The sequence below is a fragment of the Pseudoflavonifractor sp. AF19-9AC genome, from assembly GCF_003478995.1.
Classification (GTDB): Bacteria; Bacillota; Clostridia; order Oscillospirales; family Oscillospiraceae; genus Lawsonibacter.
In genome coordinates, this window is the sequence record NZ_QUGI01000002.1 from 484177 (window position 1) to 540539 (window position 56363).

At 61.6% G+C, this 56363-nt stretch carries 52 protein-coding genes; 12 read left to right on the top strand and 40 right to left on the bottom strand.

Translation table 11 applies throughout. The features are described from left to right. Positions 1 to 17: 17 nt before the first annotated feature. From DWX58_RS05235 to DWX58_RS05305, 15 genes are all read right to left on the bottom strand, one after another. The gene (locus tag DWX58_RS05235) at positions 18 to 1466 is read right to left on the bottom strand and encodes a nicotinate phosphoribosyltransferase (RefSeq protein ID WP_118641903.1); all 1449 of its coding nucleotides are present in this window, start codon (positions 1464 to 1466) and stop codon (positions 18 to 20) included. 259 nt (positions 1467 to 1725) lie between these two features. Continuing rightward, positions 1726 to 2274, bottom strand: a complete 549-nt coding sequence (locus DWX58_RS05240) for a GNAT family N-acetyltransferase (RefSeq protein WP_118641904.1) — start codon at positions 2272 to 2274, stop codon at positions 1726 to 1728. A 141-nt stretch (positions 2275 to 2415) separates the two neighbouring features. Then, a complete protein-coding gene (locus DWX58_RS05245) occupies positions 2416 to 3162 on the bottom strand; it encodes a DivIVA domain-containing protein (RefSeq protein ID WP_118641905.1) in 747 nt (248 codons plus the stop codon). 164 nt (positions 3163 to 3326) lie between these two features. Then, a complete protein-coding gene (locus DWX58_RS05250) occupies positions 3327 to 3803 on the bottom strand; it encodes a cell division protein SepF (RefSeq protein WP_118641906.1) in 477 nt (158 codons plus the stop codon). Positions 3804 to 3847: 44 nt separating this feature from the next. Further along, positions 3848 to 4558, bottom strand: coding sequence for a YggS family pyridoxal phosphate-dependent enzyme (locus DWX58_RS05255; RefSeq protein ID WP_118641995.1), 711 nt, complete (start codon positions 4556 to 4558; stop codon positions 3848 to 3850). Positions 4559 to 4914: 356 nt separating this feature from the next. Next, complete coding sequence (locus DWX58_RS05260; protein ID WP_118641907.1) at positions 4915 to 6183, bottom strand: HlyD family efflux transporter periplasmic adaptor subunit; 1269 nt, start codon at positions 6181 to 6183, stop codon at positions 4915 to 4917. 345 nt (positions 6184 to 6528) lie between these two features. Then, complete coding sequence (gene hfq, locus DWX58_RS05265; RefSeq protein WP_118641908.1) at positions 6529 to 6765, bottom strand: RNA chaperone Hfq; 237 nt, start codon at positions 6763 to 6765, stop codon at positions 6529 to 6531. Between the two features lie 59 nt (positions 6766 to 6824). After that, a complete protein-coding gene (gene miaA / locus DWX58_RS05270) occupies positions 6825 to 7769 on the bottom strand; it encodes a tRNA (adenosine(37)-N6)-dimethylallyltransferase MiaA (protein WP_118641909.1) in 945 nt (314 codons plus the stop codon). A gap of 452 nt (positions 7770 to 8221) precedes the next feature. Further along, on the bottom strand, positions 8222 to 8890 hold the full coding sequence (locus DWX58_RS05275) for a hypothetical protein (RefSeq protein ID WP_118641910.1): 669 nt from the start codon (positions 8888 to 8890) through the stop codon (positions 8222 to 8224). 13 nt (positions 8891 to 8903) lie between these two features. Next, positions 8904 to 9566 (bottom strand): hypothetical protein, encoded by a 663-nt coding sequence (locus DWX58_RS05280; protein ID WP_118641911.1) that lies wholly within the window; start codon positions 9564 to 9566, stop codon positions 8904 to 8906. Positions 9567 to 9842: 276 nt separating this feature from the next. Then, complete coding sequence (mutL, locus tag DWX58_RS05285) at positions 9843 to 11942, bottom strand: DNA mismatch repair endonuclease MutL (protein WP_118641912.1); 2100 nt, start codon at positions 11940 to 11942, stop codon at positions 9843 to 9845. Positions 11943 to 12084: 142 nt separating this feature from the next. Then, positions 12085 to 12549, bottom strand: coding sequence for a hypothetical protein (locus DWX58_RS05290; protein ID WP_118641913.1), 465 nt, complete (start codon positions 12547 to 12549; stop codon positions 12085 to 12087). Positions 12550 to 12571: 22 nt separating this feature from the next. Beyond that, on the bottom strand, positions 12572 to 13072 hold the full coding sequence (locus tag DWX58_RS05295; RefSeq protein ID WP_118641914.1) for a DUF3592 domain-containing protein: 501 nt from the start codon (positions 13070 to 13072) through the stop codon (positions 12572 to 12574). A 30-nt stretch (positions 13073 to 13102) separates the two neighbouring features. Beyond that, the gene (gene mutS, locus DWX58_RS05300; RefSeq protein ID WP_118641915.1) at positions 13103 to 15706 is read right to left on the bottom strand and encodes a DNA mismatch repair protein MutS; all 2604 of its coding nucleotides are present in this window, start codon (positions 15704 to 15706) and stop codon (positions 13103 to 13105) included. An 879-nt stretch (positions 15707 to 16585) separates the two neighbouring features. Then, positions 16586 to 16822 (bottom strand): helix-turn-helix transcriptional regulator, encoded by a 237-nt coding sequence (locus DWX58_RS05305; RefSeq protein WP_158579219.1) that lies wholly within the window; start codon positions 16820 to 16822, stop codon positions 16586 to 16588. 89 nt (positions 16823 to 16911) lie between these two features. On the opposite strand from DWX58_RS05305, the gene DWX58_RS05310 reads away from it, so the two are divergent. Continuing rightward, entirely contained in the window at positions 16912 to 17172 is a 261-nt protein-coding gene (locus DWX58_RS05310; protein ID WP_118641917.1) for a hypothetical protein, read from the top strand. A gap of 1 nt (position 17173) precedes the next feature. Here DWX58_RS05310 and miaB read toward each other — a convergent pair whose 3' ends face one another. Then, entirely contained in the window at positions 17174 to 18586 is a 1413-nt protein-coding gene (gene miaB / locus DWX58_RS05315; RefSeq protein ID WP_118641918.1) for a tRNA (N6-isopentenyl adenosine(37)-C2)-methylthiotransferase MiaB, read from the bottom strand. Positions 18587 to 18832: 246 nt separating this feature from the next. On the opposite strand from miaB, the gene DWX58_RS05320 reads away from it, so the two are divergent. The 4 genes from DWX58_RS05320 to argB all read left to right on the top strand — a co-directional run bounded on the left by DWX58_RS05320 (position 18833) and on the right by argB (position 25300). Further along, the gene (locus DWX58_RS05320; RefSeq protein WP_118641919.1) at positions 18833 to 19900 is read left to right on the top strand and encodes an alanine racemase; all 1068 of its coding nucleotides are present in this window, start codon (positions 18833 to 18835) and stop codon (positions 19898 to 19900) included. Between the two features lie 29 nt (positions 19901 to 19929). After that, a complete protein-coding gene (locus DWX58_RS05325) occupies positions 19930 to 21150 on the top strand; it encodes an ATP-grasp domain-containing protein (protein ID WP_118641920.1) in 1221 nt (406 codons plus the stop codon). 1043 nt (positions 21151 to 22193) lie between these two features. Continuing rightward, positions 22194 to 22910 carry an amino acid racemase gene (locus tag DWX58_RS05330; protein ID WP_243093265.1) on the top strand — a complete coding sequence of 239 codons (717 nt, stop codon included), beginning with the start codon at positions 22194 to 22196 and terminating at the stop codon, positions 22908 to 22910. 17 nt (positions 22911 to 22927) lie between these two features. Then, positions 22928 to 25300, top strand: a complete 2373-nt coding sequence (gene argB / locus DWX58_RS05335; RefSeq protein WP_118641922.1) for an acetylglutamate kinase — start codon at positions 22928 to 22930, stop codon at positions 25298 to 25300. Between the two features lie 17 nt (positions 25301 to 25317). On the opposite strand, the gene DWX58_RS05340 is transcribed toward argB, so the two are convergent. Continuing rightward, entirely contained in the window at positions 25318 to 25488 is a 171-nt protein-coding gene (locus tag DWX58_RS05340; protein WP_118641923.1) for a ribbon-helix-helix domain-containing protein, read from the bottom strand. 134 nt (positions 25489 to 25622) lie between these two features. On the opposite strand from DWX58_RS05340, the gene DWX58_RS15200 reads away from it, so the two are divergent. Further along, on the top strand, positions 25623 to 25796 hold the full coding sequence (locus DWX58_RS15200) for a hypothetical protein (protein ID WP_158579220.1): 174 nt from the start codon (positions 25623 to 25625) through the stop codon (positions 25794 to 25796). A gap of 678 nt (positions 25797 to 26474) precedes the next feature. Here the strand turns inward: DWX58_RS15200 and DWX58_RS05345 are convergent. Next, positions 26475 to 26708 carry a helix-turn-helix transcriptional regulator gene (locus DWX58_RS05345; protein ID WP_118641924.1) on the bottom strand — a complete coding sequence of 78 codons (234 nt, stop codon included), beginning with the start codon at positions 26706 to 26708 and terminating at the stop codon, positions 26475 to 26477. A 113-nt stretch (positions 26709 to 26821) separates the two neighbouring features. On the opposite strand from DWX58_RS05345, the gene DWX58_RS05350 reads away from it, so the two are divergent. Next, positions 26822 to 27007, top strand: a complete 186-nt coding sequence (locus DWX58_RS05350) for a hypothetical protein (RefSeq protein ID WP_118641925.1) — start codon at positions 26822 to 26824, stop codon at positions 27005 to 27007. Between the two features lie 77 nt (positions 27008 to 27084). On the opposite strand, the gene typA is transcribed toward DWX58_RS05350, so the two are convergent. The 7 genes from typA to DWX58_RS05385 form a co-directional block, all read right to left on the bottom strand. Then, entirely contained in the window at positions 27085 to 28914 is a 1830-nt protein-coding gene (gene typA / locus DWX58_RS05355; protein ID WP_118641926.1) for a translational GTPase TypA, read from the bottom strand. A 1358-nt stretch (positions 28915 to 30272) separates the two neighbouring features. Continuing rightward, positions 30273 to 30983, bottom strand: coding sequence for a YjjG family noncanonical pyrimidine nucleotidase (locus tag DWX58_RS05360; protein ID WP_118641927.1), 711 nt, complete (start codon positions 30981 to 30983; stop codon positions 30273 to 30275). Beyond that, a complete protein-coding gene (locus DWX58_RS05365; RefSeq protein ID WP_118641928.1) occupies positions 30976 to 31167 on the bottom strand; it encodes a hypothetical protein in 192 nt (63 codons plus the stop codon). Before DWX58_RS05365 ends, DWX58_RS05360 begins: the two co-directional genes overlap by 8 nt. Before the next feature lie 20 nt (positions 31168 to 31187). After that, positions 31188 to 33062 (bottom strand): LTA synthase family protein, encoded by a 1875-nt coding sequence (locus DWX58_RS05370; protein WP_158579221.1) that lies wholly within the window; start codon positions 33060 to 33062, stop codon positions 31188 to 31190. A gap of 195 nt (positions 33063 to 33257) precedes the next feature. Further along, positions 33258 to 34151 (bottom strand): aminoglycoside 6-adenylyltransferase, encoded by an 894-nt coding sequence (locus tag DWX58_RS05375; RefSeq protein WP_147382240.1) that lies wholly within the window; start codon positions 34149 to 34151, stop codon positions 33258 to 33260. 16 nt (positions 34152 to 34167) lie between these two features. After that, positions 34168 to 35367, bottom strand: coding sequence for a VWA domain-containing protein (locus tag DWX58_RS05380; RefSeq protein ID WP_118641931.1), 1200 nt, complete (start codon positions 35365 to 35367; stop codon positions 34168 to 34170). A gap of 295 nt (positions 35368 to 35662) precedes the next feature. Then, complete coding sequence (locus DWX58_RS05385) at positions 35663 to 36472, bottom strand: MoxR family ATPase (RefSeq protein WP_118641932.1); 810 nt, start codon at positions 36470 to 36472, stop codon at positions 35663 to 35665. A gap of 218 nt (positions 36473 to 36690) precedes the next feature. On the opposite strand from DWX58_RS05385, the gene rnhA reads away from it, so the two are divergent. Beyond that, positions 36691 to 37128: a ribonuclease HI gene (gene rnhA / locus DWX58_RS05390; RefSeq protein ID WP_118641933.1), complete on the top strand. Its 438-nt coding sequence runs from the start codon at positions 36691 to 36693 to the stop codon at positions 37126 to 37128. Between the two features lie 61 nt (positions 37129 to 37189). On the opposite strand, the gene DWX58_RS15205 is transcribed toward rnhA, so the two are convergent. Further along, a complete protein-coding gene (locus tag DWX58_RS15205) occupies positions 37190 to 37366 on the bottom strand; it encodes a hypothetical protein (protein WP_158579222.1) in 177 nt (58 codons plus the stop codon). Between the two features lie 110 nt (positions 37367 to 37476). Here DWX58_RS15205 and DWX58_RS05395 point away from each other — a divergent pair, with 110 nt between their 5' ends. Further along, on the top strand, positions 37477 to 37713 hold the full coding sequence (locus DWX58_RS05395; protein WP_118641934.1) for a helix-turn-helix transcriptional regulator: 237 nt from the start codon (positions 37477 to 37479) through the stop codon (positions 37711 to 37713). Between the two features lie 1103 nt (positions 37714 to 38816). Here DWX58_RS05395 and DWX58_RS05400 read toward each other — a convergent pair. Then, positions 38817 to 40238 (bottom strand): glycine--tRNA ligase, encoded by a 1422-nt coding sequence (locus tag DWX58_RS05400; RefSeq protein ID WP_118641935.1) that lies wholly within the window; start codon positions 40236 to 40238, stop codon positions 38817 to 38819. Positions 40239 to 40962: 724 nt separating this feature from the next. On the opposite strand from DWX58_RS05400, the gene DWX58_RS05405 reads away from it, so the two are divergent. Beyond that, entirely contained in the window at positions 40963 to 41274 is a 312-nt protein-coding gene (locus DWX58_RS05405; RefSeq protein WP_118641936.1) for a DUF6442 family protein, read from the top strand. Positions 41275 to 41278: 4 nt separating this feature from the next. Further along, the gene (locus tag DWX58_RS05410; protein WP_118641937.1) at positions 41279 to 41485 is read left to right on the top strand and encodes a helix-turn-helix transcriptional regulator; all 207 of its coding nucleotides are present in this window, start codon (positions 41279 to 41281) and stop codon (positions 41483 to 41485) included. A gap of 52 nt (positions 41486 to 41537) precedes the next feature. Here the strand turns inward: DWX58_RS05410 and DWX58_RS05415 are convergent, their stop codons facing one another. The 10 genes from DWX58_RS05415 to DWX58_RS05460 form a co-directional block, all read right to left on the bottom strand. Beyond that, positions 41538 to 43061, bottom strand: a complete 1524-nt coding sequence (locus tag DWX58_RS05415; RefSeq protein ID WP_118641938.1) for a M23 family metallopeptidase — start codon at positions 43059 to 43061, stop codon at positions 41538 to 41540. Positions 43062 to 43339: 278 nt separating this feature from the next. Next, positions 43340 to 43669, bottom strand: a complete 330-nt coding sequence (locus tag DWX58_RS05420; protein WP_118641939.1) for a hypothetical protein — start codon at positions 43667 to 43669, stop codon at positions 43340 to 43342. A 1079-nt stretch (positions 43670 to 44748) separates the two neighbouring features. Next, positions 44749 to 45168, bottom strand: coding sequence for an SHOCT domain-containing protein (locus DWX58_RS05425; protein ID WP_147382241.1), 420 nt, complete (start codon positions 45166 to 45168; stop codon positions 44749 to 44751). 54 nt (positions 45169 to 45222) lie between these two features. Further along, on the bottom strand, positions 45223 to 45801 hold the full coding sequence (locus DWX58_RS05430) for an SHOCT domain-containing protein (RefSeq protein ID WP_118641941.1): 579 nt from the start codon (positions 45799 to 45801) through the stop codon (positions 45223 to 45225). Positions 45802 to 45810: 9 nt separating this feature from the next. Next, positions 45811 to 48345, bottom strand: coding sequence for a DNA gyrase subunit A (gene gyrA, locus DWX58_RS05435; protein WP_118641942.1), 2535 nt, complete (start codon positions 48343 to 48345; stop codon positions 45811 to 45813). Between the two features lie 106 nt (positions 48346 to 48451). Further along, entirely contained in the window at positions 48452 to 50404 is a 1953-nt protein-coding gene (gene gyrB, locus DWX58_RS05440) for a DNA topoisomerase (ATP-hydrolyzing) subunit B (RefSeq protein ID WP_279229850.1), read from the bottom strand. A gap of 139 nt (positions 50405 to 50543) precedes the next feature. Continuing rightward, positions 50544 to 50948 (bottom strand): PH domain-containing protein, encoded by a 405-nt coding sequence (locus DWX58_RS05445; protein ID WP_118641943.1) that lies wholly within the window; start codon positions 50946 to 50948, stop codon positions 50544 to 50546. 34 nt (positions 50949 to 50982) lie between these two features. Further along, positions 50983 to 51246, bottom strand: a complete 264-nt coding sequence (locus tag DWX58_RS05450; RefSeq protein ID WP_118641944.1) for a DUF370 domain-containing protein — start codon at positions 51244 to 51246, stop codon at positions 50983 to 50985. Positions 51247 to 51264: 18 nt separating this feature from the next. Continuing rightward, entirely contained in the window at positions 51265 to 51567 is a 303-nt protein-coding gene (locus DWX58_RS05455; protein WP_118641945.1) for a Tat pathway signal protein, read from the bottom strand. 1078 nt (positions 51568 to 52645) lie between these two features. Beyond that, a complete protein-coding gene (locus DWX58_RS05460; RefSeq protein ID WP_118641946.1) occupies positions 52646 to 52882 on the bottom strand; it encodes a helix-turn-helix transcriptional regulator in 237 nt (78 codons plus the stop codon). Positions 52883 to 52968: 86 nt separating this feature from the next. Between DWX58_RS05460 and DWX58_RS05465 the strand changes: the two genes are divergently transcribed. Beyond that, positions 52969 to 53226, top strand: a complete 258-nt coding sequence (locus DWX58_RS05465) for a hypothetical protein (protein WP_118641947.1) — start codon at positions 52969 to 52971, stop codon at positions 53224 to 53226. A gap of 1 nt (position 53227) precedes the next feature. Here DWX58_RS05465 and recF read toward each other — a convergent pair whose 3' ends face one another. The 3 genes from recF to dnaN form a co-directional block, all read right to left on the bottom strand. Further along, positions 53228 to 54331 carry a DNA replication/repair protein RecF gene (gene recF / locus DWX58_RS05470; RefSeq protein WP_118641948.1) on the bottom strand — a complete coding sequence of 368 codons (1104 nt, stop codon included), beginning with the start codon at positions 54329 to 54331 and terminating at the stop codon, positions 53228 to 53230. After that, positions 54328 to 54543, bottom strand: a complete 216-nt coding sequence (locus tag DWX58_RS05475) for an RNA-binding S4 domain-containing protein (protein ID WP_118641949.1) — start codon at positions 54541 to 54543, stop codon at positions 54328 to 54330. The genes recF and DWX58_RS05475 overlap by 4 nt, the downstream gene beginning before the upstream one ends. A gap of 80 nt (positions 54544 to 54623) precedes the next feature. Next, positions 54624 to 55730 (bottom strand): DNA polymerase III subunit beta, encoded by a 1107-nt coding sequence (gene dnaN, locus DWX58_RS05480; protein WP_118641950.1) that lies wholly within the window; start codon positions 55728 to 55730, stop codon positions 54624 to 54626. Positions 55731 to 56363: the final 633 nt, after the last annotated feature.

Below are 56363 nucleotides of genomic sequence, written 5' to 3' on the forward strand. Positions count from 1 at the left end.
CCGCTTTTTGATTCTGTTTACTTAACTTCGTGTGAGTTCAGCAGCTGGTGCTTGATGTCCCACAGCTTCTGGCTGAGGTCCACATAGTAATTATGGGGGTTCTCGAACCGCTTCACCTCATCCCACAGGGCGTCCACCTGCCGCTGGCAGTAGGCCCGGCTGGTCTGGAGGTCAGGCACCTCGTACACCAGCTGGCCCCCCTGGAAGATGGGCACCATCAGCTCCCGGGCCTCCACATCGGTGAAGACCTTCCGCTTCCAGGTGGCATCCGGGTCAAAGAGCTCCAGGGGCTGGGAGAAATCAATCTGCTCGTCGTGGACGCAGATAAGGTCGGCCTCCGCCTTACCGGTGTCCTTGGAGAAGATGCGGTACACCTTCTTGAAGTGGGGGGTGGTAATTTTGGCCGGGTTTTCGCTGACCTTGATCTTGGGGATGATATTGCCCTGGTCGTCCTCGATGGCGGCCAGTTTATAGACGCCGCCGAAGACAGGCTCGGACCGGGAGGTGATAAGCCGCTCGCCCACGCCGAAGGAGTCAATGCGGGCGCCCTGGCGCACCAGGTCCCGGATGATGTACTCGTCCAGGGCGTTGGAGGCCACGATCTTGCACTCGGTGAGGCCGGCGTCGTCCAGCATCTTCCGAGCCTTCTGGGACAGGTAGGTGAGGTCGCCGGAGTCCAGGCGGATGCCGCACCGGGTGATGCCCCGGGGGAGGAGGACCTCCTTAAAGGCCCGGATGGCGTTGGGCACGCCGGACTTCAGGACGTTGTAGGTGTCCACCAGCAGGGTGGCGTTCTCCGGGTAGAGCTCGCAGTAGGTCTTGAAGGCGGTATATTCGTCGGGGAACATCTGCACCCAGGAGTGGGCCATGGTGCCGGTGGCGGGGGAGCCGTAGCGCTGGTCGGCCATGGTGCAGGCGGTGGCGGAGCAGCCGGCGATGTAGCTGGCCCGGGCGCCCAGCAGGGCGCCGTCGGAGCCCTGGGCCCGGCGGGAACCGAACTCAGCCACGGGCCGGCCCTCGGCGGCCCGGACGATGCGGTTGGACTTGGTGGCGATGAGGGACTGGTGGTTCAGGGTGAGGAGGATGAAGGTCTCCACAAACTGGGCCTGGATGGCGGGGGCCCGGACGGTGAGGATGGGCTCGCCGGGGAAGATGGGGGTGCCCTCGGGCACGGCCCAGATGTCGCCGGTGAAGCGGAACTCCTTCAGGAAGTTCAGGAAGTCCTCGCAGAAGCAGCCCTTGGAGCGCAGGTAGTCCAGGTCCTCCTGGTCAAAGCGCAGTTCCTGGATGTACTCCACCACCTGGGCGAGGCCGGCGGCCAGAGAGAAGCCCCCGTTGTCGGGGACGGAGCGGTAAAACACGTCAAAGTAGCAGATCCGGTCCTTCAGTCCGGTCTGGAAGTATCCATTGGCCATGGTGAGCTCGTAAAAGTCACAGAGCATGGTCATGTTGGTCTTCGCTTTCATCGCAGAGGAGACCTCCTTCAAAAAAAGGGGGGTGACAAGACACCCCCGGTATTGTTGCCATTATACCCTTCTCCGCCGGAAAACGCAAGCAAAACCGCCCCCGCTTTCTTGAAAGAAAGCGGGGCAAAGAACTTTGTGCGAAGCTGCGCTTCGCCTCTGCGCCCGCCTGGGAAGGGGGTGTAAACATAGTCTGAGTGCGCCCGCCGGATGACCGGGTTGTTTTTCAAGCGGCGGAACACCGTAATTTCTGATTTCTGATTTACGGCTCACCGAGGCTGCGAAGCCAGTCTGCCCGGGTGAGGGAGCTGATGTGTTCGGTGCGGGCCTCGTCCAGCATGGAGCAGGGCACGTGCTCCCGGGTATAACAGTAGACAAAGCCACACTTCTCCTGGACCCGGCGGGACTTCTCGTTGCCGTCAAAATAGCCGCACCAGATCTCCTCCAGCCCCAGCTCCTCAAAGCCCCGGCGCAGCAGGACCCGGGAGGCCTCGGGAATGAGGCCCTGGCCCCAGTAGGGGACGCCGATCCAGTAGCCCAGCTCTCCCTGGGTGTCGGGCAGGCTCAGGTTGCTGGCCGCCCCCACCATGAGGCCCACGCTGCCCACGGCGTGTCCCACCGCCTTGGGGACCACGGCATAGGTCTCCGGAGCGGAGAGGACAGAGTGAATAATTTCCAGGCTGTTTTCCACACTGGTATGCACCGGCCAGCCCGCCGCAGGTCCCACCAGGGGGGAGCTGGCGTAGCGGTACAGGTCCTCCGCGTCCCCGTCCTCCCAGGGGCGCAGAATAAGCCGCGGGGTCTCAAGCATGGGCTGTTCCTCCTTTGGTGCCGCCCCGGGGGCGGTGATAAAAAAATGGCCGCTGCCGCGGCCATTTTTCCTTGTAGGGTTGGTTTTTGCCGGAGGGAAGAAATCCCTCGGCGGGGTAGGGGAGGGCTCAGAGGGCCTCCCTTACTTGATTTCGTAGTCCCGGCCAAACTGCAGCGACCCGAAGTCGATGCGGCTGCCCCGGACCGGGGGCTCCTCGTCCTCCTCGGGCTCCTCATCCGGGTCCACGGGGGTAAATTCAGCGGTGTCGCTGAAGTCGTCGTGCTCCTCCTCGCCTTCGTCCTCGGGCTCCTCCTCACGGGCCTTGCGGTTCTCCTCGGCGGCCTCCCGCATGGCCTGCTGGAGCAGGCGCTGCACGCTGTCGTCAATTTCCTCCACAGCCTCTTCCACGGGGTCCTCGTGGACCTCCTGCTGGGGCGGGCACAGCTGGTCCAGCTGGTCCAGGAAGCTCTCCTGCTGCTGGGTGAGGGCGCGGATTTTGGCCACCATGGCGGCGGTGGCCTTCTGGGCCTCCTGAAGGCGGTACTCCTCCGCCTGCAGCTCCCGGCTGATCTCCTCCTTGCGGCGGATGGCCTCGCCCTCCGCCTCCTTGAGGATGGCCTCCTTCTTCTGCTCGGCCTCCTTCACCAGGTCCTCCGCCATCCGCTGGGCGGCCATGAGGGCCTTGCGCATGGCCTCCTCGGTGGAGCGGTACTCCTCCACCTTGTCCACCAGCACCTTCATTTTGCTCTTCAGCACAGCGTTCTCGCTGTACAGAGCGGAGTAGTCCCCGGTGAGAATGTCCAGGAACTCGTCCACCTGGGACATGTTATAGCCTCCGAAGGACGCCTTTTGGAAGGCGCGCTCGGATACTTCCTGTGGTGTAAGCATACGAAAAACCCCCTTGTTTTGGCAGGGCGCGCGCCGCCGTGGAACCCCCTCCGGGCGGTTCCGCCGCGCCCCTGCACCTTCTCTCTCTGCCGGACCGCCTCACGGGGCAAGGGGCGCACTGATCCCCTCGTCTCCCTCCTCAAGCTCCGGCGCCGCGGCCTTCCTTAGAAATAGAGGCCGTTGTTCTCCAGCTCGTCGATGAGATCGCCCAGAATGTCCACGTTGTAGGGCGTGATGATGTAGGTGGAAATAGCGACCTTCTTGATCTTGCCCTCGTTGGCATAGGCCACGCCGGACAGGAAGTCCAGCAGACGGCGGGCGATCTCCTTGTTGGTGGACTCCAGGTTCAGCACCACGGTGCGCTTCTCCCGCAGGTGATCGGCGATGGCGGAGGCGTCCTCAAACTTCTCCGGCTTCACCAGCACCACCTGCAGCTGGGTGGCGGCGCGGATGTTGACCACCTTGTTGCTGCGGCGCTCGTTCTCCTCCATGGCGGGGCTGCTGTAAGCAGGCTCCGTGCTGCGGCTGCGCTCCCGGCGCTCCACGGGGCGGGGAGAGACGTCAAAATCGTCCTCAAACTCCTCCTCGTCCTCATCCTCGTAGGGGTGGGCAAGACGCTTGAATTCATCCAAAATTCCCATGGTTATGTTCCTCTTTTCTTTTGTGTATCCCCGCTGCCTGTCCCTTATCGGGCGGCGCCCATGGGGGGACGGGGCCCGAACAGGGCGGTTCCCACCCGGACCAGGGTGGCGCCCTCTGCCACGGCGTCCTCGTAGTCGCCGCTCATGCCCATGGACAGGCAGGTCATATCAGTTTGATTATCCGACATTTTTCCCTTTATGTCAACAAAAAGCTCACGCATAGCGGAGAAATAGGGGCGGTTGGCCCCGGGCTTGTGGGAGATGGGGGGAATGGCCATCAATCCCCGCAGACGCACATGGCCCATGGCCTGGGCCGCCTCCACCAGCCGGGGCAGCTCCCCCACCGGGCAGCCCCCCTTGCTCTCTTCCCCGGCAATATTTACCTCCAGCAGGATGTCCTGCACCACACTCAGCTTCTCCGCCTGGGCGTTGACGGCCTGGAGCAGGTGGAGGGAGTCCACCGACTGGATGAGCTCCGCCTTGCCCACCACCTTGTTCACCTTGTTGGTCTGGAGGTGGCCGATGAAGTGGAGCCGCGCCCCCTCATAGGCCCCGGCGGCCAGGTGGGCAGTCATCTCCTGCACCCGGTTCTCGCCGCACACCTTGATGCCCCCGGCAATGGCCGCCCGGATGGTATCGTCCGTCTGCACCTTGGTGGCGGCGCACAGGGTGATCTCACCCGGGTCCCGGCCCGCCGCCCGGGCGGCGGCGGCAATCTTCTCCTGGACGGCCGCAATCCGATGTTTGAGCTCCATGGTGTCCATATAAAAACCTTCTCTCTTTCTCCGGTCTCGCTTTCTTGAACGAAAGCTTGGCAAAGAACGTTCTGCGAAGCTTTGCTTCGCCTCTGCGCCCGCACGCTTTCTTAAAAGAAAGCTTGGCAAAGAACTTTGTGCGAAGCTGCGCTTCGCCTCTGCGCCCGCCTGGCAGGTTTGAACTGGAAAACAGGCTGCAGCCCGCCCGGCAGCGTTCCCTAGGGATGGCCACATGGGGCTGCCGGAAAAGTGCTGCCTCGTTGTCGGGCGGACAGCATGTGCCTGCCGTTCCAGGCTTCTGTCTGGTTTTCGGGTTTAAAGCAATCTTTTCATTCGTGATTCATTCTATTATGTTCTCAGAATTCCAGCAGCTGGCCGTCATAGAGGCCGGTGGCCCGGGTAATGACCTCATCCCCGGCCCGCAGGGCGCCGCTGGTGGTGCTGGTGGCCTCCACCACATAGTAGTCGCTGCCTTCGGTGATCACCTTCACGGTCTTGAACTCGGCCTTGCCGCCCAGCAGCACATAGACGCCCAGGCGGCTGCCCTCTTTCTCCTCGCCGGTCTCCTCATCCTTGTAGGTGTAGGTCTCCATGCGCAGGGCCTCCTTGGGGATACGCAGGCCAGACCAGCTGTCGAAGATGATTTCCACACTCTGGCTGCGCAGCAGGGTGGTGCGGGCCAGGTACTTGTCAGAGGAGAAGACCACCACCTGCTCGCCGTTCTCCTCCTGGCCGATCTGCTCCACAGTCATGTCCACGTCCTGGGTGAAGTCGCCGGAGAAGCGCACCTGGGCGGTGCCCCCCTCCCGCATCCGCTCGGTCACGTCCACGGGCAGGGTGGCGGCAAAGTACCAGCGGTAGCCGCAGATCAGCTTGCCCAGTCCGTTTCCGGAGGTGACGCCGTCCCCGTCCAGCAGGCCCTCCAGGGAGGAGGGGGTGAGCTGGAAGACATTCTGGGGCGTGACCACCGTCTCATAGCCGTCCACCAGGGAGGAGAAAATCCCCGACTGGGAGGCGGTAATCTTGGTGGTGGCGGCGGCAGACTGGCTGGACAGGGCAGAGCGCTGGTTCTTCAGGTCCTGGAGCCGGGCGGAGAGGTCCTCGCTGGTGAGGCCCTCGCCGTAGGTGTAGCCCCGCTTGAGCACCTGGCTCTTTACCTCCAGCACCTGGTCCTCCAGCTGGCTGTAATCGTCCAGAGCCGCCGACGCCCGCAGCTCCACCACCGCCTGGAGAATCTCCTCGTCCAGCTTGGCGGCGGACTCCACGTCACCGCTCTCGGTGGCGGCGTACTGCAGGAGGGCAATTTCCTGGTTCAGGGCCTCCAGGGCGGCCTGGTCGTCCTGGGCCTGGCTGTCCCGGTAGACCATGGCCACGGTCTGGCCCACGCCTACCTTTTCCCCCTCGCTGCGGGTGAGCTCTACGATGCCCTCCTGGGAGGAGATCACCTGCTCCTCCCGCACCAGAAGGCCGTCAGCCTCCGCGCTGTCGTTGACGGTGTAGTTGTACACCAGGGCGGTGGAGAAGGGGTCGTTGAAGGTATCAAAGACGTAAAAGCCGAAGTAGATGGCCAGGGCCACAGCCAGGGCCACCATAACAACGGTGATGACAGGTTTGCCTTGCTTCATAATTGGTTCTCTCTCTTTGTCCGGGCGGGGGACGGCCCCCCGCGGGTTATGACTGGCCCTCTCCCGGCGTGGTCAGGGGAATGGGGCGCTCAGGTACAATCGTAGAAATGGCGTACCTTCGAACAAGCGGCAAGCCGCTTGTTCGAGAAGGGCTGCACCCAATTTGGGCCTCGATTTCATTCGAAAAAGTCGGCCCCAATTGGGTGAGAAGTGTCATTTCCGACGTACACGCCGCCGGAAATGACGGGATTTCACTGTCTTCCGCCGCCTGCGGGCGGCGGAACTCCTTGCAGGAGGGCTTTTATCCGTGAAACGTCCCGTCCCCGCCCGACGGCAAGCAGCCGCTCAGGCGTTCTCCCCCGGCGTGGTCAGGGGAATGGGCCGCTCGGGTACAATGGTAGAAATCGCATGCTTGTAGATGAGCTGCTGCTTGCCGTCGCTGGTGAGCACCACGGTGAAGGCGTCAAATCCGGTGACGTAGCCCCGCATCTGGAAGCCGTTCATGAGGAACATGGTGACACTGCGCCGGTCCCGGCGGGCCTGGGTGAGGAAGATGTCCTGAAGGTTGTTGGTTTTCTGCATATGTAGCACTCCTTTTTCTTTACGCCGCCGGACAGAGCCTGTCCTTTGGCTGAGTGCCTCTATACTAAACCAAATTCTTCCATAGAAACGGTCGAAGCGTGGCACGCCGCCGCAAAATCCGGCTGGCTGTCCCACAAAATTTGCCTGGCCCGGTCATTCCGGCCAAACCAGGTGAGCTGCCGCTTGGCGTACTGCCGGGAGCGGAGCTTGATTTCCTCCGCGGCCCGGGCGGTGTCCCCGTCCCCCCGGAGGGCGGCAGCCATCTCCTTGTAGCCGATGGCCTGCATGGCGGTGCACTTTTCCGGCACGCCGGAGGCCAGCAGGCTCTCCACCTCGGCCACCAGGCCCTGCTCCATCATCACGTCCACCCGCCGGTCGATCCGTGCCCACATATCCGGCCGCTGGCGGAAGGCCAGGGTGATGGTGAGGGCGTCGTACCGGGGAGGGATGGCCTTGGTCTCCTCGTTGTGCTCTGTGATGGTCTTGCCCGTGGTGTGGTAGACCTCCAGGGCCCGGACGATGCGCTTTTTGTCGTTGGGGTGGAGGCGCTGGGCGCTGGCCGGGTCCACCTTGGAGAGTTCCTCCAGCATGGCCTCGCCCCCCACCCGGTCAAAGCGCTCCTCCAGCTCGCCCCGCAGGGAGCTGTCCGGCTCAAAGGCGGCGAAGGTGCGCCCGGAGAGGAGGGAGTCAATGTACAGCCCCGTGCCTCCCGCCACAATGGGCAGCCTGCCCCGGGCGAGGATGTCGTCCACACAGGCGGCGGCCATGTCCACATACCGGGCCACGGAGAAGTCCTCCGCCGGGTCGGCCACGTCCAGCATGTGGTGGGGCACCCCCCGCATCTCCTCACGGGTGGGCTTGGCGGTGCCGATGTCCATGCGGCGGTAGATCTGCATGGAGTCGGCGGACACCACCTCGCCGTTGTGCCGCAGGGCCAGCTCCACCGCCAGGGCGGTCTTGCCGGAGGCCGTGGGGCCGCTGATGACTAGAATTTTCGGGGGCATGTGTACTCACCTCTATTCTCCCGCTTTCTTGAAAGAAAGCGGGGCAAAGAACTTTCTGCGAAGCTGCGCTTCGCCCTTGGACCCGTGAGAATCGGTAGGGATTTCGTCTGCGGGCAGAACGGGGGATGGGGATAATTTCGCCCTGCGGGGCGACCTACTTTGCCCGCGTCGGCAAAGTAGGCAAAACGCCGCCGGGGGCGGCTCACGGGCATTTTCAATGCCCTATCCCGCCGCCACCCGGACCCCCGTTTATTTACGGGGGAGCCATCAAGAAAGTGGACAATACCCTACCGGCGCGGAAAAGCCCAGAATGGGTGTCTAAGCGCCGACCACTGTCGTTAAGAAGCGGTTGAATGACCACCTGCTCCTATAAGCGGCGTCGCGCCTGGCGTTCCGCCCTCGCGGGGCGGTTCTTTATGGGGGAACGGCACCTGCCGCGTTGTTTTCGGAACTTACCTGGTTGCCACCGGCATGGGCCACTGGGTCAGTGCCCGGGCAGCCTCCTGGGCCAGGGCCACCAGGACGTCCAGCTGGTCAAAGAGCCCCGCCTCCTGGCAGCTCTCCATCTGCCGGGCAGGGGCAGGCACCTCCCCGTTCCACTGGGGCTCATTCAGCCACTCCATGCGAAGCCGGGCGGCCACCACGTGCTCCCGGCTGTCCGGGCCCAGGGGGCAGACCTGGATACTCATATCGGGCTGGTTCTCCAGCAGCTGCCGCAGCCCCTCGCTCTGAAAGACCCACTTGGCAAAGGCGGGCTCGCTGGCCTTGATGGGGCGCTTGCGGAGCTCCGGGTAGCCATAGTCCATGGACAGCTGAGTGTCCAGTTCCATCAGCTCCGCCCCCGCGTCCAGGGCCTTGAGAAGAGGGCGCATCCCCGGCCGCAGGTCGTTTTCCGGCTTCACCCGCAGGGCGAAGGGCCGCTCCAGGGTGACGGACGTCCGGGCCGCCGCGTCCCAGTTGGTGTTATAGCGGGTGAAGCTCCGGAGAACGGGGCACAGCTCCACCGCCCCCTTCTCTCCGGGGAGGAACAGGGTGGCGTTGGGCTCGTCCTCCTCGTGGAGCCCCAGAAAGGTGCCTCCTCGGAGCCGATAGTAATAATAAAGTCCAGTGTTCCAAATCATGGACGCGCTCCTTTCAGTCCGGCGGCATGGGCCACCGGGTCAAAGCGTCGGCGGCGGAGCGGAGCAGGGCCAGAAATCCGTCCATCTGCTCCTCAAAGTGGGGGTAGGCCGCCCGGCGCACCTCCTCCGTGTCGAGGCCGGAGCCGCTCTGCTGCATGGCCTCGCTCACCCAGGGGCTGCCTCCCTTCACGGTGCCCTCCAGATTGGCTGGTCCCGCCTCCACGGTGTGCCAGCCCTCTCCAACGGGGGAGGGGTAGACCCGCAGATACTCCTTTTTCCGCCCGGCCAGACAATTTCTCAGCTCCAGACTGCCCAGCACCAGCTTGGTAAAGGCCCGGTCGCTGGTGGTGACCATCCTTCCTCCCAGGGCCTCCGGGTAACCGAAATCCATGTCCCGGCCCAGCAGCCCGGCCACACCGCTGACCCCTCCGCCCACCAGGCCCTTGGCCCGGATGTGCAGAGTATAGTCCCGCGCCAGCTTCACCATGGTGCGTCCCCGCAGGGCGGGTACCTCGCCCCGGCCCAGGTTGGCGTCGTACACATTCACCAGCAGGGGATGCTTTCCCTCCTGGGGAAGCACCAGCTGTGCGTCACAGCTCCAGTCCTCGCCCCCGAAGAACCATCCGCCCCGAGCCTGCTGATACCAGGCCAGATATTCATTCCAGTTCACCAGCATGGACGTCTCCTCCCCATAAAAAGAAATTCGGACGCTTGGCCCCATGGGACCTCCACAGCGGCAAATGACGGGTCAATATAGATCTGGCGGGCCGATGAGACATCGGCCCCTACGAAAAGTTCATCCCACCCCAGGGGGCGGATGCTCATCCGCCCCCACAAAAAACATTCAGGCGGGCGGACCGTTTTCTTCCTCCCACCCCCTTTGCAGGCGGGCGCAGAGGCGAAACGAAGTTTCGCAGGAAGTTCTTTGCTAAGCTTTCTTTCAAGAAAGCGTTTAGGCGCGCTTGAACTGCTTCTCCAGCTCCTTTTTGGTCAGCTCGATGGCCACCGGCCGGCCGTGGGGGCAGTACTTCACGGTACCGTCCATGACTGCTTTGGCCACCCGCTCCAGCTCCGGTCCGCTGGTCTTCCAGCCCCCCTTGATGGCCGCCTTGCAGGCCATGGTGTGCAGCAGCTCGTCCCGGGCGGCGGCGGGGTCGGCGGACCCGGTGGTGATGAGCTTCCGGGCCAGCTCCTCCAGGGTGGCCTCAATGTCTCCCACCTCCACATCGAAGGGAGCCTGACGCACCGCCAGATCCCGGCCCAGCTCATCCACGTCGAAGCCGAACTCCTCCAGCAGCTCCTGGTGGGCCAGCAGAGCCTCCCGCTCCTCCGCCCCCAGGCGGCACACCACCGGGGTCAGCAGGGTCTGGGCCATGGGGTCGTAGCCCTGGGCCTTCATGCGGTCAAAATTCATCCGCTCGTGGGCGGCGTGCTTGTCAATGAAGAAGACCCGCTCCCCCTGCTCCACAATAATGTAGGTGTTCAGCACCTCACCGGCCACCCGCCAGGGCTCCTGGGCGGCCTCCGCCTCCGTGGCAATGGCCTGCTGCTCCGGCTCGGCGGGGCTCACTTCCTCCGCCGGGACAGAAGCGGGCTGGGCCACCGGCTTTTCCACCGGAATGGGCACCTGCTCCGCCTTCGCGGTCTCCACCACCGGAATGTTTTCCACAGGGGCGGGCTCCACCGGGACCTTATGCTCCACAGGGGCCACCTCCGCCACTGGGACAACCGTCCGGCTCACCGGGGCCACGGGCTCCGGGGTTACCGCCGCGGGGGCGAGCTTCTTCTCCGGCTCCATTTGCTTCACCGGGGCAGGGGAGGGGATCGTCTCCACCGTCCGGGGCCGGGCGGGGGAGACCACCCCCCAGCTGCCCGGGGGGTTCGCCTTCTTCGGCTCCCCGCCCCTGCTCCAGGCGGGGGCGGCGGGCATCCGCACCGCGGCCCCCCCGTCGGCCACCCGGGGCTTGGGGGAGAGCACCGTCTGGCTGGGGGTGACGGCGTCCTTCCCCTCAAAGCCGGGCAGGGCGGTGTTCCTGCCCTCCAGGGTGAGGGCGGGGCGGGAGCGGTCGGCCTCCAGGGCGGAGAGAACGGCGTGGTAGATGGCGGAAAACACCTGCCGCTCGTTGCCGAACTTCACTTCCGTCTTGGCCGGATGGACGTTCACATCCACCGCCGACAGCTTGGTTTCCAGATGGAGAACACAGCCGGGGAACCGGCCCACCATCTTCTGATTCTTATAGGCCTCCTCCAGGGCGGCAGCCATCATGGGGCTTTTCACCTGGCGGCCATTGACGAAGAAGAACTGCCAGCTGCGGCTGGCCCGGCAGCAGGCGGGCATGGACACAAAGCCGGTGACGGTCATGTCCTCGCCCCCGGCTTTCACCTCCCGGAAGCCCAAGGCCAGCTCCCGGCCCAGCACGGCGTAGACGGCGCTCTTGAGCTGGCCGTCCCCGGGGGTGAGCAGCTCCTGCTTGCCGTCCCGGATGAACTTCACGCTCACCTCCGGGTGGGACAGGGCCACCCGCTGGACCACGGAGAAGACAGCCGCCCCCTCGGCGGTGTCCTTCTTCACAAACTTCAGCCGGGCGGGGGTGTTGAAAAAGAGGTCCCGCACCACCATGGTGGTGCCCAGGGGACAGCCGGCCTCCTCCACCTCACCGGGCACGCCCCCCTCCAGAGCCAGAGATGCCCCCAGGGGGCTGTCCGCCGTGCGGGACATGACTTCCACCCGGCTCACCGCGGAGATGGCCGCCAGAGCCTCGCCCCGGAAGCCCAGGGTGCCGATGGCCTCCAGGTCATATTCCGTGCGCAGCTTGCTGGTGGCGTGGCGGAGAAAGGCGGTCTTCAGCTCCCCGGCGGGGATGCCCCGGCCGTCGTCGGTCACCCGCAGGAAGGTCATTCCGCCCCGGGCAATCTCCACCGTCACCTTGGAGGCTCCGGCGTCAATGGCGTTCTCCATGAGCTCCTTGGCCACCGAGGCGGGGCGCTCCACCACCTCGCCGGCGGCGATGAGGTCGGCCACATGGGAGTCCAATACTTGAATCTTAGGCATGGTTTTCCTCTACATTTCGTAATTTTCGTTCGTCGCTCTACTATTTGGATCTATTTTGTTCCATCTGCTCCACCGAATTGGGGATCAGGACCAGCTTCCCCCGTCCAGGGGTGTAGCGCGCGGGCGTTCCCTGTTTCGCTGCTTAGCCCTCCGCGTCCTCTGTCCCGTCCAGACGCTCAATGGTCTGCTTCAGCGCCCAGCCCATCTCCCGGATGCTGCGGATGGAGGCATCCCGTTCCTTGCCCCGGACCAGAGCGGCCAGGCGCATGGTCTGCCGCCCCTTGATGATGAGATAGAGGCTGCCCTTGGTAAAGGTGCCGTTCTTCAGCCCCACCGAGTCAATGTCTTCCAGGGGCACCACCCGCGTCCCCACCGTCAGCTTCTCATCGTCCAGGGTCCAGTCCGCCGTATAAATATGCCAGCGGCGCAGCAGCGTCAGGCGCAGAATAATTGCCGCTGCAATCAGCAGACAGGTGGCTCCGGCCAGGGCGTCCTCGGTGGTGCTCTTCTCCAGGATGGACCACACCACGGCCGTGGCCAGGAGCACCCCCACCCAGTAGCCTTCATCCCGGGCGGCGTTGCGTAAAATCAGGTTTCCTTGCTGCATCTTGTTCTTCCTTTCTCAATCGCTAAGGGTTCCACCGGTACCGCAGGGTATCCGGGTCCACCCAGGCCCGGCGGGGTCGGGCGGGGTCGGCGTAGACGGTGAGCCCGGGGCTGTCCGCCAGGGGCTCCTGCCACAACAATTCACTGCTTACGGTGTACTCCCTGCCGTCCAGGGTGTATGCACACCGGAGGGTCCAGGGGGAGTGCTGTCCCGGAAGGGTGACAACGTTATCCACATTCCAGGTGATAAAGGGGTGGCGCTGTACCTCCAGCACCCGCCCGGGCAGAGGCACGCCCTCCGTCCGCAGACGCTTTTGTTCCCTCCGCTGCCGGGATTGGACCAGGGCACACACCCCGCCCGCTCCCAGAAGCACAAGTCCCAGCGTCACGAAGAACCAGGGGCTTCCCCCCTTTACGGACACGCCCAGTCCCACAAAGGCCGCCCCAATCAGGGCAAAGACGGCCCCCATGCCGGTCAGCAGCACGGTGAGCAGTCCGGCCATGGACCTGGGTGCCCGCTTCATGTTCGGTCCCTCCCGTTCCTTCCGCAGCTCTTATCCGTTCAAATCTTGCTTCAGCTCCGCCAGCAGGTTCAGTGCCTCGATGGGGGAGAGGATGTTCACATCGGTCATGCGGAGCTTCTTGAGCACCGTCTGGCCCCCCAGATCCATGAGGGATACCTGCTCGCTCTCCCCCACAGCCGGGGCGGCGGGCTGCACGCCCTGCCCCTGCTCCAGTTCGGTGAGGATCTCCCGGGCCCGCTTCACCACCCGGTCGGGCACGCCCGCCAGCTTGGCCACCTCCACGCCGTAGCTCTGGTCGGCGCCGCCCCGCACGATTTTCCGCAGGAAGATGACGTCACCGCCCCGCTTCTTGGCGGCGATGTTGTAGTTCTTCACCCCGGCAATCTGCCCCTCCAGAGCGGTGAGCTCGTGGTAGTGGGTGGCAAATAGGGTCTTGCAGCCCAGCCGCCTGGGGTCGGCGCAGTACTCCAGCACCGCCCGGGCGATGGCCATGCCGTCGTAGGTGCTGGTGCCCCGGCCAATCTCGTCCAGAATGAGGAGGGACTTCCGGGTGGCGTTTTTCAGCAGGGCGGCCACCTCGGTCATCTCCACCATGAAGGTGGACTGGCCGGAGGACAGGTCGTCGCTGGCTCCGATGCGGGTAAACACCCGGTCCACCACGCCCACGTGGGCGGACTTGGCGGGGACGAAGGAGCCCATCTGGGCCATGAGGACGATGAGGGCGGTCTGGCGCATGTAGGTGGACTTACCGGCCATGTTGGGGCCGGTGATGATGGCGCACTTGTCGTCGCCGCAGTCCATGTGGGTGTCGTTGGGGACGAAGGGGGCGCCCTTGAGCACCTTTTCCACCACCGGATGGCGGCCCTCCACAATGGTGAGGGTGTCCGAGGCGTCCACCAGGGGCATGCAGTAGTTGTTGGCGGCGGCCACGGTGGCAAAGGAGTTCAAAACGTCCACCTGAGCCACGGCGGCGGCCGACTTTTGAATGTTGTGCACCTGGGCGCACACCTGGTCCTTGAGGGAGCAGAAAATCTGGTACTCCAGGGCGGTGACGGTGTCCTGGGCGGAGAGGATGGCGTGCTCCAGCTCCTTCAATTCCTGGGAAATATACCGCTCGGCGTTGACGGTGGTCTGCTTCCGCGTCCAGTCGGCGGGCACCAGGTCAATCTGGGACTTGGCCACCTCGATGTAGTAGCCAAAGACCTTGTTGGACTTGACCTTCATGTTCTTGATACCGGTCTGCTCCTTGGTGCGCACCTCCAGCTGAGCCAGCAGCTCGGCGGAGTGGTTCAAAATGTTGCGCTGGTAGTCCACCTGCTCATCGTAGCCGTCCCGGATGAAGCCGCCCTCCCTCACGGAGAAGGGGGGCTCGTCCACCAGGGCGGCGCGGAGAAGCTGGCAGAGCTGGGGCAGGTCGTCAAGCTCCTCCCGCAGGGACTGGAGGAGGGCGGAGGAGCAGCCCTCCAGCAGGGATCGGATACGGGGCAGCTTCTCCAGACCGGTACACAGGGACACCAGGTCCCGGCCTCCGGCGGAGCCATACACCACCCGGCCCATGAGGCGCTCCAGGTCGGTGACCTCCCGCAACACGGCGGAGAGCTCCTCCCGGGTGATGATGTCCTCCACCAGGTCGCTCACCGCCTGCTGCCGCCGCCCGATCTGGACGGGTGAGAGGAGAGGGCGCTCCATCCAGCCCCGGATGAGCCGCCCGCCCATGGCGGTCTTGGTCTTGTCCAGCACCCAGAGGAGGGAGCCCTTCTTATCCTTGGAGCGGAGGGTGGAGGTGAGCTCCAGGGTCTGCCGGGCGGTGAGGTCCAGCTCCATAAACTGCCCGGAGGTGTAGTAGGTGAAATTGGCGATGTGGCCAAGGTCGGTCTTCTGGGTCTCGTAGAGGTAGGCCAAGAGGCCCCCGGCGGCCCGCACCGCTCCGGTGTCCCCCTCGGGGAGGGTTTCCAGGCCGGTTTTGAACTGCTTCTTCACCAGGGCCTGGGCGGCCTCCAGCCGGAAGCGGGCCTCGCCCCCGTTCTCACAGGGGCAGTCCAGCCGCTCCCTGAGAAATTCCCCCAGGCCCTCCGTCTTCCAGGCCCCGTCGGACAGCACCGCCTCGGCGGGGTGGAAGCGGCCCAGCTCGTTTTTCAGGTGGTCCTCCGCCTCCTCCCCGGCGGGGAAGGAGGTGGCGAAGACCTCGCCGGTGGAGATGTCGCAGAGACACAGGCCCCAGCCGGATGCGTCGGTGAAGATGCCGCAGATGTAGTTATTTTTGCCCTCCTCCAGCATGGAGGAGGCGATGACGGTGCCCGGGGTGATGATGCGGATGATGTCCCGGTCCACCAGGCCCTTGGCCAGAGCCGGGTCCTCGGTCTGCTCGCAGATGGCCACTTTGTAGCCCTTGGCGATGAGCCGGGCGATGTAGCTGTCACAGGAGTGGTAAGGCACGCCGCACATGGGGGTGCGCTCCTCCGGGGGCTTGTTCCGGTCCCGGGTGGTGAGGGTCAGGTCCAGCTCCTTGGACACCAGCTTGGCGTCCTCGTTGAACATTTCGTAAAAATCCCCCAGACGGAAAAACAAAATGGTGTCGGGGTTGCGCTCCTTCATTTCCAGATACTGCTGCATCATGGGGGTCAGCTCTGCCATGGGTTCACCGTCTTTCTTTCTCGTTGTGTAAGTTGCTTGGTTGTGGTGCGTTGTGGTTCGGAACAGGATTGTGGTAGGGGCGGATACCATCCGCCCGCGGTATCAAGTTACGGTAACTCCGTAGGGGCGCACAGTGTGCGCCCGCCGGTCTTGCTTGCGTCTTTTCCGTAGGGGCCGATGTCCCCATCGGCCCGCCGCATCAGGGCACAAAGCGGTATATGGGGGATTTCGCCTGCGGGCGGGATGGGGATATTTCGCCCCCGGGCGAGTGACTTTCTGTGCAGACAGAAAGTCACCAAAGAGCTGCCTAAGGGAAGGGGGATTTCGATTTCCCCCTTCCCTTAGGAAACCCATCCCCTTGAAACGACCAATCAGGGGGGACTGCGGTCCCCCCTATTGGATGTACCCCCAGGGGATGGAGATGCCCTAAACGGTTCTGCGAAAAATCGAAAGAAGTAGGCGACAAGATACGCTGCCGGGTGCAGCACTGAGACGTGGGTGCGTCCCGCAATAAGTTTCCGCCAATCCAGTGTACGTCCCGGTGACGGATCCGTTCACCTGAGCCCTTCCGCGAGGGCGGAAAGGCAGGCGCGTCGCCTCTTGTAGAAGTAGATGGTCATTTAACCGCCTCTTAGCGGCAGCGGTCGGCGCTTAGACACCAATCCTGGGTTTTTCCCGCGCCGGTGGGATTTTTTCCACCTTCTTGATGGCTCTCCCGTAAAATCAAAAGGGGTCCGGGGGAGGCGGCATAAAAACACGGAGTGTTTTTCCAGACGCCGTCCCCCAGCGGCGTTTTGCCTACTTTGCCGACGCGGGCAAAGTAGGTCGCCCGCAGGCGAAATCCCCATTTTCCTCTCAGTTCAGCAATCCGATCTGTCCTTACGGAGCATCCTGCCCGGACTCCGGGCCGGGAACGTCGCTCCGTCCTGCCAAATAATCCAGCGTCACCCCGTAAAAATCCGCAATCCGAACCAGTGTGGACAATCGAGGCTCCGCCGTTCCATATTCATAATTCTGATAAGCCCGGGGAGCAGCGTTTATTCCTTCCGCCACCGCAGGCTGCGAAAGCCCCCGCTCCTTGCGCAGGGCAATCAGCCGCTGGGAAAAAATCGACATATGTGCCTCCATCTCTTGACAACGCATAAAGATACGTTTATCATAACATCAAAGTAACGCATCTTTTTGCGTGTAAGGGGGATTTTTACGTGTTCACACTGATTGACCTTTTATATCAATACGCCCAGGAGCACCGCATGGCCGCGGCATTGGCCGCCGCTGGGCCGGACTTCCGCGCTGCCTGCCGTCTGGCGGAGCAGGAGCGGACGGAGCTGGAAACCCTTCTGGAGGGGCGGGCGGCGGGGCTCTTTTCCCGCTATCTGGACCACCAGGCCCAGGCGGAAGAGGACGAACGCCTTGCCCTGTTCCAATGCGGCCTCTCCCTTGGCCGGGAGCTGGCCCAAATCTAGCTCACACCAGCTCGCCAAACAGGGACCACTTGTTGGCCCCGGTAATCTTCACATCCCGGAACTGCCCCACGGCCTCCTTGCCCCCCACAACCCGCACCAGGCGGTTGCCGGGGGTCCGGGCGGTGAGGTCCCAGCGGGAATCATCGCTGAACCCATCCACCAGGCAGCGCACGGTCTTGCCCACATAGGCGCCGTGCTTCTCCTCGGAGATGGCGTCCTGGAGGGCCAGCAGGCGGTTGAAGTTCTGAAGCTTCTCCTCGTGGGACATGGGGTCCTCCATCTTGGCCGCAGGAGTGCCCGGCCGGGGGGAGAAGATGAAGGTAAAGAGGGCGTCAAAGCGCACCTCCTCCAGCACCTTGAGGGTGTCCTCAAACTCCTCGGTGGTCTCCCCGGGGAAGCCCACAATGATGTCCGAGGTAAGGACGATGTCGGGAATGAGGGACTTCAAATCCCGGATTTTATCCAGATACTCCGCCCGGGTGTGGCGGCGGTTCATAGCCTTCAGCACCCGGTCGTTGCCCGCCTGGAAGGGCAGGTGCAGCACAGGAGCCACCTTCTCGCACCGGGCCATGGTCTCGAAGAGCTTGTGGGTGGCGTCCTTGGGGTGGGAGGTCATGAAGCGGATGAGAAAGTCCCCGGGGATGGCGTTGACCTTCTCCAGAAGGTCTGCAAAGTCCATGGGCTCCTCCAGGTCCTTGCCGTAGGAGTTCACGTTCTGCCCCAGGAGGGTGATGTCCTTATAGCCCTCCGCCACCAGGCCCTCCACCTCGGCCAGGATGTCCTCCGGCTTCCGGGAGCGCTCCCGCCCCCGGACGTAGGGCACAATGCAGTAGGTGCAGAAGTTATTGCAGCCGTACATGATGGATACCCAGGCCTTCACCTTGTCCTGGCGCACCACGGGGATGCCCTCGGCGATGGAGCCCGCCTCGTCGGCGTTCTGGAAGATGCGGCCCCGCTGGGTAAGCAGGGTGTGGACCATCTCGGGGAACTTCCACAGGGCGTGGGGCCCGAAGACCAGGTCCACATGGCGGTAGGACTGGCGGATTTTCTCCGCCACGCTGGGCTCCTGCATCATGCACCCGCACAGACAGATGAGCTGCTCGGGGTGGCGGCGCTTCACGTGGACCAGGGCGCCCACGTTGCCCAGCACCCGCTGCTCGGCGTGCTCCCGGATGGCGCAGGTGTTGATGACGATGACCCGGGCCTTCTCCTCATCGGTGGTGAAGCCGAAGCCCATCTGGGCCAGATACCCCCGGATGCGCTCGGAGTCGGCCTCGTTCTGCTGACAGCCGTAGGTGTCCACAAAGGCCAGGGGCTGCTGGGGCCACTGGGCGGTGACGGCGGCAACTTTCTGGCAGAAGTCCAGCTGCCGCTCCACGTCGGCGGGGGAGATGGTGGTGGTGGTTCGTTCCATGGGGAAAAGCCCTCACTTTCCGGATGTTCAGGCGCCCCCTGGGGAAGGGAAGGCCCTGTCTGGGCAGCCCCGGGCGGGGACTGCCTTAAGAATAATAGTATATCAGTTTTCCCCAAAAAACTCAAGGCCGTCCCCACCGGCTTCCACCCGGTTCAGGGCGGTTTTTCATTGCCTTTTAGGCCCGGAAGTGGTAAAATGAAGTGTTAAGATGGGTAAACTCCCAGAGAGACAGAAGGAGGCCTCCCTATGCGCAAGCTGGTCATTGAAAAAAGCGCCGTAAAAAACAACCTCTCCGTCATCAAGGAACACGCCGCCGGAGCGGTGATTTACGGTGTCCTCACCGGAGACGGAGGGGGCGCGGGCATTGTGCCCCTTGCCCAGCTGCTGCGGGACGAGGGGATTGGCCGCTTTGCGGTGTGCGAGGTGTCCGAGGCCGAAGCCCTGCGCAAGGCGGGCTTTGTGGACGAGGAGATCCTCATGCTCCGCTCCACCACCGACCGGGAGGAGCTGGAGCGGCTGGTGGACCTGAACGTGGTGTGCACCATCTCCTCGGTGGACACGGGCCTTGCCCTCAACGCCCTGGCGGAGAACCGCTCCACCGTGGTGGAGGCCCACATCCAGGTGGACACCGGCATGGGCTTCGGGGGCTTTTTGGTGGGGGAGCCGGAGAAAATCCTGCTGGCCTACCGCTCCCTGCCCAATGTGGCCCTCTCGGGTATCTATACTCAGCTTCACGCCGCCCGCCCCGGCGACCCGGAGGCCAAGCGCCAGCTGGACCAGTTCCACAAGGTGCTGGACGCCGTCCACGCCGCCGGGTTTGAGACGGGCCTTGTCCACGCGGCGGGCTCCTTTGCCCTCCTTCACGACGCCACCGCCCGGCTGGACGGGGTGCGGGCCGGGTCGGCCATCCTGGGCCGTTGCCGCCGCACCAAGAACGACGGGCTGAAAACGGTGGGCTACGGCGTCGCCCCCCTCAGTGAGGTGCGCTGGCTCCCCAAGGGCCACACCGTGGGGACGGACAAGCCCATCGTGCTGAAAAAGCCCACCCGGGTGGCGGTGCTGCCCGTGGGCTACCAGAACGGCTTCGGGGTGGTGCGCACCCGGGAGCTGGGCTTCTGGGCCATGTTCCGCCGCTGGCGCCGGAGCAAAAAGCGCACCGTGCGCATCGGCGATCAGCGCGCCCGGCTGCTGGGTCCCATTGGCGCCACCGAGACCCTGCTGGATGTGACCAACCTGCGCTGCTCCGCCGGAGATCCGGCTGTATTTGAGATTGACCCCCTGTTTGCCAAGGGCTTTCAGCGGGAATACAAATAAAAACCGAAGAAAAAAGGATGTCTCTGACTATGAATCAAACTCGTTCCTTCCAGCCGCTGCTCTTCGGCGGCGACATCAACGTTTACAGCGTGGCCCGTGCCTTCCACCAGGCCTACGGCGTCAAGTCCGTGGCCTTTGGCAAGTACCCCTCCTTCCCCTGCAAGGGCAGTGCCATTCTGGACTACCGGGTGTGTGCGGAAAATGAGAGCGACGCCTCCTTCCTCAAGAATGTGGAGGACGTGTGCCGGGAGTTTTCCGACAAGACCGTGCTGGTGCTGGGCTGCGGCGACAGCTATGTGCAGCTGTGCGCCCGCTACAAGGACAAGCTGCCGGAAAACGCCATCGCCCCCTACATCTCCGAGGACCTTCTGAACTCCCTCATCAACAAGGAGAAGTTCTATGAGCTGTGCGATAAGCACGGCATCGACCACCCCGCCACCTTCATCTACGACAAGTCCATGGGCCACAACTTTACCCTCCCCTGGGGCCCGCCCTACATCGCCAAGCCCGCCGACTCCGTGGCCTACTGGGCCTGCGGGGACGCCTCCCTCAACAAGGTCTACGTCTGCCAGAGCTGGGAGGAGCTGCTGGCCGCTCTGGACAAGGTGTACGCCGCCGGCTACCAGGACCACATGGTCCTCCAGGAGTTCATCCCCGGAGACGACAGCTACATGCGGGTTTTGACCAACTTCTCCGACCACAACGGCCAGGTGAAGCTCATGTGTCTGGGCCACGTGCTGCTGGAGGAGCACTCCCCCCACGGCATCGGCAACCACGCCGTCATCATCACCGAGCGGGATGAGGAGCTGGAACTGAAGATCCGGGACCTGCTGGAGAGCCTCCACTTTGTGGGCTTCTCCAACTTCGACATTAAGTTCGACCGCCGGGACGGCAAGTACAAGGCCTTTGAAATCAACTGCCGTCAGGGACGGAGCAATTACTATGTCACCGGGGCCGGGTGCAACATTGCCCGGCTGCTGGTGGAGGACGTCATTGAGGGACGGGAGCTGCCCTTCGTGATGACCCAGAATCCCTCCCTGTGGCGGATGGTGCCCAAGGCGGTGGCCTTTAAGTACACCCCCAAGTCCTACCACAAGCAGATGCGGGACCTCATCCGCGCCGGGGCGGATCATCATTCCCTGGTTTATGAGGGAGACGCCTCCCTGAAGCGGCGGCTGCGGGTGTGGAAAAATCACCTGGGAAATATTAAGCGCTTTGGGAAGTACAACAAGGTTCCCACCGAGGATTAATATCTAGGAATAAGCAGGGGAGATGGGTGTAAAATTCACCCATCCCTCCTGGTTCTTTCCTTCTTCGTAGGGGCGGATGATATCCGTCCGCCGTAACAAGTTACTGCCTCTCCGTAGGGGCCGATGTCCTCATCGGCCCGTTCAGGTTTATGCCATGCCCCCGTGGAAAACAGATGAACATTCCGCCTGCGGGCGGGACGAGAGAAAGAATGTTTCGCCTCCGGGCGAGTAACTTTCTGTGCAGACAGAAAGTTACCAAAGAGCTGCCTAGGGGAAGGGGGATTTCGATTTCCCCCTTCCCCTAGATACCCCATCCCCTTGAAACGACCAATCAGGGGGGCTTCGGCCCCCCTATTGGATGTACCCCCCGGGGGCTGGCGGTGCCCTGCAAGGTCCAGCGGAAAACTGGCGGAGCAGGTGACGAAACCCGCAGCCAGGTGCGGCACCGGAACGCGGTGCGACTTACGGCGCGTTTTCGCTAATACCGTGCACGTCCCGGTGAAGGGGCGGCCCGCCTGAGCCCTCCCGCGAAGGCAAAAAGTTAGGCGCGATGCCCCTTGTAGAAGCAGGTGGTTATTCAACCGCTTCTTAGCGGCAGCGGTTGGCGCACAGACACCCATTCTGGGCTTTTCCCGCGCCGGTTGGGTACCTTCCGACCCTCTTGATGGCTCCCCCGTAAAATAATGGGGGTCTGGGGGAGGCGGCATAAAAACACGGAGTGTTTTTCCAGACGCCGTCCCCCGGCGGTCTTTTGGTTCCTTTTGCACCGCTGCAAAAGGAACTCGCCCAAAGGCGAAACAATTCTCCCGCCCGCAGGCGGTACCAAACTGAAGCCCAGCGCAGCGGGTTCAGTTTGGAGAGGAGGTACAACGGAATGAGCGAGGCCTGACCGTTAGGTCGGGACGAGGGATATGCAGTTTGTACCGACGAGCCGTCGCGGGCAAAGTAGGTCGCCCCGCAGGGCGAAACCATCCCCATCCCCGCCCGCAGGCGAAACACCCCTATCCACAAAAAACCTTCTGCTCTCAATTATGGTGAATGCTATGGAATACCGTCTCGGTGTCCTTGGCGGCATGGGACCGCAGGCCACCAACACGTTTTATCAATTTGTCATCGACCGCACCGACGCCCGCTCCGACCAGGAGCACGTCAACGCCCTCATTCTCTCCGACAGCGGCATGCCTGACCGCACGGGGGCTATTCTGGGCACGGAGGAACAGCGCAAGGCGGTCTTCAACCGCCTCCTGAGCGACGCCCGGCTGCTGGAGAACGCGGGCTGCACGGTCATCGCCGTGCCCTGCAACACCTCCCATTTCTTCCTGGACGAGGTGCAAAAGCACATCTCCATCCCCATTCTCCACATGATCCGGGAGACTGCCCTCTACCTGGCGGCCCAGGGCAAGCGCCGCCCGGGCATTCTGGCTACCGACGGCACCATCCAGACCGGCCTCTACCAGAAGGAGTTTGCCGCCCAGGGCATTGAGGCCCTGACCCCATCCCCCGAGGCCCAGAAGCTGGTCATGTCTCTCATCTACGACGACGTGAAGGCGGGCCGGGACGGGGACCCGGCCAAATTTGCCGCCATCCACCGGGACCTGGCGGCCAAGGGCTGCGACTGCGGGGTGCTGGCCTGCACGGAGCTGTCCGTCTTCGCCGACAAGCACCACCTGCCCCCCTTCTACACCGACGCCATGGCCGTGCTGGCCGAGCGGGCCGTCCAGGCCTGCCACAAGCCCCTGCGGACCATCTTTATCAAATAAACTGAGGTGACCCACTTATGGATCTGACCCTTCACACCCTGGGCGACTACCTGGCCCTGCTGGAGGAGCGCAATCTGCTCACCGCCCCCATCCCCGACGGCCTGGACCGGACCGCCCCCGTCTCCCTGGTGTCCTACGACTCCCGGAACGTGGTGCCCGGCACTCTCTTTCTCTGCAAGGGTGCCCACTTCAAGCCGGAATTTCTCCAGAGCGCCAAGGACCTGGGGGCCGCCGCCTATGTGAGCGCCCAGCCCTACCCCCAGGTGGACCTGCCCTGCATCCTGGTCTCCGACATGCGGGAGGCCATCGCCCCTCTGGCCGACCTCTACTACAACCACCCCTCGGGGGAGCTGAAGGTCATCGGCATCACCGGCACCAAGGGAAAGTCCTCCACCGCCTACTACCTCAAGTACATTCTGGACGAGTACGCCGCCCAGGAGGGGAGAGGGGAGAGCGGGGTCATCTCCTCCATCGACACCTACGACGGGGTGGAGCGCTTCGAGTCCCACCTCACCACCCCCGAGCCCCTGGAGCTCCAGCGCCACTTCGCCCACGCCCTCCAGTCCGGCCTCCAGTACCTGACCATGGAGGTGTCCAGCCAGGCCCTCAAATACCACCGCACCCTGTGCACGGAATTTGCCGCCGCCTGCTTTTTGAACATTGGAGAGGATCACATCTCTCCCATCGAGCACCCCGACTTTGAGGACTACTTCACCTCCAAGCTGAAAATTTTTGCCCAGGCCCGGATCTGCTGCGTCAACCTGGACTGCGACCACGCCGACCGGGTGCTGAAGGCCGCCCAGGACAGCGGAAAGCCGGTCATCACCTTCTCCCAGAAGGACCCGGAGGCCGACGTGTACGGCTCCCAGGTGGAAAAGCGGGGGGGCGACACCCTGTTCCGGGTGCGGACCCGTCGGTTCCAGCGCCAGTTCCGGCTCACCATGCCGGGGCTCTTCAATGTGGAAAACGCCCTGGCCGCCATCGCCCTGTGCCAGGGGCTGAACATTCCGGAGCGGTGCGTCTATGTGGGCCTCATGAAGGCCCGGGTGCCCGGTCGGATGGAGGTCTACTCCAACGCCGACGAGAGCGTCACCGCCATTGTGGACTACGCCCACAACCGCATGTCCTTTGAGACCCTGTTCCGCTCGGTGAAGGCGGAGTACCCCGGCCGGCGGATTGTCACCGTCTTCGGCTGTCCGGGGAAGAAGGCCCTGGACCGGCGGCGGGATTTGGGCGAGGTGTCGGGACAGTATTCCGACCTGGTGGTCCTCACTGAGGAGGACAGCGGGGAGGAGGACACCCTGTCCATCTGCCAGGAGATCTCCGGCTATGTGGCCGCCCAGGGCTGCGACTTCTCCATCGAGCCCAACCGGGGCGAGGCCATCCGCCAGGCCATTCTGGGCTGCACCGTGCCCTCGGTGCTGCTCATCACCGGCAAAGGGGCGGAGACCCGGCAGAAGCGGGGAACGGAGTACATTGACACTCCCTCGGACGTGGACTACGTCCACACCTTCCTGCGGGAGTACGACGTGCAGCACGGCCTGGACGGCCTGGAGAAGGTGCGCAGCCTCCTGTCCATCCTCCCCGTCCTCAAGCGGGCGGAGGGCCAGACCGTGGTAGTGAAGTACGGCGGCTCGGCCATCGGGGCCCACGCCCAGGCGGACACCACCCTCCAGGATGTGGCCGCCCTGCGGATGGCAGGGGTGCGGGTGGTGCTGGTCCACGGAGGCGGCAAGCACATCACCGCCCTGCTGGATAAGCTCCAGGTACCCACCCACTTTGAAAACGGCTACCGGGTCACCGACGCTCCTGCTCTGGAGTGCGCCGAGCTGGCCCTGTCGGCCCAGGTGAACAAGGCCATTGTTCAGGACCTGGCCCGGCTGGAGGTGTCCGCCGTGGGCATCTCCGGAAAGGACGGCGGGCTCATCACCGCGGCGGTGAAGGACCCGGCCCTTGGCCGGGTGGGGGCCATCACCAGGGTCAATCCCAAGGTGCTGAACACCCTGCTGGACGGAGGCTTCCTGCCCGTGGTGTCCCCCATCGCCCTGGGGGAGGACGGGGACGGCCTCAACTGCAACGCCGATGACGCCGCCCGGGCGGTGGCTCAGGCGCTGGGGGCCGACCGGCTTATTTTCCTCACCGATGTGGGGGGAATCCTCATTGACAGCCACAACAGCAAGACCGCTCTGGACCGCATTGACGTGCGCCGGGCGGAGGAGCTCATTGAGGCGGGCCTCATTGCCGGGGGCATGGTGCCCAAGGTGCGGGGCTGTCTGGATGCCATTGCCGGCGGGGTGGGGGAGGTCTCCATCCTGGATGGCCGAGGCGAGCACGCCCTGCTGCTGGACATGCTGGGCCAGCGGGTGGCCGGAACCACCATTACCAAATAAAAAAGAAGGCTGGCGGATTACTCCGCCAGCCTTTTTTCATATTTTTTCAACAGGTCCTCAATGGCCTCGTCAATAAGCCGGGATTTGGGTACTCTGGTCTTTTTGGAGAGTTCGTTCAGCGGCTCCACCAGGGCATTGTCCAGAGAGGATATTAACTTCGTCCGGTTTACAAGCTTGGGCTCCGCCACGTTACTCACCACCCTATACCAGATAGTCACTATTTCGTGGTATTAGTGTACCAGTCGAGTTATTTTCAATCAACTAGGAACTATTTATTGACTAAATAGTGACTATATAGTATTCTGGCCATGAGGTGATTGTTATGCGGAAGGCGCAGGGAAAAGCAGACCTTTCTGTGGAAGTCGATAGCAAGACGGCAAAGGCTCTGGATTATATTGCTCGCTTCCATGGCTGCACGGTGGAGGAGTTGGTGGAAAACTACATCAAATCGGAGCTGGACAAGCTGCCGGATCCGCCCGCCGACTTTGAGGAGTAACGGATTTCGCCTGCGGGCGGGACGGGGGTTAGAGATGTTTCGCCTCCGGGCGAGTGACTTTCTGTACAGACAGAAAGTCACCAAAGAACTGTCAAAGGGGAGAGGGATTTCGATTCCCCCCTCCCCTTTGAAATCCCCACTCCTTGAAACGACCAATCAGGGGGGACTGCGGTCCCCCCTATTGGATGTACCCCCAGGGGCTGGCGGTGCCCTGAAAGAACCAGCGATGAACTCCCAAAGCAGGTGACGAGACGCGCTGATCAGTGCAACACTGGAACGCAGTGCGTCTCATAGCAAGTTTCCGCCAATCCAGTGTACGTCCCGGTGACGGAGCCGTCCGCCTGAGCCCTTCCGCGAGGGCAGAAAGGCAGGCGCGATGTCTCTTGTAGAAGCAGATGGTTATTCAATCGCCTCTTAGCGGCAGCGGTTGGCGCACAGACACCAATCCTGGACTTTTCCCGCGCCGGTTGGATTTTTTCCACCTTCTTGGTGGCTCCCCCGTAAACATATCAGTGGGTCCGGGGGAGGCGGCATAAAAACACGAAGTGTTTTTCCAGACGCCGTCCCCCGGCGGTCTTTTGGTTCCTTTTGCACCGCTGCAAAAGGAACTCGCCCGCAGGCGAAATATCTCTATCCCCGTCCCGCCCGCAGGCGTACAAGTGACTCGTCATTCTGAAATCACGGCTCACCGGAAAGCAATTCTTCATAAGAAACCTGAAGCAGCTGCGACAGCATCTTGAACTCATCCAAATAGATATGCCGCTGCCCTGCCTCAATTTTTGCCAGTGCACTTCTGGTAATATCGCAGTTGTTGGTTTGAAGCTGGGCCGCCAGCTGTTCTTGCGTCAAACCCCGCTGCTTCCGCAGCTGCCGGATTTTTTGTCCCACCAGATATTCAAATTCTTCATTCATTGTATCCGCATCCTTTGCTCCTGTTTGCGCACAAATACGATTTGACAGTAACAAAAAATGCCCTTATAATTGCACTTATATAGGTGCAATTATAAAGAAAGGAAGAACAGAATATGGAAGAATCAAATTCTCATGGATATAAGAAACTGTATTTTTCACTTTTTAACCACATCAGCGACGCAGTAACGGCGCTGGATCAAAAGGATTACTCCCTTGCAAGAGCCATTCTGTGCACTGCGCAGCAGGAGGGAGAGGAGCTGTATTTGGAGGAGGACCCGGACGAGGGAGACATTCCTTAGTTTGAAAAGGAAACGCCTGGTATTTTACGTTTCATAAAATACCAGGCGTTTTGAATTTCACCGCATATCAGGCTATTTTAGCCCTTCTTCTTGGAGGCCTCACGCATCCGCAGGCCGTGGTCCAGAATGCGCTTGCGCAGACGCAGATTCTCGGGGGTGCACTCCAGCAGCTCGTCATCAGCCAGGAACTCCAGGCACTGCTCCAGGCTCATCTGCTTGGGGGTGGTGAGCCGCAGGGCATCGTCGGAGCCGGAAGCACGCATGTTGGTCAGCTGCTTCTTCTTGCACACGTTGACGGAGATGTCCTCCTGCTTGGGAGTCTCGCCCACGATCATGCCGGCGTAAACCGGGGTGCCGGCGCCGATGAACAGGGTGCCGCGCTCCTGGGCATTGAAGAGGCCGTAGGTCACTGCCTCGCCGGTCTCGAAGGCCACCAGGGAGCCGTTGCTCCGGCGCTGAATCTCGCCCTTGACGGGGGCGTAGGAGTCAAACACGGAGGCCATGATGCCCTCGCCCTTGGTGTCGGTGAGGAACTCGTTGCGGTAGCCGAAGAGGCCGCGGGCGGGCACCAGGAACTCAATCTTCATCCGGTCGCCCACGGGGTTCATCTGAACCAGGTCGCCCTTACGGGAGCCGATCTTCTCCATGACAGCGCCCACGCTGTCGGCCGGCACGTCCACCACCAGGCGCTCGATGGGCTCGCACTTCACGCCGTCAATCTCCTGGTAGAGCACACGGGGCGGGGAGACCTGGAGCTCATAGCCTTCCCGGCGCATGGTCTCGATGAGGATGGACAGAGACATCTCGCCGCGGCCGGCCACGTTGAAGGAGTCGGTGGAGTTTTCCACCTCGCTCACCCGCAGGGACACGTCCTTCAAAGTCTCCCGGAACAGGCGCTCCCGCAGCTGACGGGAGGTGACAAACTTGCCCTCCTTGCCCGCGAAGGGGGAGTCGTTCACCGAGAAGGTCATCTCGATGGTGGGGGCGGAGATCTTCACAAACTCGATGGGCTCCACACATTCGGTGGCGCAGATGGTGTCGCCGATGGTGATGTCGCCAATGCCGCTCATGGCAATGATGTTGCCGGCGGTAGCCTCGGTCACGGGCACCTTGCCCAGGCCGTCGAACTCATAGAGCGCGGTGGCCTTGGCCTTCTTGGGGGCGGCGTCGGGGTCGTGGTAGTTGCACACGGCGATCTCCTGGTTCTGCTTCACCGTGCCCCGCTCAATGCGGCCGATGGCGATACGGCCTACAAACTCGTTGTAGTCGATGGAGGACACCAGCATCTGGAAGGGAGCGTCCACATCGGCCTCGGGGGCGGGGATATACTCCAGAATGGTGTCGAAGAGGGGCTTCAAATCGCTGCCCGCCACGTCGGGCTGCACGGAGGCGGTGCCCTGACGGCCGGAGCAGAAGAGCATGGGGCTGTCCAGCTGCTCGTCGGTGGCGTTCAGGTCCATCAGGAGCTCCAGCACCTCGTCAATGACCTCGTACACACGCTGGTCGGGGCGGTCGATCTTGTTGACCACCACGATGACCCGGTGGCCCAGCTCCAGGGCCTTGGAGAGCACGAAGCGGGTCTGGGGCATGGGGCCCTCAGCGGCGTCCACCAGCAGGATAACGCCGTTGACCATCTTCAGAATACGCTCCACCTCGCCGCCGAAGTCGGCGTGGCCCGGAGTGTCCACGATGTTGATTTTCACGCCGTTGTACTCAATGGCGGTGTTCTTGGCCAGAATGGTAATGCCGCGCTCACGCTCCAGGTCGTTGGAGTCCATGACACGCTCCACGGTCTGCTGATTCTCCCGGTAGATGCCGCCCTGCTTGAGCATCTCGTCCACCAGGGTGGTCTTTCCGTGGTCGACGTGGGCAATGATGGCAACGTTTCTCAGTTTCTCATTCTGCATACATACGTCTCCTTACTTTCTATGACAAAGGCCGCCCGCCGCACGGAGTGCACCGGCGGCACCTACATGTAAAAGCCCCCAAACACAGCGTTTTGGGGCTGTCTCCACAATCGGACGGAATATTATATCCCCATTTTTCAAAAAACGCAACGCCTTTTCCCTGAAAAAGGAGAAAACAGGAAAAATTTATCTGAAAATTTCCGCCTGGAAGCCTAAAATGAAAGCAGATAAAATCGTTATGCCCGAAAAAGAAAGGGAGCTTGGCCTGTGAGTGAAGAAAATCGTTCGCCCTGTGGAATGGGGAGGGGTTGGTTTTGGCTGTGGGCAGGGAGGGGGATGTTTCGCCTCCGGGCGAGTGACTTTCTGTGCAGACAGAAAGTCACCAAAGAACTGTCTAGGGGAAGGGGGATTTCGATTTCCCCCTTCCCCTAGATACCCTATCCCCTTGAAACGACCAATCAGGGGGGCTTCGGCCCCCCTATTGGATGTACCCCCCGGGGGCTGGTGCTGCCCCAAACGGTTCAGCGGGAAATTGAAAGAGGAAGGTGACGAGACACGCCACTAGGTGCAGCATCGGAACGTGGGTACATTTTGCGGCGCGGTTCTGGCAATTCCGCGCACGTCTCGGCGGCGGGATCGTCCACCTGAGCCCTTCCGCGAGGGCAGAAAGTTAGGCGCGTCGCCTCTTGTAGAAGCAGGTGGTCATTCAACCACTTCTTAGCGGCAGCGGTTGGCGCATAGACACGCATCCTGGGTTCTTACCGCGCCGGTTGGATATGTTTCACCTTCTTGGTGGCTCCTCCGTAGAAAAATAGGGGGTCCGGGGCCGACTCCCCCTGTCAGGGGGAGATGTCGAGCGAAGCGAGACAGAGGGGGTAGGGACAGGCGGCATAAAAACACGGAGTGTTTTTCCAGACGCCGTCCCCCGGCGGTCTTTTGGTTCCTTTTGCACCGCTGCAAAAGGAACTCGCCCAAAGGCGAAACAATTCTCCCGCCCGCAGGCGGTACCAAACTGAAGCCCAGCGCAGCGGGTTCAGTTTGGAGAGGAGGTACAACGAAATGAGTGAGACCTGACCGCCAGGTCGGGGCGAGGGATATGCAGTTTGTACCGACGAGCCGACACGGGCAAAGTAGGTCGCCCCGCAGGGCGAAATCATCCCCACCCGCCCCCAGGTGAAATCCCCACATCCTTTTGCAGGCGGTCAACCCCAGGCCGATTTGGGACCAGCCCCTACCAAATAACACCGCAAAACAATAACCGGCAGGAGCGACGAAAATGGTCAATCCTACCGGATTCTTTTCTTACGGGCGCAGAAGGGAAACGCAGTTTCCCGCAAAGTTCTTTGCCAAGCTTTCTTTCAAGAAAGCGGGGAAAGCGGGGGGAGGTTCAGGATGGATTCCACCTCGTTCAGGTCGGAGATGACATAGTCCAGCTTCATCCCCTCCGGCACAGGCAGCTTTTTGGGGTTATACCAGCAGCACTGCAGCCCGGCGGCCAGCCCTCCGGCCATGTCGCTGGTGAGCGAATCTCCCACCATCAGGATGTTCTTCCGCTCCACCGGCCCGATGGCCTCCAGCACCTGGTCAAAGAAGACGGAACTGGGCTTCTCCGCCCCCAGCAGCTCGGAGATGAACACCCCATCCAGCATCCGGTCCAGGCCGGACTTGCTGAGTTTCCGCTCCTGGGCGGTGCGGGTGCCGTTGGTGGCAGCGTACTGCCTCACCCGGCCCTTGAGGCGGGCCACCAGCTTGTCCGCCCCATCCTGAAAGCACACCGTGTCCCCCAGCTTCTCCTGGTAGCGGGCGTTGAAGGGCTCGGCCAGGTCCGGGGAGAACCCCTCCCCGGCAAAGAACTCCTGAAACCGGCCCACCAGCACCTGGGGCTTGGTGATCTCCCCACGCTCCAGCCGCTGCCAGTAGACCCGGTTGAGGGCGGAGTACCGCGCCAGCCGCTCCGGGGTGAGCTCCCCCAGGCCGAAGTGGGCAAAGCACTCCTCCATAGCGGCCTTCTCCGCCGCCAGGAAGTCCAGCAGGGTGCCGTCCACATCCCACAAAATGACCTCAATCATCACACTTCTCCTGTTCCTTCGCTTCGTTTTTTCTCTCCTGGCCCCGCCAGCAGATCTCCCGGTTTCCGCAGGAGGAGCAGCCACGGCCGCAGCCCCGCTTCTTCCCGTAGTCATTTTTCAGCAGCAGGGCGATGGGAACCGCCACCACCGCCACCCAGAACAGGGCCTCGGCAAAGTCCGCCATGGCGTTCTCCTCTCTCCCGGTCAGGCGCCGGGGACAACCTCATTTTCCCGGTAGTACTGGGCCCCCAGGAAGGCCTGGAGGAAACCGCTCCCCTCCGCTTCCAGGGTGTCGGTGAGGGCATCCTCGGCCCAGTAGAGATCCTGGCTGTGGACCAGGGGGGTGACGTCCCGCATCTGGCGGGACAGCTCCATGAAGCCCGGGCCCTGCCAGCCGCACTGATCGAAAAGCTCGGTCATGAGGAAGGCGGGGGAGAAGTCGCCGCCGTCGCCCACAAAGTCCCGGCCCAGCACCTCCTTGGCCGCGGAGTTGGCCCAGATGAGGTAGGGAGTGGAGTAGTAGTCATAGAAGCCGTCGGTGGTGGACAGGTCAAAGTCCACACCCAGCTCCTGATAGGCGGAGTTTCCGTTGCCGCCCCAGGGTTTGTGGTCGCCGAAGAGGACCAGCACCACCGGCTCCTCCATGGCCTCCAGCTCCTCCGTCAGCCCCACCATGGCGTCAATGGTGTCGGCCACACCGCTGATATAATTGTTCCAGATGTTGCAGCTCTCCTGGCTCAGACCGGAGCTCTCGGGGGTGAGGTAGGTGTCGTCCAGGGTGGAGGCCACCTCATAGGGCCCGTGGTTCTGGTAAGACACGGAGAAGGAGAAGCAGGGCCCCTGGGCCACCTGCTCCTTCAGCTGGCTTGCCAGCTCCTCCACCAGGATGTGGTCGGAGCGGTGGATGGCGGAAATGGGATCCACCAGCGCCCCGTAGTGGTTGTCGGTGAACCACTGGTCCTCAAAGCCCAGGTACTCGTTCACGTTCTGCCGGTTATAGAACCAGCCGTAGCCCGGGTGGCTGAACATGGTGTGATAGCCCTGGTCCCGGAAGTACCAGACGTAGGAGTCGGTGGGCTTGCGGAAGTCGTCGTGGGTGGTGTAGCCGGTGAGGAAGCCCCACTCACTGTCCACAGTGCCGCCGGCAAAGATGTTGGTGAGCAGGTCGCCGGAGACGGACTGCTCCTCCAGCTGGTGCCAGGGGGCATAGGCCTCCACCACCGCGTCCGTCTCCCCCAGGACAGGCAGGTCGGTGAGGTCACAGAAGGCCTCCAGCATGATGCCCATGACGCTGACCTTCTTGTCCGCGGGAATGTCCTGGTCGGAGAAGGACTCCAACAGGGTCTGGGCGTTCCCCTTGTTGTAGCCCTCCGGTGGAGTGGGGAACATGTCCCGGAAGGAGTAGAGGAAGGGGTAGACGCAGCCCTTGGACACAAAGACCTCCACATCCGACCACTGGTTGATGAAGCGATTGTTGGCGGTCTTCTGGTAGAGGGTGGGGCTGAGGTACCAGGAGGAGAAGGCCACCCCCATGAGGGCCAGGCAGCTCAAAGCGCCAAAGGCCCGGTTCTTCCACCCCCGCAGGCCGTTGGGCATGAGGAAGATGGTGAAGAGGAGGCCTGCTACAAAGCAGAACAGGGTAAACCAGGTGAGCCAGGTGATGTCCAGGGTGTAGCCCCCCACGATGCCCCCGGCCTCGGCGGCCAGACGCAGGTCGGTGGCCAGAAGGGGGTCAGAGCGCAGGCGGATTTTGAAGTAATTCACCATGGACACGCCCACCACGGGGAAAAAGCTGAGGAGGAAGCCCGCCCAGGCCCGGCGGAAGAGGAAATAGCCCAGCCAGATGAGGGCCACGGCGGGCAGCAGGTTCAGCGCCAGGATAACGGGGTGGGCCAGGTAGGAGTAGAGAATGGCCAGGGAGTTGAGCTTCAGATAGGCGGTGGCGGCATAGAAGAGGCCCAGCCCGCCGATGCAGCAGCCCATGACCGTGAGGGAGATGGCCAGCCATATGGTGTGCGCCCGGCCCAGGCGGGGGTCACAGCCCTGGGGCAGACGCATGATGTTCAGGAGATGCTTCATGTTATGTCCTCTTTTCGTGTGGAAAAACGGGGGTTTTGGGAAAATTGTAGGAAGCATTATACCATATTCCCCGGGAAAAGGAAAGGGAAAGAAATGGGGCCTTTTCCTCGCCTCAGACAAACCAAAAGGGGGGCGCCTCCTTTTGTGGAGACGCCCCCCTTACAGCTGGGATCAGAAACGTTCCCCCGGGACGGCTCACCCGTCCTCCGGGAAGGGGCGGCCCGCCTGGCTCTGAGCCCAGGCGGCATAGCGGTCAAAGCCCGCCTCCTCCCCCGCGGGATAGGTGAGGGACAGGCGGCAGGCCACGGCCTGTGCCGCCTCGGCAAAGAGGGACTGGGCGCACTCCACCGCCTGCCACAGCTGGGCAAAGCTGCCGCCGGGGTAGGTCTCGCAGTACCGGCGGTAGAGCTCCGGGGGCAGATACCGGCCAAAATAGCGGCTGTGCTTGCCGCAGGAGAGGGAGAAGTCCGTCTCCGTCCCCACATACCAGCTCAGCATCTGGTCCAGCATGGCCCGGGTCTGGCTGTGGTAGACCCCCATGGCAAAGGGCAGCTCCTGCCGGGCGATTCCCTTGACCACGTCGCACAGGGACCAGAAAAACTCGTTGCAGCAGCCGGTCAGCTGGCGCTGGTCGGGGCGCTGCACCCAGAAGTCGGCGTCGGTGGGGGGCGGAAGCTGGGGCAGGCAGCCCACCTTGTCCAGCAGGGGGAGAAAGAGGCGGTTTCGGAAGGCCCCCCGGTTCAGATGGTCCACCGTCTCCACCCCCAGGTCGATGCGGGTGCCGTCGGCAAAGAGCAGCAGCCAGGAGTAGGCCTCCTGATCGTCCCCCAGCAGGCCGAATCGTGCCCCGTAGCCGAAGGGGCTATGTTGCTCCTGCTTCAGGAGGATGGGGCCGAAGCCCTCCAGCCAGGCGGGATCGGCGCGGAAGCCGGCCACCTCCCGTACTACATACATCACATCAAAATCCTGAAAGACGTCCCGGTCCGCCCGGGGATTGGCCCGGGAGCCCTTCAGATAGGCGGCCAGCACCCGGTCGTCCTCCCGGGCCCGGGACAGAATCAAATCCATCATCTGACGGTCACTGCGCACGAGAAAAGACTCCTCTCTACCGGGCCAGCAGCTTTTTCATGCCCTCCTCCAGGCCCTCCACCGTGAGGGGGAACATGGGGAAGACAGTGGCGATGGTGTCGTAGGTCTGGGACCAGTACTGGCCCCAGTCGGGGCGGGAGCTGGGGTTGAGCCAGATGGAGCTCTTGTACCGCTCCCGGATGCGCTGGAGCCAGTCCAGGCCGCACTGGGGCCCGTCGGGGTCGCCGCTGCGGCCGTAGTAGCCCCCCAGCAGCTCGTAGGGGGCCATCTGGGCGTCCCCCACCAGGATGACCTTCCAGTCCCCGGGCAGGTTGGACAGCACCCACTGGGTGGTGACGCTGTCCCGGCTCATCAGGTGGGGGGTGTTGTAGAGCCGGGTGTAGACGCAGTTGTGGAAATAAAAGACCTTCAAATCCTTGAAGTGGCCCGACTTGCTCACCGCCTGGAAGAGGGCGGAGCACAGCTGGGAGTAGTAGTCCATGGACCCGCCGGAGTCCATGAGCAGCAGCACCTTCACCGTGTTCTCCCGGGGGCGCTTGTAGCGCACCTTCAGCATGCCGCCGCTGTCGGCGGTGTCCTGGATGGTGTTGTCCACATCGAACTCCGTGGGCGGCAGGTCCACCAGGCCTGAGTACTGGCGAAGCCGCCGCAGGGCCACCTGGAACTGGCGGGTGTCCAGGGTGTTGTCCCGGCGGAAGTCCCGGAATTTCCGCTCTCCCGCCACCCGGAAGGCCCGGTGATAGCGGCTCTCGCCCCCCACCCGGATGCCCTTGGGGGAGAGGCCGGAGTTGCCGAAGGTGGACATGCCGTGGGTGCCCACCCAGTAGCTGCCGCCGTTGTGCTCCTCGTTCTGTTCCTGCATCCGCTCCTTGAGCATGCGCTCAATCTCTTCCTCGGAGAGGCCCATGTTTTTCAGGGCCTGCTCCTCATCCCAGTTGGCGTAGTCGTTCAGCACGTCCGGCCGGTTCAGCCAGTCCATCAGCTCCTGGGACACCTCCTGCTCCAGGGGTACGTCCTTGAAGTACTCCAGAAAGCAGCGGTCAAAGCGGTCGAAGTCCGCCTCGCTCTTCACCAGCAGGCAGCGGCACAGGTAGTAAAATCCCGTGAAGCTGGAGCCGTGGAGCCCCTTGTCCATGGCCTCCATCAGGCTCATCCACTCGGTGAGGGACACCTTCAGGCCGTTTCGCCGCAGCAGATAGAGAAAATCTCCGAACATTATGGTTCCTTTCCCCTCCACAGTCGGGGATAGATCCCCAATCCCATATTTTTTGTATGGGAAAACCCGTGGAAGTTCTTTTTGGTCCTTTTCGCCGCAGGCGGCAAAAGGCCCTCCTGCAAGGAGTTCCGCCGCCCGCAGGCGGCGGAATAAAGTCAAATCTGTCATTTCCGGGGACATGCGCCTCGGAAATGACACTTCTCGCGAAAGATTTCCCGACAATTTCGGAAGAAATCGAGGGAAATCTTTCGTGCAGCTATTCTCGAAGAAGTGGCAATGCCACTTCTTCGACGGTTTACCGCCACGCCCGGCGCAGGGCGTCCATGTCCTCGTTCTTCTTCAGCAGCACCCCCAGATAGGGTACCTCCTTCACCACCCGCTTGGGGTCCACGCCCCCGTGCTGGAGGGCCCGGATCCAGTCGATGATCTCGCTGGTGGAGGGCTTCTTCTTGATCTGGGGCAGCTGGCGAATCTTATAGAAGGCCTCCAGCACCTGGGTGAGCAGCTTCTCGTCCAGATCGGGGAAGTGGACCCGGACGATGTCCGCCATCAGCTCCTTGTCGGGGAACTCGATATAGTGGAAGACGCACCGGCGCAGGAAGGCGTCGGGCAGCTCCTTCTCGGCGTTGGAGGTGATGATGACCACCGGGCGGTGCTTGGCGGTGATGGTCTCCTTGGTCTCGGGGATGTGGAACTCCATGCGGTCCAGCTCCCAGAGAAGGTCATTGGGAAACTCCAGGTCGGCCTTGTCGATCTCGTCAATGAGCAGAATGACCTGCTCGTCGGCGGTGAAGGCTTCGCCCAGCTTGCCCAGCTTCACGTACTTGGCGATATCATCCACACCCTGGCCGCCGAACTGGCTGTCGTAGAGGCGCTGGACCACATCGTAGACGTACAGGCCGTCCTGGGCCTTGGTGGTGGACTTGATGTTCCAGATGATGAGCTTCTTATTCAGGGCCTGGGCGATGGCCTCGGCCAGCATGGTCTTGCCGGTACCCGGCTCGCCCTTGATGAGCAGGGGCTTCTGGAGCACCATGGCGATGTTTACCGCCCGCAGCAGCTCCGGGTCGGCCACATAGTTCTGACTTCCGCGAAATTCATCCATTTTTAAAATCCTTCCCGGCCCTCATGGGCCCCGTTCATTTCTGGGTAAGATTGTATCGGCTTTTCCCCCAAAAGGCAAGCCCCGGGGCGGGGGGGAACACCGGGAAATAAAGTAGCGGCGGAGTTCGTTTGACTTTTCCACCCATCTGTTGTACCCTTGTAGAACCATCAGTCCTCCGTCCGGCCGCCGGAGGGGGCGGAACCAGGAGGATTTTTTCCATGAAAACCGTGACCATCTACACCGACGGAGCCTGCTCCGGAAACCCGGGCCCCGGGGGATGGGGGGCCATCCTCATGTACGGCCCCCACAAGAAGGAGCTGTCCGGGGGTGAGCGCCAGACCACCAACAACCGCATGGAGCTCACCGGGGTCATTACGGCTCTGGAGGCCCTGAACGAGCCCTGCATTGTGGAGCTCTACTCCGACTCTAAGTATGTCATTGACGGCCTGGACAAGGGCTGGGCCAAGGGCTGGCGGGCCCGGGGCTGGGTGAAGAGCGACAAAAAGCCCGCACTGAATCCCGATCTGTGGGGACGGCTGCTGGATTTGTGTGAAAAGCACACGGTTCATCTGCACTGGGTCAAGGGACACGCGGAGAATCCTTACAACAACCGCTGTGACCAGCTGGCTGTGGCGGAGAGTCAGAAGTTTAAATAAAATCGAAAAATCCCGGGGATGTTTCCACACATCCCCGGGGTTTTTGAGTTTTGGAAAAATATTAACGTGTATTTCCTTTGTTGTTCTGCTTATAAATGGCATTGCAGGACAGTTCACCAGCCAATTTAAACAGGGCATCTGCCATAACCTTTTCCGCGCTGAGTCCGCCGGCATTCTGTCCAACTCGTTGGTAAAACAGATAGAGATAATCTTCCACTGCAATTGTAACGTATTTCATCCCTTCACCTCCTGCCAAGTGGACCAATACTGGTCCCATTGTATCATATCCCCATTTTACAATCAAGCTACGAATGGACCAATTTTGGTTCTTTTTGTAGGAGGCGGGATATGGACGGACAAAAAATCAAACAGGATGAAATTCATATCGGGCAAAACATTCGGCGCATCCGGCTGGAAAAGGGCGTGGGGCAAACGGAGCTGGTGCGGAGAATGCAGTTGGAGGGAGTCTCCATAACCCGGGAGACCCTGGTGAAAATTGAACGGGAAACACAGCACATTCAGGCTGTACAGCTTCGTGGTATTCGGGACGCTCTTGGCACCACCTACGAGGAGCTTTTACGGTAATCTCTTGTAGAATTTAAAGTGAAAAGATATTTCGCCTTCGGGCGGGATAGGGATGTTTCGCCTCCGGGCGAGTAACTTTCTGTGCAGACAGAAAGTCACCAAAGAACTGTCAAAGGGGAGAGGGATTTCGATTTCCCTCTTGATTAAAATTCCATCTCCTTGAAACGACCAATCTCGTCCTCGCGGACTGCATATCCTTCGCCTTGCCCTAAAGGACAAGGCTCACTCATTCCGTCGCTCGTCCTCTCCCAATGGAACCCGCTTCGCTGGGCTTCCATTGGGTTCCCACCGCGCCCCCCTATTGGATGTACCCCCGGGGGTTGGCAATGCCCTGAAAGAACCAGCGGCAAACCGGCGGAGCAATCGGCGAAACCTGCAGCCGGGTGCGGCAAGGGAACGCGGTACGACTTACGGCACGTTTTCACCAATACCGCCCACGTCCCAGTGAGGGGGTGGCCCGCCTGAGTCCTCCCGCGAGGGCAGAAAGTTAGGCGCGCCGTCTCTTGTAGAAGCAGGTGGTCATTCAACCACTTCGTAGCGGCAGCGGTCGGCGCTTAGACACCAATCCTGGGCTTTTCCCGCGCCGGTTGGGGATTTTGCTGCGTTCTTGATGGCTCCTCCGTAAAATCAAGGGGGGTCCGGGGCCGACTCCCCCTGTCAGGGGGAGATGTCGAGCGAAGCGAGACAGAGGGGGTAGGGACAGGCGGCATAAAAACACGGAGTGTTTTTCCAGACGCCGTCCCCCGGTGGCGCTTTGCCTACTTTGCCGTCATGGGCAAAGTAGGTCGCCCCGCAGGGCGAAATCCCCAACAGTTTCACACGTTTTCCGTGAACAGGCGGGCGCACAGTGTGCGCCCCTACAAACAAACCGTCATCCAACCAGACGGGCGGATGAGGACATCCGCCCCTACGAAGAGGCGCAAACCTGTTATGGCGGGCCGATGAGACATCGGCCCCTACCAAATAACACCGCATAACACCGCAAACAAAAACCGGCAGGAGCGACGAAAACAGTCACTCCTGCCGGATTCTTTTCTTACGGGCGCAGAGGCGAAGCGAAGCTTCGCAGAAAGTTCTTTTGCTAACTTTTCTTTCAAGAAAAGTTAGTAGGCCAGCTTCTCCTCCAGCCAAGCCTTCAGCTCGCTGATGGGCACACGGACCTGCTCCATGGTGTCACGGTCACGGATAGTGACAGCGTTGTCGGCCTCCTCGGTGTCGCTGCCCACGGTCTGGAAGTCCACAGTGATGCAGTAGGGAGTACCGATCTCGTCCTGGCGGCGATAGCGCTTGCCGATGGAGCCGGCGTCGTCATAGTCCACCATGAAGTACTTACTGAGCTCAGCCTGAATCTCGCGGCCCTTGTCAGACAGCTTCTTGGAGAGGGGCAGCACCGCGCACTTGAAGGGAGCCAGAGCGGGGTGCAGGCGCAGAACGGTACGCACGTCGTTTTTGGCCTCGTCCACGACCTCCTCGTCGTAGGCGTCCACCAGGAAGGCCAGGGTAACGCGGTCGGCGCCCAGGGAGGGCTCCACCACGTAGGGGATATAGTGCTCGTTCTTCTCCTGGTCGAAGTAGGTCATGTCCTTGCCGGAGGTGTTCTGGTGCGCATTCAGGTCGAAGTTGGTGCGGCTGGCCACGCCCCACAGCTCGCCCCAGCCGAAGGGGAAGACGAACTCAAAGTCGGTGGTGGCGTTGGAGTAGTGGGAGAGCTCCTCAGGCTCGTGGTCGCGCAGGCGCAGGTTCTCGTCCTTCATGCCCAGGCCCAGCAGCCAGTCGTGGCAAAACTTCTTCCAGTAGGAGAACCACTCCAGCTCAGAGCCGGGCTGGCAGAAGAACTCCAGCTCCATCTGCTCGAACTCGCGGGTGCGGAAGGTGAAGTTGCCCGGAGTGATCTCGTTGCGGAAGGACTTGCCGATCTGACACACGCCGAAGGGCAGCTTGCGGCGAGTGGTGCGCTGGACGTTCTGGAAGTTGACGAAGATGCCCTGGGCGGTCTCAGGACGGAGGTACACGGTGTTCTTGGCGTCCTCGGTGACACCCTGGAAGGTCTTGAACATCAGGTTGAACTGACGGATGTCGGTCCAGTTGTGCTTGCCGCAGGTGGGGCAGGGGATGTTGTGCTCCTCCACAAACTCCTTCATCTGGGCCTGGCTCATGGCGTCCACGCTGTGGCCAAGGTCGAAGTTGTTCTCCTGGCACCAGTCCTCGATGACCTTGTCGGCGCGGAAGCGCTCCTTACACTCCTTGCAGTCCATCAGAGGATCGGAGAAGCCGCCCACGTGGCCGGAGGCAACCCACACCTGGGGATTCATCAGGATGGCGGCGTCCAGACCCACGTTGTAGGGGTTCTCCTGGACGAACTTCTTCCACCAGGCCTTCTTCACGTTGTTCTTCAGCTCCACACCCAGAGGGCCGTAGTCCCAGGTGTTGGCCAGGCCGCCGTAAATCTCAGAACCGGAGAAGATAAATCCACGGCCCTTGCACAGATTTACGATTTTTTCCATGGTCTTTTCAGTGTTTTTCATGTTCCAAACTCCTTTTTCATCAAGATGGTTTGGCTCAAGGCATAAAAAGACGCCCCAAGCCCAAAAGGCTCAGGGCGAACAAAAAGCTTTGTCCGTGGTTCCACCTGAATTCGCATCTGGCTGATGCGCACTCTCGTCCCGATAACGGCGGGGAGCCGGCGGGCCATTTCCTGCCCGCGGCAAGCAGGGGGCCTTCCCTCCGCGTCCCGGGAGAGCTTGCACCAACCGCTCTCTCTCTGCACTCCGGTGTTCGGGGTACTGTTCCCTGCTGTGGCTGTAAACCGCATTTTAGTACAGATTTTCCCCGCTGTCAAGCCGCTTTCTTGAAAGAAAGCTTGGCAAAGAACGTTCTGCGAAGCTTCGCTTCGCCTCTGCGCCCGCCTGGAGGTGTTTGAAATCAATATCAGGGGTCCGCCCGCCTGAGCCTTTTCCGCAGGGGCGGATCCTATCCGCCCGTTTGGGTCCAGACATTCAGAGTGGGAGACCGTCCTCGTCGTTTCTTTTGTTTTTTGCGGTTTGGTTTCGGGTCTTTTGTGGGCTGGTGTCCTGTCGGTCCGCTGCAAGGGACATTTCCGCCTGTGGTCCGGTTGCTTCTTTTCTCAAGCCGACAAGTTTACTTATTTTCTGACAAGTTTACTTGACACAATAAACAGTTCGTGCTATGCTCATCACAACAGCGGGGCCGCGGCCGGGCCACCGCAAATTGAGAAAGGAAGTTTTCTCCATGGAAAAGAACGAAATTCTGGAAAAAAGCCGCCGGGAAAATCAGAATCAGGACGAACGGGAACGGACCATCCGAATCCAGGGGGAGTCTTTCAGTCTGATCTTTGTCTTTGGCATAGGCCTTTTTCTGACCACCTGGAAAATGGCCCACGGCATTCCAGTGGGGGACATTCTGTCCATGTTCTGGGCCTGCAGCCTGGGCTGCTGCCTGTACAAGGCGGTCAATCTGAAGCAAAAGTCCCAATTGGTTCTGGCCCTGGTCTGTCTTGCCTTCCTGGTGTATAATCTGGTAAGATATATGACAGGGTGGTGAGTGCATGGAGGAAGGACTGGAGCTGAAAAACCGGCTGAAGGTGGCCCGAGCGGAGAAGAATCTGTCTCAGGGGGAGCTGGCCAAGCTGGTGGGCGTGTCCCGACAGACCATCAGCTCCATCGAGACGGGCCAGTTCAATCCCACCGCCAAGCTGGCCCTGGTGCTGTGCATTGCTCTGGACAAGAAGTTTGAAGATTTGTTTTATTTCTGATGGATATAAAAAAAGCGCCCGGTCTCTTTTTAGAGATCGGGCGCTTTTTCAATCATCTGAGGTAGTTGAGGGGGTTGACGGCGGTGCCGCGGACGCGGACCTCGAAGTGACAGTGGGGTCCGGTGGAGCGGCCGGTGCTGCCCGCCTTGGCGATTACCTCGCCCTGGTAGACCTTGTCGCCTGCGGACACCAGCAGGGAGGAGTTGTGGGCGTAGTAGGTCTGGGTTCCGTTGTCGTGGGTGATGATGACCAGATAGCCGTAGGAGCCCTTATACCCGGCGAAGGTGACCGTGCCGCCGTCGGCCGCCTTGATGGAGGTGCCGTAGGAGCAGGTGATATCCAGGCCGGAGTGGTAGCTGTAGCTGCCGAAGATGTACCGTCCGCCGAAGTAGGAGGAGATCCGGCCGGACACGGGCCAGATGTAGGTACCCTTGGAGGCGGTCTTGGGCTTCTCCTTGGTGCCCACGGCTTTGACGGTGGTGGTTGGCTCCTTCAGGGTGGTGGTGGAGGTCACGTTGCGCTCCCGCTCATAGCCGTTGACGAAGGTGACGTCAGCTTCCACCTGCTCCTCACCCTCTTCGCCCTGGGTGATGATCTTGGTGTCGCCCTTGTACATGGAGTCGTTCTTGACCTCCTCCACCGGGCAGGGGATAGACTGGGTATAGACCTGGTGCTCGGTGGTCTGGACGGACAGGACGGGGATGAGCTCCTTCACGTTGAGCACGTCGCCGATCATCAGCCGGTTGATGTCCGCGTCGGGGTTCAGGGCCTTCAGATCGCTGACGGACATGTCGTTGGCGTAGGCGATGGCGTTGAAGGTGTCGCCCTTCTGGACGGTGTAGGTGGTCTCGCCGGTGGAGTTGGCCTTCAGAGCGGCCTCCATCTCCTCCACGGTCATGATGGTGTCGGCGGAGTAGACGTAGTTGATCTTCACATCCTCCACAAAGTCCACGGAGGTGGTGTTTTCGGTCACATACTGGTCCTTGATCTCCTGGAGCATGGCGTTGAGGGCGTCTTCGTCCTTCACCACACCGATGCTCTTGCCGTCCACCACCACTTCGCACTTGCGCAGGTGGCTGCTGACGGAGGAGAGCTGGCCGTAGAAGTAGTTTTCAATCTCCGTCTCGCTGCTCAGATCGCTCTTCAGGGTCAGGGTGAACTGGTAGTCCAGCTCGCCCTCCACCTGATAGTCGTAGCCCAGCAGGGAGGAGCCCTCCTCCTCCACCTGCCGGATGGCGTCGGTGACCATCTCCTGGTCGGCCACCACGCCCACGGCCTGGCCGTTCATGGTGACGGCGTAGCTGGGGGAGTACAGGGTGGTGATGGTCATGGCCACGCCCAGAGCGGTGGCCACCCCCAAAAAGGAGATGGGCCCCACGGCCCGGTTGACGGACAGGGCCCCGTGGAACACATGGCCCCAGCGGCGGGCGTGGATGCGGGACCACTCCTTCCACAGCTTCCAGCGGCGCCCGGCCTCCTGGCGCAGGGCCTCCCAGTCCCGGCCGGAGGTCTTGGATGTATTTGATTCTTCTTTGGGCGCGGACGATCCGCGCCCCAGACGATGCCAATCCAACATAAAATCCCTCTCGGTAAAAAATGACAATCCGGATAAAAGAGTTACAATTTGGTAACAAAAGTAATATACACGTTTTTTTCTGTTACGTCAACCCCTTTTCCCGGTTGGGACAGGCATTTCTGCAATTTTTTTGCTGGGGTTTCCTGGAGGCAACATCTTGTGCCCCAAGGGATGGAAGGCAGGGGAGGGGCACAAAAAACAGAAATCCGCCCCACCGGGAGAGACTCCCGCGGGGCGGAACACATTTTGAAATTCAGCACATTGACAACCGGAAGTTCTCAGCCCAGCACCAGCTGCAGCGAGAAAATCAGGGTCATGGCGACCACGCTGAGGCTGGCGCACACGTCCAGCACCAGGGCGCGGCGCTCCCGCCGCTCCCGGCGGCTGGGGCGGGCCTCCTGCTGGGGCTCCAGAGCGTAAATGCGGGGGGCTTCCTCCTGGACCGGCTCCTCCGTCCAGTCCTCCTCCCAGGAAATGGACTCCTCCCGGGGGCTGGGGGCCAGGCTGCCCTCCTGGAGCAGAGCCAGGCGGCGGCGGTACTCCTGAAAGTCCACAAGATTCCCCTCGTGGCGCACAAAATTGGCGGTGGTGGTGTAAATGGTCTGCATCCTGTCTCCCTCCATCTCTTATGATGGTTTGATTCTAGCCCGAAATTGGTCCAAAAAACCGTACTTTTCTTCCGATCAGCACCCGTTCGAAATGCGAACAGATGTTTCAAACATAAAATACAACATACGTTCGAATTTGTCAAGAAAAATGTCGAACATTTTTTCGAATCTTTTGGGAAAAAGGCCTTTAAAGGGGTCTTTGCCTGTTTAGACGTTGGAAAGAGAGGGATGTTCCTGGTTTTCTGGAATTTTTCCATATGTTTGCGGGTGATTCACGGGGGAGAGGTTAAAAAATGCTTTGCCTGCCTGTGAGATCGAGAAAGGATATTTCGCCTGCGGACAGAGAGATTGTTTCGCCCATTGGGCGAGTTCCTTTTGCAGCGGTGCAAAAGGAACCAAAAAACCCCGCCGGGGGACGGCGTCTGGAAAAACACTTCGTGTTTTTATGCCGCCTCCCCCGGACCCCCTGATATGTTTACGGGGGAGCCACCAATAAGGTTTGAGATACCTTATCGGCGCGGGAGACGCCCAGGATGCGTGTCTAAGCGCCAACCGCTGCCGCTAAGAGGCGGTTAAATAACCACCTACTTCTACAAGGGACATCGCGCCTAACTTTCCGCCCTCGCGGAAGGGCTCGGGTGGACGCTTCGCCGCTGGAAGGTACTCCGGATTGGCGGAAACGTACTGTGAGACGCACCCACATTCCGGTGCCGCACCCGCCAGCGCGTCTCGTTGCCCGCTCCGACGGTTCACCGCTGAATGGTTCAGGGCACCGCCAACCCCCGGGGGGTACATCCAATAGGGGGGCCGAAGCCCCCCTGATTGGTCGTTTCAAGGGGATAGGGTATCTAGGGGAAGGGGGAAATCGAAATCCCCCTTCCCCTAGACAGCTCTTTGGTGACTTTCTGTCTGCACAGAAAGTTACTCGCCCGCAGGCGAAATATTTCCATCCCCCGTCCCACAGGTGAAATCCCTATTTTTCATTTTATAACCGCTCAAATTAAGTGGATAGTATCTATCCCTACTTAAAAATAGAAAACCGCGGCCCCGAAACGATGTGGGGGCCGCGGTTTCCTTGTTTACAGCTGATCCAGAATTTGCTTCCGCTTCTGGTCATATTCCTCCTGAGTAAGCAGCCCGGCCTCTTTCAGGCTCTTGAGCTGCTCCAGGCGGTCTTTGGCGTCCAGCGCGGTGGAGGGAATGTGGTCGTGAGTCTCCGGGGCAGGGGAGGAGGGGACATTTCCCTCATAGGGCCGGGATTCCTCCCCATAGCCCTCCTCATCCTCAATGCGGATCTCCGGCCCCACATACTTCTTCCCGAAGGCGTGCAGGCCGTTCATCACCGTAATGCCCACCGCCATCAGCGTCCACAAAATTCCGAAGGGGCCGAAGGTTGGAATGACCACTACCAGGCCAATGAGCACGAAAATCCCGCCCCATACCATTCCAAAGGCCCCCTGGGCCTTGCTGGGGCGATAGGTCACACGACGTCTTCTCACGGGAAAACCTCCTTTGTTTCGGAACCCTCTGGATCATTGTTTTGGAAACTGGGCTCACTGCCCCTTTAAAATTCTTTCCCTGCGCTGTTCATACTCCGCCTTGTCCAGCAGTCCGGCCTCTTTCAGCGCCGTCAGCTGCTCCAGCCGCTCCTGCACACTGGCGGCGGCAGAGGGGACGTGGTCATGCTGCTCCGAAAGTTTCTCTGGGGCAGCAGCAGGGGGGACCCTCTCCACTTTTTTCCGGCGGCCCTGTCTCTCACCGCGCACCACGCGCCAGAGAAGTACGCCCGGCAAAACCACCATCAGCCCGCTCAGCACCACCAGAAGAACGGCGGCCATTCCCCCCATCAGGGGGGCAAAGATGAGGCTCATGAGGAAAAATCCCAGCGCCCACAGCAGTAAAATCCCTAAGAGGACACACATAAGCAGGGTTCCGATCGTTCTGCCGGTCTGTTCCCGTCCGGCCCTGGGGCCGCTGGATTTCTTGTCCTTGCTCGGGCCAGACCTGTGGCTTCGCTTCTCCTGATAGGGAAGATAGATGCCGTAGCCAACCACCGCAACAAGGACAAAAAACAGGAAATTTACCCGAAGGGGGAGGACACCTCCCAGAATCGAAATGGCTGTACCTCCCATGGGCGCTCCTTACTGCTCAGCCTCGGGAGTTGCGGTCTCCTCCTCCGTCTCGGGCTGGTTGACCTCGGGGGTCTCCTCCCGTTCCGCCAGAGCCAGGGCGATGACCCGGTCGCCCTCCTCCTTGAAGCGCATGACGATGACGCCTTGGGTGGCGCGGTTGGAGGTGATCTTCACGTTCTCCACATGGGTGCGGATGAGGATACCCGCCTGGGTGACCACCAGCAGGTCCTCGCTGCCGTCCACCACCTTGATGCCCACCACGGGGCCGGTCTTGTCGGTGACAGCGTAGTTCTTGATGCCCACGCCGCCCCGGTTGGTGATGCGGTACTCCTCCACGGGAGTGCGCTTGCCGTAGCCATTCTCGGTGATGGACAGCACGCACTTGCCCGCCCGGGCCCGGGCGGCGCCCACCACGTAGTCGCCCTCCCGCAGGCGGATGCCCCGGACGCCCACGGCGGTGCGGCCCATGGGCCGGACGTCGTTCTCGTCAAAGCAGATGGCCATGCCGTCGTGGGTGGCGATGATGATCTTCCGGGTGCCGTCGGTCTCCCGCACGGAGATGAGCTGGTCGCCCTCCTCCAGGGTGATAGCCCGGATGCCGCTGGCGCGGATGTTCTTCAGGGCGGTGACGGGGATCCGCTTGACGGTGCCGTTCTTGGTGACCATGACCAGATAGAGCTCTTCGTTGGAGAAGTCCCGGAAGTGGATCATGGTCTGGACCTTCTCCCCGGGCTCCACCTGGAGGATGTTCACGATGTTGGTGCCCTTGGCGGCCTTGCCGCTCTCGGGGATCTGGTAGCCCTTCTTGCGGTAGACCTTGCCGGTGTCGGTGAAGAAGAGCAGGTAGTCGTGGGTGGAGGCGGTGAACACGTCGGCCACGCAGTCCTCCTCCCGGGTGGTGATGCCCTTCTTGCCCATGCCGCCCTTGGACTGGGCCGTATATTCGCTCACCGGGGTACGCTTGATGTAGCCCGCCTGGGTGAGGGTAAAGACGCACTGCTCCTCCTCAATGAGGTCCTCAATGTCCAGCTCGTCCTCCACGTCCTGGATCTCGGTGACACGGTCGTCGCCGTACTTGTCCCGGATGGCGGTGAGCTCGTCCTTGAGGACGCCCCGGAGCATGGCCTCGTCGGACAGCAGGCGCTGGAAGTAGGCGATGCGCTCCTCCAGCTCCTTGTACTCGGCCTGGAGCTTCTCCCGGTCCAGTCCCTGGAGGGCCTTCAGGCGCATGTCCAGAATGGCCTGGGCCTGGACGTCGTCCAGCCCGAAGCGCTCCATCAGCCGCTCCTTGGCGTTGTCGTAGGCCTGGCGGATGATGCGGATGACCTCGTCAATGTTGTCCTGGGCGATGAGCAGGCCCTCCAACAGGTGGGCGCGCTCCTGAGCCTTGCGGAGGTCATAGCGGGTGCGGCGGATGATGACCTGCTCCTGGTAGGCGATGTACTCGTCCAGGATGTGGCGGAGAGACAAAATCCGGGGCTGGAGCTTGCCGTTCACCTCCACCAGGGCCAGCATGTTGATAGCGAAGGTGGTCTGGAGCTGGGTCTGGGCAAAGAGGCGGTTCAGCACCACCTGGGGGTTGGCGTCCCGCTTGAGCTCGATGACGATGCGCATGCCGTTGCGGTCGGACTCGTCCCGGATGTCGGAAATGCCCTCCAGCCGCTTGTCCTCCACCTGGTCGGCCATGTTCTTGATGAGCATGCGCTTATTGACCTGGTAGGGGATCTCGTTGATGATGATGCGGGTGCGGTCCTTGCCGAACTCCTCAAACTCGTGGCGGGCCCGGACCATAATCCGGCCCCGGCCGGTGGCGTAGGCCGCACGGATGCCGCTGCGGCCCATGATAATTCCCTTGGTGGGGAAGTCGGGGCCCTTGATGTGCTCCATCAGGTCGGGGAGGGTGGCCTCGGGGTTATCCAGCACGCAGATGGTGGCATTGATGACCTCGGTGAGGTTGTGGGGCGGGATGTTGGTGGCCATGCCCACGGCGATGCCGGAGGAGCCGTTCACCAGCAGGTTGGGGAACCGGGAGGGGAGCACCTTGGGCTCCTTCCGGGTCTCGTCGAAGTTTGGGTCCCAGTCCACGGTGTCCTTCTCGATGTCCCGGAGCATCTCGTCGGAGATTTTGCTGAGACGTGCCTCGGTGTAACGGTAGGCGGCCGGGGGGTCGCCATCGATGGAACCGAAGTTGCCGTGGCCGTCCACCAGCATGTAGCGCATGGAGAAGTCCTGGGCCAGACGGACCAGGGCGTCATACACGGAGGCGTCGCCGTGGGGGTGGTAGCGGCCCAGCACGTCGCCCACGCAGGTGGCCGACTTCTTGAAGGGCTTGTCCGAGGTCAGGTTGTCCTCGTACATGGCGTAGAGGATGCGCCGGTGCACCGGCTTCAGGCCGTCCCGCACGTCGGGCAGGGCCCGGCCCACGATGACGGACATGGCGTATTCAATATAGGACTGCTCCATCTCCGGAACCAGAGGGGTGACTTCAATCTTTTGGTTCGGGTAGCGGATTTCCTCAGGATCGTATTGGGGCTTCTTGCTCATGGGTGATATCTCCTCCTCGTAGAGGCCGGCGTACCCGCCGGCCCGCTAAGGCTTTCCAGTTTCAAAGGGGCGTGCTTTTCCGCCCTGGGGGCTGGCGCCGCGTTTCTTAGTAGTCCAGGTTGACGGCGTACTTGGCGTTTCGCTCAATGAACTCCTTCCGGGGCTCCACCTTCTCGCCCATGAGGATGTTGAAGGTGGCGTCGGCGGCCACGGCGTCGTCCAGCTCGATGCGGCGCAGGGTGCGCTTTTCCGGGTCCATGGTGGTCTCCCACAGCTCGTGGGGGTTCATCTCGCCCAGACCCTTAAAGCGGCTGATGTCCACCTTGGCGTTGGGGTTGTCGCCCCGGAGCTCGGCGGCGATCTTTTCCCGCTCGATGTCGTCGAAGGCCACCCGTGTGGTCTTGCCCCGGGTCAGCTTGTAGAGGGGGGGCACGGCGGAGTAGACGTAGCCGTTCTCAATGAGGGGCCGCATGAAGCGGAAGAAGAAGGTCAGAAGCAGGGTGCGGATGTGGGCGCCGTCCACGTCGGCATCGGCCATGATAATGACCTTGTGATAGCGCAGCTTGTTGATGTCAAACTCGTCCCCGATGCCGGCGCCCAGAGCGGTGATGACGGGCTGGAGCTTGTCGTTGCCGTACACCTTGTCCGCCCGGGCCTTCTCCACGTTGAGCATCTTGCCCCACAGGGGGAGGATGGCCTGGAAGCGGCTGTCCCGGCCCTGGGTGGCCGAGCCGCCTGCGGAATCGCCCTCGACGATGTAGAGCTCAGTGAGCTCGGGGTTTGCCTCGTTGCAGTCCCGGAGCTTGTCCGGCATGGCCGCGCCGCCCAGAGCGGTTTTGCGGCGAATGGACTCACGGGCCTTGCGGGCGGCCTCCCGGGCCCGGTTGGCGGTGAGGGCCTTGTCCAGAATGGCCCGGCCCACGGCAGGGTTCTCCTCCAGGTAGGTCTCCAGCTTCTCGGAGACAATGGAGTTCACCAGGGTGCGCATCTCGCTGTTGCCCAGCTTGGCCTTGGTCTGGCCCTCGAACTGGGCCTCGGTGAGCTTCACCGAGATGACCACGGTGAGGCCCTCCCGGCAGTCCTCGCCGGACACCTTCTCGTCATCCTTGAGAAGCTTGATTTTGCGGCCGTAGTTATTGAGCACGTTGGTCAGCGCCCGCTTGAAGCCCTCCTCATGCATGCCGCCCTCGGGGGTGTGGACGTTGTTGGCGAAGGAGACCATGATCTCGTTGTAGCCGTCGTTGTACTGCATGGCCACCTCGGCCATGGAGTCCTCCTTGGCCCCGGACATGTAGATGACGTCGGGGTGGAGGGCGTCCTTGTTCCGGTTGATGTAGGAGACAAACTCCCGGATGCCGCCCTCGTAGCACATGTCGTCCTCCTGCTCCTGGCCGGGGCGCAGGTCCACAGTCTGGATGCGCAGGCCGGCGTTGAGGAAGGCCTCCTCCCGCATGCGGGTGTGCAGGGTCTCGTAGTTATATTCCAGGGTGTCGAACATCTCCGGGTCGGGCTTGAAGGTGACGGTGGTGCCGGTGTGGTCGGTCTTGCCCACCACCTTCATTTCCTGGGTAATCTTGCCCCGGGCAAACTTCATCTCGTAAATTTCCCCGTTTTTGTGGACCTGGACCTCCAGCCATTCGGAGAGGGCGTTTACCACGCTGGCGCCCACGCCGTGGAGACCGCCGGACACCTTGTAGCCACCGCCGCCGAACTTGCCGCCGGCGTGGAGGACGGTGAAGACCACCTCCAGGGCGGGCCGCCCGGTCTGGGGCTGAATGTCCACGGGGATGCCGCGGCCGTTGTCGGTGACGGTGATGGTGTTGCCGGGGTTGATGGTCACCGTGATGTCGGTGCAGTAGCCGGCCAGCGCCTCGTCGATGGAGTTGTCCACAATCTCGTACACCAGGTGGTGAAGGCCGGACTCCGAGGTGGAGCCGATGTACATGCCCGGGCGCTTGCGTACCGCCTCCAGGCCCTCCAGAACCTGAATCTCGCTGCCGCCGTACTCATGGTCCACCTGGGTGGAGTTGAGCTCGTTTTGTTCCATAATGTCAGACATAAAAACCTCCGCTTGTGTTTCTCCGCCGTACCGGGCGCCTGGGTGCGGGCGGACCCGTTCCCACGCGCCGGGCGCGGCGGCTGTGCTGCATGTCCCGCCGGAAAAGGGGACCTTCCCCGGCGGGCAAAAGGTACGTTCCTTACTGCTCTGTCTCGTCCAGAAGATCCGGCTCCTGTTCCGGGCTGTCGTCCTGGGCGCCCACCATCTCCATGGTGCGCATCCGCCGCTGCTCCTTGCACGCCTCCACCTGGCGGAAGATCAGCTCCTTCACCTGGCGGGGCTGCTTCACGTTCAGCAGGCTCAGGTCGGGGGCGGTCTTATCCGAGGAGTGGATGGACACGGTGCCCACGCCGAAGATCCGCTGGGTCAGCTTCAGGTTCAGTTCCAGATCCCGCACCCGGTAGAGGAGCACCTCCTCCACGTGGATGCTGAAGAAGCCCTTCTCTACGAAGATACGGTCCTCGCTGAGGCGGTACCGGGTGAAGGACAGGGGCAGGCCGAAGTAGCGCTTGCGGTCCTTCCAGAGATATTGCAGCTCATCCATAGATGGTTCCTCCATTCCGCCGCCAGAGACGGCATTATTCCAAGAAATTCCGTTCCGCCCGGCTCACCAGGGCGGCGGAAGACAGCTGTGAGAGGTAGACGGTGGGGGGATGCTCCCCGTCCCCCACCAGCACGAAGGACCGGGGCAGGTCCTCGCCCAGCCAGACGGCCCGGCCGTCGGCCTCGGCTTTTTCCAGAAACTCCCGGGTTTTGTAGGCCCAGGAGGCGTTGTCCAGATCGAAGATGCCCAGGATCTCCCGGTGGGGCACCACCACCGACTGGCCCAGATGCAGGTACATGGCTTGTCCCTCCTTGCTTCACCGCTCGTCAATCACTCTGGGGGTCCAGAGCCGCTTCCAGAGCCGCCAGCCCAGCCAGCACCCCAGACCCAGGGCTACCCCCGGCACGCCGGGGAAGATCACCAGCTGGGTGAGGGGGGAGACGTCATCGCTCTGCCAGTTTTGGAGGCGGACCCACAGGGCTGTCAGCACGAAGATCACCGCCAGCAGGGGAGGGAGGAGGCGCCAGATGCGCCGCCGGGGCAGCCGGCAGCACAGATATTCGCCCACCAGGGCCAGGCCCATGGGGATGAGAAAGAAAATTCCAATGACAATGGGCACCGGTTTGCCCTCCCTTTCTCCCGCTTTCTTGAAAGAAAGCTTGGCAAAGAACTTTCTGCGAAACTTCGTTTCGCCTCTGCGCCCGCCTGGTGGCGGTTTAGAGAAATACCAAGTATCTGCCCGCCTGATCGTTTTCCGTAGGGCCGGATACCATCCGCCTGCTCGAGGCCGGCTGTGTAGGGCGGGGGTTTGCCCCCGCCGCATATTTGGCACTCTGTTTTCGTAGGGGCGGATGTCCTCATCCGCCCGCCGTGTCGGGGCGCAAGACGGTGTACAGGGAGATTTCGCCCTGCGGGGCGACCTACTTTGCCCGCGTCGGCAAAGTAGGCAAAGCGCCACCGGGGGACGGCGTCTGGAAAAACACTTCGTGTTTTTATGCCGCCTGTCCCTACCCCCCTCTGTCTCGCTTCGCTCGACATCTCCCCCTGACAGGGGGAGTCGGCCCCGGACCCCCATTTTTTACGGGGGAGCCATCAAGAACGCAGGAAGTACCTTACCGGCGCGGGAAAAGCCCAGAATGGGTGTCTAAGCGCCAACCGCTGCCGCTAAGAAGCGGTTGAATAATCACCTACTTCTACAAGGGACATCGCGCCTGCCTTTCCGCCCTCGCGGGAGGGCTCAGGCGTCACTGGGACGTACACGGGATTAGCGGAGCCGTGTGGTGGGATGCACCCGCGTTCCGGTGCTGCACCTGCCAGCGCCTCTCGTTACCTACTCCGAAAGATCGTCGCTGAACCTTCCAGGGCACCGCCAGCCCCCGGGGGGTACATCCAATAGGGGGACCGCAGCGGGAACCCAATGGAAGCCCAGCGTAGCGGGTTCCATTGGGAGAGGACGAGCGACGGAATGAATGAGCCTTTGCCCTTTAGGGCGAGGCGAACGATATGTAGTCCGCGAGGACGAGATTGGTCGTTTCAAGGGGATGGAATTTCTATCAGGAGGGAAATCGAAATCCCCCTTCCCCTAGGCAGTTCTTTGGTAACTTTCTGTCTGCACAGAAAGTTACTCGCCCGGGGGCGAAATATCCTTTTTACGTTCAGTTTAGCAACAGGATCCGACGGGCGGCCACAGGCCGCCCCTACGGAGCATTCCTCTCAGATGCCAGATCGGGCAAATCACTTCGTCCCACCAGATAATCCAGCGAAATCTTATAAAAGTCGGCAATACTGACTGCCACAGATAACTGTGGGTCTCGTTGACCACGTTCATAGTACTGGTACGCCCGAAGGGCAATTCCCAATTCTTGGGCCAACGCTGCCTGAGATATTCCTTGTTTCTTGCGCAATTCACAAAGCCGCTGAGAAAAGAGCGACATGGTACAGCACCCCTTGACAGAGCACGTTTGTGCTGCTATTATAATATTATCATAAGCACATTCGTGCTCTATTCGGAGGTCTTTCTATGACGCCGCTCCAACAGACCCTCTATGATTTCTGCCTTCAGCAACGTGTGGACCAATACCTCGCAGAAAACCAAAAAGAATACGAGGAAAATATGGTCATGGCCCAGCGTGCCCTTGACCAGCTGGCGCAGGCAGGGGACCCCTGGTCGGACTTGGCTCAGCGGGTGGAGTATGGCCTGGCAGTGACAGAGGCCATTGAGAAAGAAGCTGCTTTTCTGGCTGGTCTCTCTCTGGGGCAGGAGCTGGCTCGCATTTGACTTATATCAGCTTCCCGCCCTGGATATGGAAGGCTCTTCCACCCTCCAACCCCTCTAATTTTTCCTCTTCACAGCAGGTGATAAACACCTGACCGCCTCGAATCCGGTTCAAAACAAAGGCCTGCCGCCGGGCATCCAGCTCACTGAGCACATCATCCAGCAGCAGCACCGGCCACTGGCCGGTCTCCTCCTGAAAAATCTCCCGCTGGGCCAATTTCAAAGACAGCGCCGCCGTCCGGGTCTGTCCCTGGGAGCCGTAAGTCTTGGCGGACAACCCGCCGATCTCCACCACCACGTCGTCCTTGTGGGGCCCGGACAGACACTGCCGGGAATCCAGCTCCGCCTGCCGGTGGTGCTCCTGATGGTCCAGCAGCATGGGCAGCAGCTCCCGGGGCGCCTTCAGCGGGTCGCCCACCGTGGACACCGTCTGATATTGAAGCCCCAGCTCCTCCCGCCCGCCGGAGAAGTCGGCGTGAATGGCGGGAGCGTGCTCCCGCAGCCGCTTCACAAAGTGGGCCCGGTAGTGAATGAGGATGGCCCCGGTCTGAGCCATGCGCAGGTTAAAGTCGTCCAGAGTCTGGAGCAGGGATGGATTTTCCGGCCAATCCCGCAGAATCCGGGTCTTGTGCTCGTAGAGGCGGTTATATTCCGCCAATGCGGCGGCATACCTGGGCCGCAGCTGGCAAATGGCGCTGTCCAGAAATTTCCGCCTGGCCGCGCCCCCCTCCCGGATGAGGTAGAGATCCTCGGGGCAGAAGAGGACGGTATTGAGAATCCCGCTGAGCTCCCCGGCGGTCTTGAGCCGCACCCCGTTGGAGTAGAGCTGCCGCCCTTTGCCCCGGAAGAGCTTGGCCTCCAGGGTAAAGTCCCTCTCCCGGCTCTCGATCTCCCCCTTGAGAAAGGCGGAGTCCACGCCCATCATGATAAGCTCCTTATCGTACCTCGCCCGGTGGGACCGGGCGGAGGACAGGTAGGCGATGGCCTCCAGCAGGTTGGTCTTTCCCTGGGCGTTGTCCCCGTAGATGAGGTTCACCCGTGGGTCAAAGGAGGCCTCCAGATGGGTATAGTTGCGGAAAAAGTCCAGCTCCAGGCCCTTGAGCCTCATGTGACCACCAGCTCCAGCTCCCCGTCAATGGCGGCCGTGTCCCCGGGGCGCATCTTCTTGCCCCGCATGGTACAGACCTCGCCGTTGACGGACACCCGGCCCTCCTGAATAATCAGCTTGGCGTCTCCGCCCGTCTCCACCGCTCCGGCGAACTTCAAAAGGTCCTGGAGCTTGATGAATTCGGTATGAATCTTAATTTCTTCTCTCTGCATACAAACACCACGTTTCCGTCCCCGGCAGCTGCCGGGGACTTCTCATGTCATGCGTCCGGCTGAGCCGGGCGCTTTTTTTCTCAGTTGGCCTTCAAACGGACCGGCAGCACCATATAGATGAAGTTCTCCTCCCCCTCGGCGGGCAGGATGACGCAGGGAGCCACCCCAGAGGTAAACTCCAGCCGCAGCCGGTCGGCGGGGGCGTTTTTCAGCGCGTCCATCAGGTACTTGTTGTTGAAGCCGATCTCCAGTCCCTCGCCGTCGCCGGTTATGGGGCACTGGTCGGCGGCGTCGCCGATGGAGGTGCGGGTGGTGATGGACACCATGCCGTCCCCGAAGACGCAGCGCAGGGGGCTCTTCAGCTTCTCGCTGATGATCAGGGACACGCGGTCAATGGACTGGAGGAGGGAACGGGTGTCCACCTCCACCTTGATGGAGTTGTTGCGGGGGATGGCGTTTTTGTAGGGCAGGAATTCGCCCTCCAGACGCCGGGCCACCAGCACCATGTCTCCCGCCCGGAACATGACGTGGCGGGCGCCCTGGGTGATGGTGACGGTGCCCTCGCCGGAGCAGATCTTCTCCACCTCGCTGAGGGCGGAGCCGGGCACCACGAAGGAGAAGCAGGCGTTGCTCTGGCGCTCCTGGATGGGCTCCCGGCGCAGAGCCAGGCGGTAGCCGTCCACTGACACCACCGTCAGGCCGTTTTCGTCCACATCAAAGAGGGAGCCGGTGTGAATGGGGCGGCTCTCGTTGTCGCTGACGGCGAAGAGGGTCTGGGAGATCATGGAGCGCATGGTGGGCTGGGAGAGGACCAGGCCGTTCTGCTGGTCCACGGAGGGGAGCTCGGGGAACTCCTCCGGGTCGGTGCCCAGAATGTTGAATTCACTCAAACCGCACTTGATGTTGACGGTGTAGCCGCTGGAAGAAAATACCACCATGTCGTCGGGCATCTTGCGGACGATCTCGCCGAAGAGCCGGGCGGACAGCACCAGGGAGCCTTTCTCCAGGATTTCCGCCGGAACGGTGGCCTGAATTCCGGTTTCCAGGTTATAGCCGGTGAGGCGGAGGCGTTCGCCGGCTTCGATGAGGATGCCCTCCATGGCGGGGATGGAGCTTTTGGCCGCCACCGCCCGGGAGGCCGCCGCCACGGCGGCCGACAGCAGGGCCTTCTCGCAGGAAAATTTCATGGTACTTCCTCCAGTCTGGTTTTCTCTCTCTCCGGGGAGAGGATTAGGATCTTTTTTAGTAACAGTCTTAGTAGGCAAAAAAGATGTGGAAAAGTGTCTCCAGCCTTAGAGCCCCAAGGGAAAGAGCGTCCACAGGCATTGTGGAGGAATTTTGTCGCTTTCCACACGCAAGAAAATGAAAGGGAGTTTTCCACTTTTGTCCACAAACATTCCACATTTTACTGTGGAGAATTGGGGAAAGAGTGGGGAGAAAAAATTGAGGGGAAGGGGGATTTCGATTTCCCTCCTGATAGAAATTCCATCCCCTTGAAACGACCAATCTCGTCCTCGCGGACTACATATCGTTCGCCTCGCCCTAAAGGGCAAGGCTCATTCATTCCGTCGCTCGTCCTCTCCCAATGGAACCCGCTACGCTGGGCTTCCATTGGGTTCCCGCTGCGGCCCCCCTATTGGATGTACCCCCGGGGGTGGCGGTGCCCTGAAAAGTTCAGCGGGAAATCGAACGAGGTAGGTAACGAGCAACGCTGGCGGGTGCAGCCCTGGAATGCAGGTGCGTCTCACAGCAGGTTTCCGTCAATCCAGTGTGCGTCCCGATGACGGAGCCGTTCATCTGAGCCCTTCCGCGAGGGCAAA

Excerpts from the sequence above, each read along its gene's own strand:
- DWX58_RS05235 (WP_118641903.1), bottom strand. The coding sequence starts at position 1,466 with ATGAAAGCGAAGACCAACATGACCATGCTCTGTGACTTTTACGAGCTC.
- DWX58_RS05240 (WP_118641904.1), bottom strand. The coding sequence starts at position 2,274 with ATGCTTGAGACCCCGCGGCTTATTCTGCGCCCCTGGGAGGACGGGGAC.
- DWX58_RS05245 (WP_118641905.1), bottom strand. The coding sequence starts at position 3,162 with ATGCTTACACCACAGGAAGTATCCGAGCGCGCCTTCCAAAAGGCGTCC.
- DWX58_RS05250 (WP_118641906.1), bottom strand. The coding sequence starts at position 3,803 with ATGGGAATTTTGGATGAATTCAAGCGTCTTGCCCACCCCTACGAGGAT.
- DWX58_RS05255 (WP_118641995.1), bottom strand. The coding sequence starts at position 4,558 with ATGGAGCTCAAACATCGGATTGCGGCCGTCCAGGAGAAGATTGCCGCC.
- DWX58_RS05260 (WP_118641907.1), bottom strand. The coding sequence starts at position 6,183 with ATGAAGCAAGGCAAACCTGTCATCACCGTTGTTATGGTGGCCCTGGCT.
- hfq (WP_118641908.1), bottom strand. The coding sequence starts at position 6,765 with ATGCAGAAAACCAACAACCTTCAGGACATCTTCCTCACCCAGGCCCGC.
- miaA (WP_118641909.1), bottom strand. The coding sequence starts at position 7,769 with ATGCCCCCGAAAATTCTAGTCATCAGCGGCCCCACGGCCTCCGGCAAG.
- DWX58_RS05275 (WP_118641910.1), bottom strand. The coding sequence starts at position 8,890 with ATGATTTGGAACACTGGACTTTATTATTACTATCGGCTCCGAGGAGGC.
- DWX58_RS05280 (WP_118641911.1), bottom strand. The coding sequence starts at position 9,566 with ATGCTGGTGAACTGGAATGAATATCTGGCCTGGTATCAGCAGGCTCGG.
- mutL (WP_118641912.1), bottom strand. The coding sequence starts at position 11,942 with ATGCCTAAGATTCAAGTATTGGACTCCCATGTGGCCGACCTCATCGCC.
- DWX58_RS05290 (WP_118641913.1), bottom strand. The coding sequence starts at position 12,549 with ATGCAGCAAGGAAACCTGATTTTACGCAACGCCGCCCGGGATGAAGGC.
- DWX58_RS05295 (WP_118641914.1), bottom strand. The coding sequence starts at position 13,072 with ATGAAGCGGGCACCCAGGTCCATGGCCGGACTGCTCACCGTGCTGCTG.
- mutS (WP_118641915.1), bottom strand. The coding sequence starts at position 15,706 with ATGGCAGAGCTGACCCCCATGATGCAGCAGTATCTGGAAATGAAGGAG.
- DWX58_RS05305 (WP_158579219.1), bottom strand. The coding sequence starts at position 16,822 with ATGTCGATTTTTTCCCAGCGGCTGATTGCCCTGCGCAAGGAGCGGGGG.
- miaB (WP_118641918.1), bottom strand. The coding sequence starts at position 18,586 with ATGGAACGAACCACCACCACCATCTCCCCCGCCGACGTGGAGCGGCAG.
- DWX58_RS05320 (WP_118641919.1), top strand. The coding sequence starts at position 18,833 with ATGCGCAAGCTGGTCATTGAAAAAAGCGCCGTAAAAAACAACCTCTCC.
- DWX58_RS05325 (WP_118641920.1), top strand. The coding sequence starts at position 19,930 with ATGAATCAAACTCGTTCCTTCCAGCCGCTGCTCTTCGGCGGCGACATC.
- DWX58_RS05330 (WP_243093265.1), top strand. The coding sequence starts at position 22,194 with ATGGAATACCGTCTCGGTGTCCTTGGCGGCATGGGACCGCAGGCCACC.
- argB (WP_118641922.1), top strand. The coding sequence starts at position 22,928 with ATGGATCTGACCCTTCACACCCTGGGCGACTACCTGGCCCTGCTGGAG.
- DWX58_RS15200 (WP_158579220.1), top strand. The coding sequence starts at position 25,623 with ATGCGGAAGGCGCAGGGAAAAGCAGACCTTTCTGTGGAAGTCGATAGC.
- DWX58_RS05345 (WP_118641924.1), bottom strand. The coding sequence starts at position 26,708 with ATGAATGAAGAATTTGAATATCTGGTGGGACAAAAAATCCGGCAGCTG.
- DWX58_RS05350 (WP_118641925.1), top strand. The coding sequence starts at position 26,822 with ATGGAAGAATCAAATTCTCATGGATATAAGAAACTGTATTTTTCACTT.
- typA (WP_118641926.1), bottom strand. The coding sequence starts at position 28,914 with ATGCAGAATGAGAAACTGAGAAACGTTGCCATCATTGCCCACGTCGAC.
- DWX58_RS05360 (WP_118641927.1), bottom strand. The coding sequence starts at position 30,983 with ATGATTGAGGTCATTTTGTGGGATGTGGACGGCACCCTGCTGGACTTC.
- DWX58_RS05365 (WP_118641928.1), bottom strand. The coding sequence starts at position 31,167 with ATGGCGGACTTTGCCGAGGCCCTGTTCTGGGTGGCGGTGGTGGCGGTT.
- DWX58_RS05370 (WP_158579221.1), bottom strand. The coding sequence starts at position 33,062 with ATGAAGCATCTCCTGAACATCATGCGTCTGCCCCAGGGCTGTGACCCC.
- DWX58_RS05380 (WP_118641931.1), bottom strand. The coding sequence starts at position 35,367 with ATGTTCGGAGATTTTCTCTATCTGCTGCGGCGAAACGGCCTGAAGGTG.
- DWX58_RS05385 (WP_118641932.1), bottom strand. The coding sequence starts at position 36,472 with ATGGATGAATTTCGCGGAAGTCAGAACTATGTGGCCGACCCGGAGCTG.
- rnhA (WP_118641933.1), top strand. The coding sequence starts at position 36,691 with ATGAAAACCGTGACCATCTACACCGACGGAGCCTGCTCCGGAAACCCG.
- DWX58_RS15205 (WP_158579222.1), bottom strand. The coding sequence starts at position 37,366 with ATGAAATACGTTACAATTGCAGTGGAAGATTATCTCTATCTGTTTTAC.
- DWX58_RS05395 (WP_118641934.1), top strand. The coding sequence starts at position 37,477 with ATGGACGGACAAAAAATCAAACAGGATGAAATTCATATCGGGCAAAAC.
- DWX58_RS05400 (WP_118641935.1), bottom strand. The coding sequence starts at position 40,238 with ATGAAAAACACTGAAAAGACCATGGAAAAAATCGTAAATCTGTGCAAG.
- DWX58_RS05405 (WP_118641936.1), top strand. The coding sequence starts at position 40,963 with ATGGAAAAGAACGAAATTCTGGAAAAAAGCCGCCGGGAAAATCAGAAT.
- DWX58_RS05410 (WP_118641937.1), top strand. The coding sequence starts at position 41,279 with ATGGAGGAAGGACTGGAGCTGAAAAACCGGCTGAAGGTGGCCCGAGCG.
- DWX58_RS05415 (WP_118641938.1), bottom strand. The coding sequence starts at position 43,061 with ATGTTGGATTGGCATCGTCTGGGGCGCGGATCGTCCGCGCCCAAAGAA.
- DWX58_RS05420 (WP_118641939.1), bottom strand. The coding sequence starts at position 43,669 with ATGCAGACCATTTACACCACCACCGCCAATTTTGTGCGCCACGAGGGG.
- DWX58_RS05430 (WP_118641941.1), bottom strand. The coding sequence starts at position 45,801 with ATGGGAGGTACAGCCATTTCGATTCTGGGAGGTGTCCTCCCCCTTCGG.
- gyrA (WP_118641942.1), bottom strand. The coding sequence starts at position 48,345 with ATGAGCAAGAAGCCCCAATACGATCCTGAGGAAATCCGCTACCCGAAC.
- gyrB (WP_279229850.1), bottom strand. The coding sequence starts at position 50,404 with ATGTCTGACATTATGGAACAAAACGAGCTCAACTCCACCCAGGTGGAC.
- DWX58_RS05445 (WP_118641943.1), bottom strand. The coding sequence starts at position 50,948 with ATGGATGAGCTGCAATATCTCTGGAAGGACCGCAAGCGCTACTTCGGC.
- DWX58_RS05450 (WP_118641944.1), bottom strand. The coding sequence starts at position 51,246 with ATGTACCTGCATCTGGGCCAGTCGGTGGTGGTGCCCCACCGGGAGATC.
- DWX58_RS05460 (WP_118641946.1), bottom strand. The coding sequence starts at position 52,882 with ATGTCGCTCTTTTCTCAGCGGCTTTGTGAATTGCGCAAGAAACAAGGA.
- DWX58_RS05465 (WP_118641947.1), top strand. The coding sequence starts at position 52,969 with ATGACGCCGCTCCAACAGACCCTCTATGATTTCTGCCTTCAGCAACGT.
- recF (WP_118641948.1), bottom strand. The coding sequence starts at position 54,331 with ATGAGGCTCAAGGGCCTGGAGCTGGACTTTTTCCGCAACTATACCCAT.
- DWX58_RS05475 (WP_118641949.1), bottom strand. The coding sequence starts at position 54,543 with ATGCAGAGAGAAGAAATTAAGATTCATACCGAATTCATCAAGCTCCAG.
- dnaN (WP_118641950.1), bottom strand. The coding sequence starts at position 55,730 with ATGAAATTTTCCTGCGAGAAGGCCCTGCTGTCGGCCGCCGTGGCGGCG.